This window comes from Rhodococcus jostii RHA1, assembly GCF_000014565.1.
In the GTDB taxonomy this organism is placed as follows: Bacteria; Actinomycetota; Actinomycetes; order Mycobacteriales; family Mycobacteriaceae; genus Rhodococcus_F; species Rhodococcus_F jostii_A.
Window position 1 is genome coordinate 629,136 of record NC_008269.1, and the last position, 57,671, is coordinate 686,806.

Sequence of the window (57,671 nt, forward strand, 5' to 3'; positions counted from 1 at the left end):
CCTTCCAGCGGAACGTCCAGGATGAATTGCTCCATGAGACAGTCGTTTCGGAGGGTGATCACCCTCGATGGACACGGAGAATCATCGGTGCCTGGCACACGTAATGTAAATCCACCCTTGGTGTGGAGTGTCGGACCCCTTGTCGTGCAGGCGGGCCGTTCCGCGTCGCTCACCGCGTGCACACCAGTCGCGTTCGGGATTGCGCACGGTACCCCGGTGCACGCGGCGATCGGCCGCGGTGGGGCATGAAGGTTTCGCGCCCGAACGGGAGGCCTGTGGATGGGTCACTTTGCACCCAAGGGTGTCTATCGGTGACTGGGCGAGCCACCCATGATTCATCCCAGGCCGCCGAGGAGTCGGTCTCGAGATGAGGACGAACGACCTGCCACAATCGAACTCGTCGACGGTGTCTCCGTCGAAACCGGGTCCGATCTGTTGGTCGGGCGATCTTGCTCGGAAATGTGTCCAGCAGGCGCGTCGAATGGATCGGGGCAAGCTACATGAAGAACCGAATGCGAACCTTCCGCGGCGTGCAGCTGGCCGACCTTCCGCAGCTTGACCAGTTCACGGAGCAGGAACGGCACGAAATGCGCGTCGTCGCAAACCTATTGCCGTTCAGAGTCAACAACTATGTTCTGGATGAGTTGATCGATTGGTCGTCGGCTCCCGACGACCCAATCTTTCGGATGACTTTTCCGGCCCGAGAAATGGTGCCTCCACGCATATACGATCTGGTGTCGGACGCGCTCTCGAACGGCGTCGACCGGAAGCAGCTGCAAGCAATCGCCCAGAAGTGCCGCCAAGACCTCAACCCGCATCCCTCCGGTCAGCGTGAGCACAATGTGCCACTGCTCGACGGCGAGCCGGTTGCTGGGCTCCAGCACAAGTACCGACAAACGCTTCTGGTATTTCCATCCCAGGGTCAGACGTGTCACTCGTACTGCTCGTACTGCTTTCGTTGGGCACAATTCGTCGGTGATGCGGACCTGAAGTTCGCCGCACCTGGTCCAGGTCGGATGATCGATTACCTCCGTGGCCACCGGGAGGTCACCGACGTGCTGCTCACCGGCGGCGATCCACTGATCATGTCGACTCCGGTCCTGGCCCGGTGGGTCACGCCGCTTCTAGCGCCCGATCTGGAGCACGTGACGAACATCCGCATCGGCACCAAGGCTTTGGTGCAGTGGCCGTACCGCGTCACGTCCGGGCCTGACGCCGACGAGTTGCTGCGGCTGATCGAGGCGTGCACTGCCGCGGGAAAGAGCGTCGCGATCATGCTGCACGTCTCGCACCCACGCGAGCTCGAGAACGAGGCGGCAACGGCCGCAGTAGCGAGGTTGCGTTCCGCGGGGGCCGTAGTCCGAGCGCAGGCGCCGATCATTCGCCACGTGAACGACTCACCTCAGGCGTGGGCAACCATGTGGCGGCACATGGTGCGGCTCGGTATCCAGCCGTACTACACCTTCGTCGAGCGCGATACCGGTGCGAGCTCGTTCTTCGAGGTTCCGCTGGCCCGTGCGCTGACCATTTACCAGGAGGCGCAGCGTGTGGTATCCGGGCTGGCGCGCACTGCTCGCGGCCCCGTCATGTCGGCGACCCCCGGCAAAATCGCTATCGATGGGGAAACGGTCGTGAACGGCGAACGTTTGTTCGTGCTGCGCCTGCTGCAGGCCCGTGACGACGCTCTTGCCGGCACGCTGTTCTTCGCCAGGCACAGCGACAGCGCAGTCTGGATCGACCATTTGACCCCTGCTCTGTCCACGTCATGGCCGTGGGAATCATCTCGCGATCGCATCCAATTCGAACCCATTGAAGGAGTTAGCCGATGACCACAGACTCGGTCACCCAGGGCGTCGCTCACAGTGTCAACGGAAGACTGCCGGAACTGGACTTCGAGAACAGGCCCTCGGGCGCGAAACTCGGAATCTTCGATCTGCCGAAGCTCGAGGTTTCGGTGGCGCCATTCACGCTGGCACACATCCGTGTGCCCGGGGGCGTCACCACCGCCGAGGATCACCATGAGGTGCGCGAGATCTGGCTCGTCCAGTCCGGATCGGGGATTCTGACCCTGGACGGAGTCCGGTCGAGGGTGCGGGCCGGCGACACGCTGTACTACGAGAGCTATCGACGCCACCAACTGCACAACGACGGCGACTCTCCGGTCGAGATCGTGTCGATCTGGTGGCGTCCGTGAACGCCAGGCCGAGCTTGAGCGTGATGTTCTTCTCCGGTTCGGTGCCGGCGGACCGCACTGACCGCTACCGCCTGGTTCACGACGCCGCGGCGGTCGCCGACCGTCTCGGCTACGAGGCGATCTGGTTGCCCGAACGTCATTTCGACGTGTTCGGTGGGCTGTTCCCGAATCCGTCCGTTCTGGCCGCCGCACTTGCGGGCACGACGAAGCGGTGTCACTTGCGCGCCGGGAGCGTCGTTGCGCCGTTACATGATCCGATAAGGATCGCCGAGGAATGGTCGGTGGTGGACAATCTGTCCGGTGGTGGCCGCATCGGGCTGTCGATCGGTTCAGGATGGAATACGAACGACTTCGTATTGGCGCCTGATCGGTACGAGACCCGGGTGGCCCATTCGCGGGACTCCATAGATGAGCTTCGCGCGCTGTGGGCAGGAAGGCGGGTCGCACGGCGCAACGGTTCGGGCCGAACGGTCGAGGTGGCTATCCAACCGGAACCGCTTTCCGGTGAGTTGCCCCTGTGGATGACCGCGTCCGGAAATCCCGACACCTTCACTGCGGCAGGGCGATTGGGAACCAACCTACTTACGCACCTCTTGGGCCAGGACCTGGGCGAGCTGGCGTGCAAGATCAAACTCTACCGTGACGCACGAGCGACCGCGGGCCACGACCCCGACTCTGGCCGGGTCACCCTGATGCTGCATACGCTGGCAACGGCCGACAACGCGCATGCGTGGACGGCAGCTCGCGCGCCGTTGCGGTCGTATCTGCGATCGGCGCTGGAGCTGGAGCTGCGGGCGTCAGCTGGTGGTGGCCGGGTGAGCGGCGGCAGACGAATTGCGGTGCCCGCGTTGTCCGAGGCGGTTGTGGAGGAATTGCTCGACGAACGCACGCGCCGCTTCTTCGATGACGCCAGCTTGCTGGGCGCCGTGCCCAAGTGTCTGGCGATGCTCGAGGCGGTCGCCGCCGCCGGAGTGGACGAGGTTGCGTGCCTCATCGACTTCGGTCCTTCGAGGCAGCTCGTTCTGGACAGCCTGAATCGTCTCGCACCGCTTCTCCACCCCGAAGTCGAGGGAGCTGTCAATGTTGGAACACCTTGATCTGGTTGGTATTGGTGCAGGTCCGTCCAATCTCAGCGTCGCAGCGCTTTCCGCGCCGGTCGGTCGGCTGCGGTGCAAGTTCTTGGACCGGCAACCGACACAACGTTGGTACCCCGGGCTGATGCTGTCCGCCGCGGTGCTGCAGGTTTCGCACCTGAAAGACCTCGTGACCTTGGTCGATCCGACGAGCCGGTACACCTTCCTGAACTTCCTCGCGCGCACGGGGCGGCTCCACCGCTTCGCCAGTTTGCATACCCCGCTGATCGCTCGCCGAGAATACGAGAGCTACCTGCGCTGGGTCAGCGACCAGTTGGATGAGGTGCAGTTCGGGTGTGCGGTCGAGGAAGTGACATTCGACGGGCAGGCGTTCAGGGTGGAATCCACCCGAGGTACGTATGCGGCACAACACCTGTCGATCGGAGTCGGGCCGCGACCGTACGTGCCGGAGCTCGCCACAGGCACGCTCGGTGAGGATGTGTTCCACTCATCTGACTTCGGCTACCACACCGATTCACTCGCCGGCCGCGACGTCGTGGTAGTCGGGGGTGGGCAGAGCGGCGCCGAGGTAGTGGAACACCTTCTGCAGCGTTCGGGCCGGGATGCAGTCGGCTCGCTCACCTGGGCGAGCAGGCGGATCGGGTTCCAGCCGCTCGACGAGTCGCCGTTCACCAACGAGTGGTTCCATCCGGACTATGTTCGGTATTTCCACGGTCTGTCGCAGAGTCGTCGTAGCCAGTTGCTTGACGCCCAGCAGCTCGCCAGCGACGGCATTTCGAAGGGGCTGCTGGAATCGATCTACCGCAGGCTGTACTACAACGATTTCGTCGATTCGGACCGCATCCGGACAACCCTGCTGCCTGGTCGTGAACTGACCGGGCTCTGTCGCGGGCCGGGCGGCAAGGGCTGGCGGACAACCCTGACCCACATCGATACCGGAGAAATCGATTCGGTCGGTGCCGACATCGTGGTCCTCGCCACCGGATACCATTTCCCCCTTCCCGAGTTCCTCCATACCCTCGGGGGTCGCATCGCGCGTACCAATTGCGGCCTGCCCCAGCTTGCAGCCGACTACTCGGTTTCATGGGCGGGCCCAGCCGGAAACAAGATGTTCTTCCTCAACGCCGGAAAGCTCAGTCACGGCATCGCGGATCCCAATCTCAGTCTCGCCTCGTGGCGTGCGGCCACCGTCTTGAACACGATCACCGAGACCCCGTTATATCCCGACCTGCGTAGCTCGACGTGTTCGTGGGACGTCGCGGATCGTGCTGCCACCCATCCGCCGGTGGATTCCGGCGTCGACCTGCTCACGGAAAGTAGCCGACAATGACCCAGCACCTCATCGTGCCGAGCAATCCCACGCCGAACGGGGACCTGCACATCGGGCACATCGCTGGACCGTACATCGGTGCGGACGCACTACGGCGTGCGGCCATCGCCCGGGGTGAAGACGCCGCTGTCCTGCTCGGCACCGCCTGGCAGCAAACGCATGTGCTGTTGGCCGCCCGCCGGCAGGGTCGTGACGTCCTTGCCGTCGCGAGCGAGTTCGCCGCCCAGATCGAGGAGTCCTTCGCCGCAGCAGATATCGGGTACGACGTGATGCTTCGACACGAGGACATGCCGTCGATCGAACAGATGACCCGGCGCGCATGGTCGACGCTACGTGAGCTCGGCATGATCGCGGTGCGGGATTCCGTCGCACACTACTGCTCGCCATGCCGAGCGTGGCGCTTCCAGGGACTCGTTGCCGGTCGCTGCCCGCGTTGCGGGTCGTCTGACGCGTACGGCATCGACTGTGAACAGTGCGGTCTGTACCACGACGACGCCGAACTGCTCGACGCCGTGTGCACCGTGTGCCACGAGCCGACAGAACTTCGGTCCCTGCGCCGTGCGTTCCTCGAGCTGGAACCACAGCGTGCCTGGTTCGAGCAATACCTGGGCAGCATCACACTCGGCGACCCGGTCCGCGAATACGCCGAGTCCGTGATGTCGGAGGCGCTGCCGTCCGTTGCCGTCACGGTCCTCGGCGGACCGGGGATCCCGGCCTTGGACGAGGAGTTGCCAGGTCAGACCATCTACCCGGCATTCGAGTTGGCACCCCGCTATGTCGTCATGACCGCGCGACACAGCGCTGGCAGTGTCTACGAACCCGCACGCACCAGGACCAGCATGGTGTTCGGTGTCGACAACGCGTTCGAGCGAGTATTCCTTTTCCCCGCAGTACTGCGCGGGCTGACCGAAACACACGCTCCCTTTCCGGACGTCATGCACTTGACCTACTTCTACATGCTCGACGGGGCCAAATTCTCCACGTCCCGCCGCCACACCGTCGGCGTCGCAGAACTTGTCGGAGTGGCGGGCGCGGATGCGGCCCGCCTGTACCTCGCTGCGAACCGGCCCGAGCGTTCGCCGACCAACTTCACCCGATCGGCATTCGAGGGGTCGGCAGAGGTCTCCGCGGTACGTCGGCTGCGAGCGTGGGCGGATACCGGCGAGATTCCACGCGCGGAGGAGGACTCTTCCAGAGATCCCTGCATCGAGCTCGAGCACGCCACCTCCGAACTTGCCGATGCGCTGCAGCCCGAGCGCTTGTCCTGCCAGAACGCGGCGCGGGCGGTGCTCACCCTGACCGGGTTGGCCGGAGCATCCCACGGTGACAGGTTCCGGGACGCGGTCCTGAACGTCCTCGTCAATGGGGCAGTGCTTGTCCCGGACACCGCGGCCCGCTTGGCCAGCGCCTTCGCGGTGCCGCGAACACGTTTCGATGGTGCCGCACAGCGCACGAGTGGAGGCCGAGGATGAGCGATCCCGTCAGGTGCGCGCTGATCGGCTGTGGTCCGATGGGCGCCGCCACCGCCCGCGAGTTGGTGCTTTCCTGGCCCCACCATGGGGCGCCGCTGCAGCTGACTCTGGTCGACCGCGACGCGAGACGGCTCCATGCGCTCGCAGCGGCCCTACCGGCATCGGCCGGCGTTGCGGTCGAAGCGCACCACGGCGACGCGGCACACCATCGCACCCGGCAACTACTCGCCGAGCAAACGGTGTTGGCCACCGCCCTGTCGTGGGTCGACGCCGCACCGGCGCTCGATCTCACGCTGGAGCACGGACTTCGGCTGGTGGGTATCGGTCGCCCACCAGCAGATCCACGAACAGAACTGGCTAGTCGCGCATCGGTATCCGGTGCTTCGATCGTTGTCGGCGCCGGTCTCGAGCCCGGTTTGACCGAAATCCTGGCGCGGCGATTGGCACGTGACCTCGATGTGGGCGGAACCGTGCACTCATACTGTGGCGGGGTCCCACGGTCACCGCGACCGCCGATGCATCACGTGTCCTGGTACGGCACGCGCATGACGATCGACGCGCGACCGACCTACCGGCTTCGCGGCGGCGTGCTCCGCCAGGTCGAACGATTCAGTGGAGTCGAAATGGTCGACGTCCCCGGCCTCGGCTCGCTGGAAGCTTTCCACGACGGTCTGGCGCCCTACGTCGGCGCCGATGCCGTGCTCGGCTCGCTGGCCGACTACACGGCCAAAACGCTGCGGTGGCGGGGATATGCCGATCGTGTCCGGCTACTCGCAGAGATTGGCCTGCTGGGGGAGCTGCCGGTCCAGACCGTCGACGGCCCGGTCCGTCCCCGTGCGCTGCTCGACGCCGTACTCGCTCCGCACATTTCCGCTCAGCACGGGGACACCGACGTCACCGTGCTGGCCGTCCAGTCGAGCGGTACTTCGGGTGGAACGCCCTCGAACAGGTCGACCGTGACTATCGCCGAGACCGACCCCGTCACCGGCGTCACCGGTATGGGACGACTGACCGGGGCGGTGCACGCCGCTGCCATTCGGGCAGCATGCGGCCTGGGAGCCGGTGTTCACTACGCCCACGAAGTTCTGGCCGACGGGAAGGCGGATGCACTTCTCGAGCGATTCCTCGCGACGGGGATATCGGTGACAGAACACTCAGACGCGTGGCTGACGCGATCGCAGCCGGGACACGGCGTCACGGAGGACCGCGATGAGTGAATCCGTCGGATCGCTTGCCGCGAAGTGGCCGCCCGGCAGGATGAGATGGGTATGAGAGGCCGAGGTGGCCGCCGACCACCGACGAACTGCGGCGGCATCGACCACCACATCGTCGATGTAGCTCAGCGCTGTGACCGGTGCGGACACCCGGACACCATCCCACGAGTAGCGTGCGCTGAGCTCGAAATCGGCGCGCAGCAACGGAATCAGCATGTCCTGAACCGAACGGTCGAGTGCGTGCGCGCCCCACGACTGGACCGTGGCCAGCAATTCTGCATCGGTCTGGTGGGTGAGTTCTCCTGCAATTCCAGCGCACTGCGGAGCCTGCCGGGCGGACACCACCAACTCGACGTCGACCGCGTCGTCGGCGAGCAGTCGGGCGGCCTCGAACGCCACCGTCGCCCCGATGCTGTGACCGAAAAGGACGACCTGGGGTTGCTCGAGGGCGAGAATCCTGCCTGCCACGTCCGCCGCGGCCGCGGTGAGCGACGTCGCAAGCGGTTCGTTCATGCGCTCCTCATGACCCGGCCGCGACAACGGCACCACGCGCGCCCCGTCCACAGCGCGCGGCCACCGGCGAAAGAACGACCGGCCGGCACCGGACGGCGGCACGCACACCACCACTGCCATGCACACTCCGAACAACGACAAGGGGACTAGCAATATGGTACGTCGAACGATCGTCTTCATGGGCACTCGGCGAGTCCCTCTGGAAGTGCAGGCGGCATTGCTCTCCGCACACGCTGCCGGGTATCGAGTTGCCCTGGTCACGGGGTCGGTTCCGCCGATGTGCAAGAACCTGGTCGACGATGTCGAAATCGTCGACATCTTCGACCGCCCAGCCGCCCTGCGGGCAGCCATGGCACTCGCGAGCCGCAGCGGGGCAGAGGGCGTCGTGTCCTGGACGGACATCGGTGTCGAGCTGGCCGCCGCGTTGGCAGAGCGAAGCGGATGGCCGGGTCCTGGCACCGAGGCAGCGCACCGGGCTCGCAACAAGCACTCGATGAGGTCCGCGATGGCCGATCAGCCGCAATTCATTCCACGGTTTCGACATGTTCGTTCCCTGTCGGACCTGCAGTCGGCTTACGAGGAGATCGGCACACCTGCGGTGCTCAAGCCGGCGGGTGGCAGTGGCAGCAGGTCCATTCTTCACGTCGAGGACGGCGCCGACCTCGCCGCGTTGTACGCGCACGCCTCCCGGCTGACCAGCACGGACATTTCTCCGTTGTTTGCCGACTACGACGGCGAATTCGTCTACGAGGAGCGGTTGGGCGGCACCGAGCACAGTGTCGAGGGCCTGGTCAGTGACGGGAAAGTGCACATCGCTGGGATCACGGACAAATGGGTGACCGAGCCGTACTACGTCGAGTACGAACAGGTGCACCCCACCGCTCTGCCGGCAGCCGTGCAGCGCAGCGTGCACGAACTCACCGAGGCCGTGGTCAAGGCGATCGGCCTGAACTGGTGCGCGTTCCATCTCGAATGTCGCGTCCTTCCCGACGGGAGTGCCAAGCTGCTCGAGGTCGCCGCCCGGCCGGCCGGTGGTTACATCACCTCCCACCTGATTCCGTTCGCCACCGGAATTCCCTTCCACGAAAACCTCGTTCGAGTGGCAACCGGGCAACAGCCCGACATGATTCCGACGCGGAATCGGTACGCGGGCAGCCGCGGCGTACTCAGCCCGGCACGGGGCCGATTCGCGGGCTTCGACGGTCTGGCCGATGTTCTCGACCTGTTTGGAATCGAGCACTTCGTCTTCGAGCGTGAAATCGGTGGGAACATCATGCTCCCGCCCGGCGACACATTGAGCGCCGTACTCGGTTACGCGATCGCCCGATCCGTCAGCTACGACGATGTCCGCGACGTTCTACGGCGCGCAGTGGCGCTGTCCCGGCCGCGAGTGGAGACCTAGATGCGCGCCAACGGATTACCGCCGGTCGAGCGGATCGAGCTCGGTGCCGGCTTGACCGGGCGGGTAGTCGCCACGGTCGACCTACTCGTGCAGGAGGGTTTGGCAGCGCTGAACGGGGAGGCGGCGTGGACCTCGCCTGAATGGTGGCGCTTTGTGGAGGCCGATCCCGACCACGAATCGCTGTACCTGGTCATCGACGGCGCGGACAACCGACCGGTCGCCGTAGCACCGGCGTTGATCATTCGGGACACCCGAGGTCTGCTGTTCTACAACGGTCCGCGGATCATCGGTGACCTGTCCGCGATCGGCTCGGTCTCCCATCTCGCGCTCGACGAACAGGAAGCGCTGCCCTGGTTGACCGCTGGGGTCGAGGCGGCGCGGCCGGCCCTCTACCCGTCGCTGACGGTCGGCACATTCGGATCGAACCTCGGATTGCGGCCCTTCGCACCCGATCGCACGACGCTCCCCGTTTCAACTGTCGTCCCGGCGCTGGCCAGACTGGCAGAGGTCGTCGCCGAACTCCTCGGCTGCCGAAGCCATGCACTGCTGTATCTCGATCCGGAGGAGGACGCGGCTTTGGCGTCGGACGCCAGCGCCGCCGGCCTCTGCCGTTCGGTGTTCGGCGGTGAAGGCGTCCTCGACGTGCCAGACGGGCACTTCGACGACTACCTCTCGATGCTGCCCAGTTCGCGGCGGAGGACCATCCGTCGCGAAATCCGAGCATACGCCGAGTTCGGTGCCCGAACCGAAGTCGACTACGGCTCAGGGGCGCTCACCGACGACCATGTCCGATTGCGGTCGGCCTTGCGGGAAAAATATGGTCACACGGCCGGACGAACGTGGGCGCGTAAGGAATTCGACACCCTCCGCGACACCCTAGGCGAGAGGCTTGTCGTGTTCAGCGCCCGCGGGACCGAACAGATCCTCGGATACCTGATGGCCTTCCGATACGGCGATGTGCTGTATACGCGTGCCGCCGGCTTCGACTACGAGGCATCTTCAGGTGCCTACTGCTACTTCAACGTCGTCTACTACGACGTCATCAAATGGGCCCAGCGCAATGGCGTGCGTCGAATACATTACGGACTCGGAACCACGGCTGCGAAGGCCTGGCGAGGATGCACGCTGCGGCCGCGCTGGGCCTACTTCGGCCTCGGGCCCGACGCTGCGCCAGACGCGACCGAAATGATCGCAATCCAGAACGCAACAGCTTCACGGTTGCTTGCCAGCCTAGGGGCAGAGTTGGAGTACGGGAGCACTGCAGGCGTGAAGGCGGAATGAGACCCTACTTTTCACGAATTCGGGTTGGGAAATGGCGGCGCCGATGATGTGAGGGGTTACCTCGACTCCGGGGGACAGCCGGGGCGCAGGTATCGGACGTTGCGGGTGCACGCGGTCAGTTCGGAGAGGGCCTGGTGTAGTTGGCCGGTGACGTCCCACACATCGGGGACGAGGTTTCGGCAGGTGATGATGCCGACGTCGAGGTGCCGGCCGTAGGACATGGCGGCGATGGTGATGCCGCCGGTCATGTCGCTGACGGCGGAGACGGGGAAGTTCCCGGTTACCTCGATGCCCGCGGTGTACAGCGGCCGAGCAGGGCCGGCGGCGTGGGAGATGATCAGGTTGACCGGTGGCGTGGGCAGGGTCAGTGCCCGCAGCGGTGTGCGTGAGATCGGGCCGCGCAGTGCTCGCGGCAGCGCGGCGCCGACGTCGCGGACGAGGGTGGCGGGTGCGGCGCGGAAACGTTGGGGTGCCGCCGTGAGCGAGGTGTGCACCTTGTGCAGGCGGCGGGCCGGGTCGGCTTCGTTGATCGGAAGGGCGATGGGCAGGAGGGAGAGTCGATGGTCGGCGGCCGCGAACTGTGCGTCGGTGCGCCGCGCGATCGGCATGGCCGCGGCCAGCGCCGTGTTTGGCGGGGCATCGTGGTCGATGAGCCAGCGACGCAGCACGGTGGTGCACAGCGCCGTCACCACGTCGTCGACGGTGAACCCCAGCGCGGTCCTGACCGCATCGACCTCGCCGAGTGGCAGCGAGGTGAACGCGAACCGTCGGCGCGCGGTGTCGGGGCCGGGGAATGGGGTGTCGGGCGGTGCCGGTGCCCCGGCCGTCGCCTCGTCGGCCGGCCGCCGCCATGTGCGCGGGGTCAGCCTCCGGGCGAGTGTGCCCAGCAGGTCCGCGCCCGGGTGGGTGAGGGCGTCGGCGAGCTCGGGCAGGTGCGGTGCCAGCCGGAGTGTGGACCACATCAGCCGCGCGGGCAACAGTGCCAGATGCCAGGCACTGTTGCCGAGCATCCCCAGGGCGCCGGCCGCCTGGTACTGCTCGTCGCTGAGCCGGTGCGGCACCGTGCGGGGTTGCGGGGTGGTGTCCATCAGCACCGCGAGAGCCTGCGCCGCGGTCAGGCCGTCGATCACCGCGGGGTGCACCTTGGTGTAGATCGCCTGCCGGCCACCGGTGAGCCCGTTCACCAGGTAGCACTCCCACAGGGGCCGGTCGCGGCTCAGTGGACGTGCCGCGAGACCGGAAATCTGCTCGGCGAGCTGTTCGTCGGTGCCGGGACCGGTCAGGGTGACCTCCCGGATGTGATAGCCGAGGTCGAGGAACTCGGAGTCCACCCAGTAGGGCCGGTCGAGCCCGAGAGGTACCTGCTGTAGCCGCCACCGCAGTGGCCCCACCAGGTGTAATCGGCCATCGGCGAGCGCCCGGAGGGCCTGCACCGTGAGCCCGCCACCCGGTGTGGTGGGGCCGAGGACACTCAGGATCCCGACATGGGTGCAGGTGGTGGATGTCTCGGCGTCGAGGAACTGCGCATCGAGTGAACTGAGCTGGTGCATAAGGTTTTTACCTGGATTGGGTGAGCCAACGTGCTGGGCGAGCCCACAAGGCGTCACCCCAACGCTACGCCGCGGCGCGCCCCCCGTGGTGCCCGAGCAATTCGTTGACCGAATCCGCGCTGAGCTTCGCTCGACAATTTCGAATTGGCGCACACCGAGATTCGAATTGCGCCGCCGGTGCGGCCGCACGCGGGCAACAGCGAGGGTTCGTGCGGACCTCCCGGCGTGTCCGGACACCAGAGAACTCGGCGATCGCACCGTGGATGCGCGATTCCGGCGACCCGGGGGTCCTGCGCGGCGGGCAGGACGGAGCGGTCCGACGTGGAGAAGTCGCTGGGGCCCGCGCCTCGATTTGCCGGCTACGCTTCAGCGTCCCCGTGGCGGTCGAGGTCTGGCGCGCCACCGCGGCGTGGGGACAGTGGCGGCGCGCTGCTGGGGCCGCAGTTGATCAAGGTCGCGGGGTGTTTGTGCGCTGAAGTGCTCGGCGGCGCGTTCATCCGGTCGCGGCGCTTCCCGGGTCCCAGGGGTGGGTCGTGCGGATGTCGGCATTGAAGTCCTCGATCCGGCGTCGCAGGTTCAATTCGGTGTAGCCGATGGCTTGGGCGGCGAAGGGTTCGAAGAGTCGACCGAGGGCCTTTCCGGTCAGCCCGGTGGGGAGTTGGTAGCTGAAGTCCACGGTCAGTCGGGTCTCGGTGATCCCGACGGCGGTGAAGCGCCAAGTCGAGGTGTTCTTGAAGCCCTCGATCGAGTCGAGGGCGATCAGTCGGTTTCTTTCCCAGGCAGTGATCGTGAGGATCGAGTGGAGGGTTTTGAAGCCGACCTGCATGGCGGCGTCGAACGTGGCGCCGAGGCCGTGGTCCAGGGTGCCCGTGGGATCGAATCGCGAGATGCCGAACACCCAGGTGGGGACGTTGCGGTAGTTGCCGATGAAGTCGAACGCGACGTCGATGGGCACGGTGGCGATCGCGCTGTGGTGGGTATGCATCATTTGTTCGCCTTTCGGTGTTGTTGCACCGAAACCGGGGCTCGTAGTGACCCGCGTATCGACTGTTCGATCGTTCGGCTGTCTCCTGAACGCCTCTTCCGGGCACAGCTCCACAAGGACCGTGGTCTACCCGATCGGCACCTCCAACGTCAGTGACTGTTCGCCGCATCGGTGGGCCCGCTGGAAACCGTTGCTCAGTCGTCGATGGGGGCGCTCGGGGCGGCACCGTTCGGTGTTCGCACATCCTTGGCCGACTCATGGCCTGGGCCGGCCCAACACCGCTCCGCGCCGTCGGGCTAACTTGTCAACCTCAAACATACTCAAGGTATGTTATAAGCGCAATAAAGGACTGTGGGTTTCTTGGCCCACCTGAGTCGCGGCCTGACCGCCAGGCAATATGCAGATGGATCCAGGGGCTGAGATCGGACTCCCGGTACAACCGGACCGCGCGCTCCCGCGGCTCCGGCGGATACTTTCCTCGTTCCCACAGTGACGTCCTTCCTCCATCTACCCAGGATCAAACCTGGTTCGGAAGTCTCCGGAGAAACGGGGGAGGCTCAGGGTTGCAACGAACGGCTGACCCGGCCGGGTGGCTACCACGATGCGTGGTGTGCGCACTGCCGGGTTGGTGGAAATCGTGATCATGTGGCGGAGGTGAACCTCGCCAAACGTGCATTGTTGGGGCGCGGCGCCGCCGTCCGCACCCGTGGCACGAAACCGGAGATCCGGAGGGTCGAGCATGCCCCGGTGCGCAAGTGCCGGGACAAGACCGGTCCCACCCGGCTCGGCCGCGGCATCGCCGTGTCCGCCGCAGTGTTCCTACCGCGACACCCCGGGGTGGGGGTGACACGATCAAGTACCCGTCCTGCATCACAAGCGTCGGTGTGGGACACGGTCGAACCAGCAGCACCGCACGGTGTTACGGGTAGCCGTGAAGCACGTACATCTTCACCGCCTGCCACCCCGGTGGCAGAAAGTATGAGATTTACGTAGACGCTAGAGGGCGGTAAACAGTGGTAGAGAGCAGACGGTTCCTGTGGCAGGGGCGAAGGGAAACTGCGATCACCCGCGCATGTGGAAGCGCCAGAACCCACAAGGTCACCGAACGCGCCCCGCGCCGAGACCGTCAAGTGCGTCGTACCGAGATTTGCGCAACGCCGGCCATTTCGGCGCACCTGCCGTGCCCGGTGATTCGGTGGCCGCCCGGCGTTCCCGCAACGACACCGGTTCTGGCCGCAAGCCGGGCGTTTTCGGAGCCGGCGTCCTACGATGCGGGCATGCTCACCCGCCGTATCTTCCTCTGGACCCTCGCGTTCAGCGTGGCGGTAGTTGCCGGCTGCAGCACCGACACCAATCCGGGAGGGAGCGCGAACCTGCCGGACGCGGCCGGGCTGCTCGCCGAGTCGGCGTCCGCCCTCCGCGATATCAAGAGCGCACACTTCACGATGACCGTCAACGGCTCGATTCCGGGCATCAGCGTGCAGACCGCCGAGGGCGATCTGACCAGGGAGGGCGGTCCGGCCGGTGGCGCGAAGGGCACGGTGAAGCTGACCCTGGCCGGCCAGCTGATCGAAGGTGAATTCGTGCTGGTCGACGACTCGCTGTACCTGAGGGGCCCGACCGGCACCTTTCAGCGGTATCCGTCCTCGCTCACCTCCGAGTACTACGACCCGACCGCCATTCTCGACCCGGACCGGGGCTTCGCGAAGGTGCTGACCAGCATCACGGATGCGAAGACCGAGGCGAGGGAAAAGGTTGACGGGACACCGGCGTACAAGATCACCGGACGGGCGGACAAGGATGCGGTGGGCAACATCGTTCCCGGGGTCGAGTCCGAGGTGGACATCACGGTGTGGCTTGACGAGGACGGCACGCACCTCCCGATCAGAGCGCTGGTCACGTTCCCGAAGCCGGCCGGCGCAGACGCCCCGACCGTCGACGTGGTGGTGTCCGAGCTGGACAAGCCCGTGACGGTGACACCCCCGCCGTGAGTGTCGAGCTGATCCCGGGGCGGAGCAGGACCGTCGCCATCGGCGCCGCGGCGCTCGCCGTGCTGCTCGGCGCGCTGGACACCTACGTCCTGGTGAGCATGATCCGGCAGATCATGGACGACCTGCTGATCCCGGTGAACCGACTGGAGCGGGTGACCCCGATCGTCACCGGGTACCTGCTCGGCTACATTGCCGCGATGCCGCTGCTCGGCCAGGCATCGGACCGGTTCGGCCGCAAGCTAGTGCTGCAGAGCTGCCTCGCCGGGTTCCTGGTCGGCTCGGTGGTCACCGCGCTCGCCGACGACCTGCCCATGCTCGTTGCCGGGCGGGTCGTTCAGGGTGTCGCAAGTGGAGCGTTGCTGCCAGTGACCATGGCGCTTGCCGCCGACCTGTGGGCAACCCACAAGCGGTCGAACGTGCTCGGCGCGGTGGGTGCCGTGCAGGAGCTGGGCAGCGTGCTGGGCCCGCTATACGGAGTGGCGATCGCAGGTCTTGCCGTGTGGTCAAGCGCGTTCGGCATCGCCGGCTGGCGCGGCGTGTTCTGGATGAACGTACCGCTCGGCGTGCTTGCCATGATCGCGGTGCAGGTTTCGGTGTCGCGCCGCGATCCGGCGCACGAACCCGTCCGGGTGGATGTGGTCGGGGGGCTGCTGCTCGCGGTCGCCCTTGGGCTGGCCGTCGTCGGCCTGTACAACCCGGACCCGCGCACCGCCGTGCTGCCACCGTGGGGCGGGCCGATGCTGGTCGGGGTCGGTGTCGCGACCGTCGCCTTCGTCGGCTGGGAGCTGCGTGCCAAGACCCGGCTGATCGACCCGGTCGACGTGCAGATGGGCGCGTTCCTCGCCGCGCTCGGGGTATCCGGTGCGGCAGGCGTCGCGCTGATGGTGACCCTGGTGGACGTCGACCTGTTCGCCCAGTCGCTGCTCGATCGGGACGACCGGGGAGCGGTCATACTGCTGCTGCGGTTCCTGGCCGCGCTCCCGGTCGGCGCGTTGCTCGGTGGGCTGCTGGCGGCACGGTTGGGCGACAGGGTGGTCGCGGCGGTCGGCATGCTGCTGGCCGCGGCGGGTTACTTCCGGATGGCCCGGTGGCCGATGGACGTGCTATCCGTGCCGTACCAGGTCGGGCCGATTGCGGTGCCCCGGCTGGACACCGACCTGGCCGTCGCTGGGCTAGGGCTCGGCCTGGTGATCGCGCCGCTCTCCGTTGCGGTGCTCCGCGCCGTGTCGCCCATCCAGCACGGGATCGCCTCTGCCGGTGTGGTGGTCGCGCGGATGACCGGGATGCTCGTCGGGGTTGCCGCGTTATCCGCGTGGGGGCTGCACCGCTTCCACAGCCTGACTGCGAACCTGCAGGTGCCGTTCCCCGTCGGCAAACCTCCCGAGCAGGCGGCGAGGGAGCTGGCCGAGTACACCGGGGCAGTCGACCGTGCTCTGGTTACCGAGTACACCGGGATATTTCTGATCACGTCGGTGGTGTGCGCGGCGGGAGCGCTGCTGGCATTGTTCCTCGGCCGCCACCCAGCCAAGGCTTCGGACTCCGCCGAGAACAGCATCACCAAGCGGACATGACCCCGTCGAATGGCGACCTGACCGAGTACAAACACACTCCGTCCTCGGTCCTCACTACAGCCTGGCGCTCACGGTCGCCGCGTCCGCGTCCGGGATGGAGTCCGGGACCGGAAGACCGACGATGCGGGCGAGTTCCGCATTCGTCGGATTGCGCAGCACCTTCTCGCCGTGCCAGATCACGACGGGAGTGTCCTCGGGGGCGACGTCCAGGCTGCGCAGCAGCTGCTCCGCCCATTTGTCCCGCTGCGGGTCCTCACTCTCGGATTTTTCGATCCGGATGGGCGTCGGCCAGGGATCGCTGCGCAGCCCCGCACCGGTTGGTGGACGCGGTCGGTCCCGGGTCCGGATGAGTCGCTCGCCGGAGCGGCGGGGGATCGGCGGGCGGTGAGGGGATGCGGACCGCGGGGTGAATTTTCGTTCTCGAGCTCGCACCACGGTGGGGCGTCCCCTTGGATTGCGGAAGCATGTCGGGTTGCGTACAATTTCTTGTACGTAATGACTGGAGGTGTGCTCATGCGAACCATGACCTACTCGGAGTCTCGCGCGCGGTACGCCGAGGTCCTCAACGCCGTCGTCGATGACCGGGAAGAAATCGTCATCACGCGGGCGGGTCACGAGCCGGTGGTGATGGTTTCGCTCGACGACTATGAGTCGTTGAAGGAAACGGCATACTTGCTCAGGAGTCCGGAGAACGCCCGCCGGCTGTTGGCGTCGATCGATCGGTTGGAGTCCGGCGGGGGAACTGTCCGGGATCTGGCTGAGTGAAACTTGTCTGGGACGAGTCTGCGTGGGAGGACTACGTCTGGTGGCAGGCGCAGGATCGGAAGATCGTCAAGCGGATCAACACATTACTCAAGGATGTCGAACGCAACGGGAACGACGGAATCGGCAAGCCAGAGCCCCTCAAGGACGGTTTTCAGGGCTACTGGTCCCGGCGTATCACCGATGAGCACCGGCTGGTTTATAAGATTGTCGATGATCAGATCCGCATTGCTGCCTGCCGTTACCACTTCGGACACTGATCGCGCTCACCACGGCGCGGCGGCTGGGCTTGTCGACAACGACTGCGGAATGGTTCTAGTCCAGTGGGCATGACGCTCCGACTGTCCGCGTTTCGGGAGGGCGCGTAGTAGGCAGGATTGGTGGTTGAGGTGTGGCCGACCCGCCGAGTTGGGGGACGTCTTGGTGGCTGGGCTGGACGCCCTGACCGACCGCGGCCTGCTGGCCCGTCGGACCGATCGGCAGCGTCTGCTGACGATCGGCTTCGACGACCTTTGGGGAATCCTGCACCACGCGAATCGCTGCACGGGCCATCACCTCAGCCGGCGAACGGCCTCCCCGCACCGACGCCCTCGCTGCAGCCAGCCGATGCGCATGGACGGCGTGTTTCGGCCGGCGAGTGGCAGGGTGCCCTTGACGGCCGTTTCCACGGTTCTGCCGATCACGGTCACCGCGATGACTCGCAGGAGCAATGTGTCACCGGCCGAGGAGGAACCGGCGACGAGCCGCGCCCTCGAACCCGGCGGCGCTCCACTCGCGGGTCCACTTCGCCCAATCCGGTGCCGAGTGCGCGCCGGCCAGGATGAGCCCGGCGCCGCCTAGAATTGGGTGATACGAACGCCTTCGCTGGATCGGGCGAGGTGGTCCGCGGCGGGGCTGCTCGTGAGCCGACCCGTGGGAGGTGGCCATGCAACCGTCCGACCGGATGCGGGCGCTGCCGCGGCGGGCCCGGGTCATGATCATGGTGACGGTGGCGCTCATTGCGTTGCTGGTGATCGGGCCGCGTCTGGTCGTGGGGTATACCGATTGGCTGTGGTTCGGTGAGGTTGGTTACCGTCGCGTGTGGGGGACGGTCCTGGTCACCCGCCTGATCCTGTTCACGGCGGTGACGCTGCTGGTGGGTGCGGTGATCTTCGCGGCCGTGGTGTGGGCGTACCGGTCCCGCCCACTGTTCGCGGCCTCGGGCGCGAACACGGCGAAGGACCCGGTCGAGCGGTACCGGGAGGTGGTGTCGCGCCGTCCGCGGTCGTTCACGGTGGGGATCGCATTGCTGCTGGCGCTGCCGTTCGGGCTGCACGCGCAGGCGAGTTGGGAGACGGTGCAACTGTTCTTGCATGGCGGCGCGTTTGGCACCGTGGACGCGGAGTTCGGGTACGACATCGGCTTCTACGTCTTCGATCTGCCGTTCTACCGGCTGATCCTGGCGTGGCTGTTCATCGCGGTGTTCCTGGCGTTGTTGATTGGGCTGGGAACCCACTACCTGTTCGGCGGCATCCGGCTGGCACCGAGCAAGGACCACGTCATCGAGGTGTCCCGGCCGGCGCGCGTCCAGCTTGCGGTGTTCGCGGGCACGTTCATCGCGCTGAAGGCGGCGTCCTACTGGCTTGACCGGTACTCCTTGTTGTGGAGCGGCCGGAAGGAGCCGACTTTCACCGGCGCCGGGTACACCGACATCAACGCGGTGCTGCCGGCCCGGTTGATCATGGTCGCGATCGCGGTGCTGTGCGCGGTGGCGTTCTTCGCCGCGATCGCGGTGCGGGACCTGCGGATCCCGGCGATGGCGACGGCACTGCTGGTGCTCTCGGCGATCCTGGTCGGTGGAATCTATCCGGCGCTGATCGAGCAGTTTTCGGTCCGTCCGAATGCCGCCGACCGGGAGAGTCCCTACATCGAACGCAACATCGCCGCGACCCGGCAGGCGTACGGAATCGGCCCGGACCGGGTCGACTACCTCGACTACCCAGGGGTGGGCACCCGGTCGCCCCGGGACATTCCCGCCGACGTCACCACGATCGCCAACGCCCGCCTGCTGGACCCGACCGTGCTCTCGCGCACCTTCACCCAGCAGCAACAGCTGAAGAACTTCTACGGCTTTCCCGAGCACCTCAACATCGATCGCTACACCATCGACGGACAACTCACCGACTACATCGTCGCGGCCCGCGAGCTCTCCCCGAACAGCCTCAGCGGCAACCAGACCCAGTGGATCAACCGGCACACCGTTTACACCCACGGCAACGGGTTCATCGCCGCTCCCGCCAATAGGGTCAACGCCGCCGTCCGCGATGTCGCCGGGCAGAGCGCGAGCAGTGACAGTGGGTATCCGATCTATGCGGTCAGCGATATCGCCTCCCAGGTGGGCGGCGACCAGGTGATCCCGGTCGAGCAACCGCGCATCTACTTCGGTGAGGTGATCGCGCAGGCGGACCCGGACTACGCCATCGTCGGCGGCCCGGAGGGTGTGCCGCCGCGCGAGTACGACACCGACACCGCCCAGTACACCTATACGGGCACCGGTGGGGTGCCGGTGGGCAGTTGGGTCAACCGGTTGGCGTTCGCCGCCCGGTACGGCGAGCGAAACATCTTGTTCTCCGGCGCCATCGGGTCCGAGTCGAAGATCATCTTCAACCGGGACCCGGCCGCCCGGGTTGAACACGTCGCCCCGTGGCTGACCACCGACTCCAACCCGTATCCGGCGGTGGTCGGCGGCCGGATCGTGTGGATTGTCGACGGCTACACCACCGCCGCGCACTACCCGTACTCGCAGGTCGGTTCACTCGCTGAGCCGGTCGTGAACGACACCGGCCGAACCCTGGCCCGCGAGGAGGTGTCCTATGTGCGGAATTCGGTGAAGGCTACCGTCGACGCCTACGACGGCACCGTCACCCTCTACCAGGTCGACGAGAACGACCCGGTCCTGGGGGCGTGGATGAAGGTGTTCCCCGGCACCGTGCAGCCGCCGACGGCGATCCCGACCGAGCTGCGCGCGCACTTCCGCTACCCCGAGGATTTGTTCCGCCTGCAGCGGGACCTGCTGGCGAAGTACCACGTCGATGATCCGCGGGAGTTCTTCACCACCAACGCGTTCTGGTCGGTGCCCAGCGATCCGACCGCCGACACCGGTGGGGAGCAGCCGCCGTACTACGTCCTTGTCGGCGACGCCGGCACCGCGGCCCCGTCCTTCCGGCTCACCAGCGCCATGGTCGGCTTCAACCGCGAATTCCTCTCCGCCTACCTCTCGGCGCACTCCGACCCCGAAAACTACGGCAGGATCGACATTCTGCGGTTGCCGACGGACACCCAGACCCAGGGCCCGCGGCAGACCCAGAACTCGATGATCTCCGACACCCGCGTCGCCTCCGAGCGCACCCTGCTCGAGCGGTCCAACCGGATCTACTACGCCAACCTGCTGACCCTGCCGATCGCCGACGGCGGCATCCTCTATGTCGAACCGGTGTTCACCGAACGTTTGACCAGCACGCCCAACAGTTCCACGTTCCCGCAGCTGGCCCGGGTCCTGGTCAGCTACCGCGAACCCGGCACCGGCGGGGTGCGGATCGGGTACGCCCCCACCCTCGCCGAGGCCCTCGACCAGGTCTTCGGCACCGGCACCGGCGCCGTTGCCACCGCACCCGGCGGCGACGCCACCACACCACCACCTACCGGCGGGCAACCGCCGGCGCCGCCCCCACCGGGCGCCCCGCCCGCCCCGCCGCCGGCGACATCGGACCAGCTGACCGCCGCGGTCCTCGAACTCAACAACGCCCTGGCCAATCTGCGCGAGGCGCAACACACCGGCGACTTCACCACCTACGGCGCGGCCCTGGACCGCCTGCAACAGGCCATCGACACCTACCTGGCCGCGGGCGGCACCCCGCACTGACCCATCCCCTCCACGCGATCCGCGCAATGACGTTGTCCCGTATGGAAAATTGCGGATTCGGGCTGTAGACCGGCCAGGACCACCCGCCAGCCGCGCACGCGTTCACCATCGCCGTCTCTCCCCTCGAACTGATCAAGATCGACGGCGGCGAACTCTCTGCCGATCCTCGGTCTGGTTTCGCTCCCGCTCGTCGGGTAGCGACCCATCCTTGTGTCGTTACTCGGCGGCCCGCCGCCTACGCCCGCGTGTCCCGTATCCGCCAGAAGGACGTCCCGGTGTGACCAGCACCGTCCAAGACCACGAGTAGTGGGCGCATGCGCGGAGCCCCGATTTCACTTCCGGTACGAGGGTCAGTCCCGAACCGCGGGCCACGCTCGATGCGAACTGCCTCGTCAGGAGCGATTCTCCTGGTCAGTCGGATAAGGTATGGAGCGGGCTGAGCGGATCGGTACAGGCTGGGTGCTCGCGAATGGCGGCACAGCGTGATGCACGGTGCATCAGCGAGAGCGTTCATGCGGACGATCGTGTTGTACCTCCGCTGTCTGGGTGTCGTCGTCCTGGCAGCGTTCTAGGGGTGACGTGCGCTCGAGATGCGTGACTTGATTTCCGGGGTGGTGGTGCAGACCATGCTGAAGGCGGTCGACTGCCGCTACACCCTCGACCTCGTCCGCGCGCTGCGGCGTCCACAACGCCCATGTTGCTGATCTGGCCCGGAGCGGTTGGCCTCGGAGGTCCCCGGATACCACGCTGATCCGTATCCCGGATGCGGGGCACGTCCCCATGGAGAACGCGCCCGGCCTGATCGCCCGAACGCTCATTGACTTCTTCACGGCGTGGAGGTCGTCCCGTCCCGTCTCGGTCATCCGCATCGGTGCAAGAAGCGCGGCTGGCGCCAAGGTCCCGACGACAGTGAGGTGCCGTTGGACTTCAAGGCCGATCCCAGACCTGACGACTACCAGGAGATCTTGACACTCGCGAGTTCTGTTTCGCCCGCGCGATACCTCGTCCTGTTCGCGTCCCGTCATCGGCGCATTAGCCCTACGCGGGTTCTGCGTACGTGGCAGCCTATCTGCGTAGCGGGTGAACGCTGCATTATTCGCGGTGAGGCATCGTCGTGCGAACAGGGAGCGAGTAGCCATGAACTCACCTTCATTGCCGGTGCTCGCTGGGGTGGAGCACCGGTTCGTCGACGTAGGCGGCGGTGTGACGATTCACGTCGCCGATGCCGGGCCGGCCGACGGGTCGCCGGTCATGCTTGTTCACGGTTTCCCGCAGAATTGGTGGGCGTGGCACGAGTTGATCGGACCGCTCGCGGCCGATGGCTACCGCGTGCTGTGCCCGGATCTGCGCGGGGCTGGGTGGAGCTCAGCGCCCGATGGACGCTACTACAAGACCGATATGGCCGATGATCTCGCGGTTGTGCTCGACCGGCTCGGCGTCGCCCCGGTGCGGGTCGTGGCGCACGATTGGGGTGGTCCGATCGCGGCGCATCTGATGCTGCGACATCCGAAGAAGGTGTCCGGCTTCTTCGGCCTGAACACGGTAGGACCGTGGCTGACGTTCGATCTGACGGCAGTTCGACATTTGTGGCGGTTCTGGTATCAGATCCCGATTTCTCTTCCGGTGATCGGGCCGCGTCTTCTCAGCGACCCGAAGGGTCGCTTTATCAGGATGACGGGCCGTTGGGTCGGCGCCGGGTTCTACCTCGACGACGATGACTTCAGGCTCTATGTGCGTTGCATGCGCTTGCCCGGTCATTCGGTGGCCGGCTCGCGCTGGTATCGCACATTCCTGACGCGAGAATTGATCCGTGCCGGTGAATTCGCGAATACCTCCGTTGATGTTCCGATGCGGTTCCTGCACGGAGTGGGGGACCCGGTGATCACTCCGACGCTGCTGCGCGGGTATGCCGAGCACGCAGGTGGTTTTCGGCTCGAGACGGTCGACGGCGTCGGTCACTGGGTTGTCGATCAACGACCCGAGTTGGTGCTCGAGCGACTTCGAGCGTTCCTGCATGACACCTGAGGTGTATCGCTGGTTCGCTCGTGTTGGGCATTGACCGTGCGAGACACTGCAGAGGGCTCGCCATCCGGACTGGACGCACCCGCTATCCGGGTGCTGGTGATGCACGGTGCATCACGCTGGGCGTGTTGCAGACAATCGTTGTGAGGGCTCGGGTGCCCGCGTGGTGGACTCCCGCCTGTGGGTGGGGTGGACGTCCTGTTGCGATAGATCGAAGATCGTGTCGCTTCGGCCGGGGTTGGCACAGGCCTGGCGGATCTGTGCGAGTGCGGATTCCTGCTGTTCGTGGACGGCGTGCCGGGAGCGGGACGCCGGTGATGGGACCGAGGATGTGTGAGCAGCTTGCCGCTACTGTCGTGAACGTCTGACTCGGTTCGGGTGTCATCGCGCCTCGGTCTCGCAGGTTCACTGGGGGTGACGGGTGGTCAGGATGCGTGACTTGATTTCCGGGGTGGTGGTGCAGACCATGCTGAAGGTGGCTTCCCGGGCCATTCTCTCGGTGGGTTCGCCGTGTTGGACGGATCGGCTTCCTGCGGCGGTGGCGACGTAGTTGGCGGCGGTGACGGCGAATTGGCTGGCGCGGGCGCGGGCGTCGTAGATGTCTCCGTCGCCGGTGGCCGTGTTGTTGAGGGCCTCGCGGATTGTGGCGTGGGTTTCCCACAGTTGTGGGCAGGGGTGTCCGATGCGGTCGGCTTCGGTCAGGCAGGCTCGTGCCACGCCGAGGGCGAGGGAGCCGTTGATCCGGAGAATCGCCCGGTCCGCGATGCTGAGTCCGCCGCGAGGAGTCTTTCGGACGTGGATGACTGCGGTGTGGGGGATGTGGTGTCCGTTGAAGGTCAGTTCGACGGTGTGGGATGCGTTGGCCGCGGACAGCGGGATTCGGTTCGCGTGGACGTTTGGGCCGTCGGTCGCGTCCATGAGGAAGGTGACTGTTTTCTGTGCTCGGGTGTCGTATGCGGTGACACCGATGACGTCGACAAGACCCCATCCGGTGACGAACGGTGCCTGCCCGGTAATGGTGTATCCATCGTCTGTTTCGGTCGCGACGATAAAGGGGTTCTCCGGGTTCGCGTAGCCGCTGCCGGACACCCCGGATGTGACGGCGCCGCTCTGCAGGCCGGCGAGAAATTGTGCCTTGAGGGTGTCGTTTCTCGACATCACCATCCGGAGCAGGGTGCCGTGGTGCTGGGCCCAGACGAATGCGGTCGCCAGGCATCCGCTGACGAGGATTTCGCCGACGTCGGCGAGGGTGTTGACGGGGTCTGTGGTGGCGAAGGTGAGGCCGTAGAAGCCCCGGCCGCGTAGTGCGGCGAAGTGCGATCGCGGGATCTTCCCCGACCTGTCGACCTCCGCCGCAGCGGGCCGCAGCACCTCGTCGGTGAGGTCCTGCGCTTGCTGCACCCAGTCAGTCATGGCTGACACCGTATCCACATTGAGCCGGACCCCGCCGACGCACTCCAACGGTGGGCGGACGCCGTGAGACTCGCCCAGCTTCCGAGAACTCGCACCACTGCGGCAGCGATCCACTGCCGCAACGCTGATCGAGATAGTCCAAAGATCGCCTCCGGTGTTGTTCCACAGCAGTAGCACTCGGCCGGTCACCCGAGGTGCGGCGGCTCGATGGCAGTGGAGGACTACCCGCGAAACTGGCGAACGTCCTTCTGGACGGCTCATCGGAGATCAAGTCGGCGATGTGTGGTGTGACGCAGGGTCCGGCGGATCTGTGCGAGGGCGGCTTCCCGCTGCTCCGGGGTTGCTTGCATGGCGTTGCGATGGTGGATGGCGGTGCGGCGGGCGTGCTGTTCGCGGCGGCGCCGGGCGTCGGCTGCGGTGCGGTGCTGGCTGGGGGAGGGGCCGGTCCAGTCGATGTGGGTCAGTCGCCAGCGGAGGAGGGCGGCCGGTGAGCTGATCCGGTCTGCGGTGGGCCAGGTCCACCCGCGTTGGGTGGTGTCGCGGTCGAGGGTCTGTGCGATGTCGTGGCCGGTCCAGCGGGTGGTGTCGATGCCGGCGGCCGTGATGGTGTCGCAGATGGTGCCGATATGGCCGTGGGTGATATCGGGGGAGCGGGCGATGAGGGTGGCGGCGGCTCGTTGGAGGTGGAGTGGTCGGGGTTGTGGGGTGGGTGTGGTGGGCCGCGCGTGTGCGCGTTGGTGAGTGCTTCGTAACGAAAGATTATGTGAAGGAACGTAAGTACCGGGGGATAGGGTGTCAGCGCCGGTGGCCTGGGGATGAGTGGTGCTGGCCGCGGTGGTCGGTTGTTGGGGCCGGGTGCGGTGGCGTGCGAGACGTCTGGCGGCGCGGGCGCGGCGCGGACGCGATGGTCGTTGTGGGGGTGGGGGTGTGGCGTCGACGATGTGTTTCGGTGAGCTGAGTGCCCACACGGAGGCGGCGTGGTGTTGTTGGCCGCCGTGGTGGAGTTCGGCGGCCAGGTATTCATGGGTGCGAAGGGTGCGGCCGCGTTCGAGTTCGACACCCATCTGGAGGGTTTTGAGGACGCGGCGGGCCCGGTTGATCACGGAGAGTGAGACACCGGCGTGGTGTGCGATGAGTTGCCGGGACGCGGTGACACCGCGGCCGGTGGTGGAATCCGCGAATCGGGCGTGGGCTGTGGCGACGGCCATTAGGCGTTCGATACTGATGCGGTGGGCGGTGAGTGCGGCTTGGCCAGTGGCGGTGTGGGTGATGTGGTGGCGGAGTTGGCGTAGCCATTCGGTGCGGCCGGACCAGACGGGGATGGTGGCTTCGCGTCCGGGTGTGATCGGGAGGGTGAAGGATCGGCCGCGTTGCCCGGTGTCGCGGTTGTATTCGTGCAGTTTGTTGATGGCTTGGGTGGCTGCGTGGACGGAGGCTTCCCAGGTCTCGACTTCTGCCGACTGCGGAATGTGCGTACCGCCGTGCGTCGATGACGTGGTGTTGGTGGACGAAACGATTGGTGTTGAAGCTGATTCAGCGCATGCGTTAGCATCAGACGTACCTGGCACAGGTATGTCCCTTCGGGGAATGCAGAACGAGTGTCGGAAGCGGGTAACTTCCGGCACTCACCCTCAGAGAATGTGACGGCGCGGCAAGGCCTTCACCCTCTTGGTTGAGGAGGACCGGCAAGTCCTCCTCAACAACATGCCGGCGGAGCGGTTCGTGAATCTGAAACCACCCCCACCAAGGGGGTTTTCGTGTTTTCTGAGGGTCTGCGCTTTGAAATTTGGGTTATCGGGGTAGCGCGATGGTTACGGTTCAGGGGCATCGCCTCGCTTTGGGCGTGGGTGGATGCCGATCCACAAGCGCGGTCACCGCGAACTGTGGAGGTTCGCGCGTGTCCGCTGAAAGGGATCGGAGAAGGGTTGGTTTGGTCGCAGCCGTGCCAGTTACGCCGACCGCGGTGCCGGCTTCACACCGAGCAACAGGTGCGCCGCGGCGGCAACCTCACGGATCTGCTCAACCGTGGCTGTCTCGGGCTCCGATGCGACGAGGTCGACGACATCTACGAGCGCGTCGCGTGATCCCGGGCTGAGACGACACCTGTCCGGTGAGAGCCGGATTGGGCCATGCGTGTCGATGAGATCCGGAGCGGACATCACGGTCGGCGTCCTGGTGTCGGTGACGAGGAATGCGCAGATGACGCTCTCTATCGCGATGAGTTCCCACGTTCGCCCGTGACGGTCGGTTGCGGTAAGACCCCTCATGCGACCGCCCCTCTCGCCGAGGGGCAGTGCAGCCGTGAATCCCAGGCCTCGATGGCCGCGGCGACGCACGCCTCGGCGACAGAGCCCGGTTTGGCGGCGAGGTGCGCCCAGAACGCGGCGGCGACAGCTTCCGCACCACTGAACTGATGGCCACCCAGGTAGTCGTGGGCGTCAACTGAGGAGTCGGCGACCGCGGACCAGGCATAGAGGGCAGCTGACTGAGCGCGGCTGGCGCCGATCGCAGCGAGCCGGTCAATCGCATCCCATCGAGCAGCGAGGGGGTCGACCGTGCCGGTCGGCATATCGCGGCACAACGTGGCGACGGTGTACCCCACGGGTACGGAGAAGCCCGGAATGGTGACCAGACCCCACATCGGGTGGGAGTGCAGGTCAGCGAGCCAGTTCCACCGCAGGGAAGGAAGCCCCTCGGTGCCGGGGCACTCGATCTCGCCGGTCGCCATGAGGAGGACACGGTCGGAAAGACTGCTCATGCCGCCGACCCCCGCTCGATTGCCCGTTGCCCTACGACGCGGTTGTAGTACACCCGCAGCTCACGATCACTGGCGACGGCCGTTCCGTCGTGGCGATACGCGACACCGGCCCAGATCATCGACCGCGGCGGATCTCCCGCCGCGATCATCTTTGCGACTTCGGCGCGGCATGCGGCGAGCCGCGGACACCGGAAGCACTCCCGCTGCGCGTCGCGGCCGGCCTGGTACGAACCCTCATCGATGTCCCACGACTGCGGGTCAATCGAGCACGGCAGGACCGTCGGGGTTGATCGGCGAGCGGTCATGCGGCATCACCACCGGCAGCGACGTGGGTGGCAGGACCTCGGGGAGTCCTGGCACGCAGGACTGCATACGCCCGGAGCCGATCGGCGGGTACATGATTGCCGTAGTAATCGAACGCGGCGCCCGCGACGACCTGATCCTGCGGCGGTTCACCCCCAACGATTCGATCGCGAAGCGTGGCGCGGCACTGGGTGAGGATCGGGCATTCGTGGCACGAATTGATCGCACGCTGCCACGATGCCAACTTCTGCCCCGTCAGTTCCCAGGAAGCGGACTTGCCCGCGCACGTGCCAACACCCGGCTCAGGTGCGGTCAACGGGATCATTCCGCGTGCCTCCAACTCGCGGCGGATACGCCGCAGCTGCGGGCAGTCCTGGCACTCGGGGGTGTAGACGAAGCCGCACCGGAAGCAACGCCCCTCAGGGGTTGGTCGGTGTGCGCTCGCCGAACGCAGCAACGCCGCGACCGAAAAGCGAATCGTTCTCGACGACGTGTCCGCGGTTCCATCGCGCCGCGCTAGCTCGCGGAGCGCGGCCGCAGCTCGGGGGCACAGAGGCTTAGCTGCCGTGACTATGGCGCCGCATTCCTCGCAACGCCCCTCGGCAGACACGTGTTGGGCAGTGATGCGCACCAGGTCGGCAGTGGCTAACGATCGCGCCACGGCTGGATGCCGCTCACCGCGCTCTCTTTGGGCGCCAGCTATCGTGTTCATTGCAGAGACTCCAATCTGCTGATGGTGCCTGAACGGACCGCTAATCCGTTGAGGCTTGAGCCCCCTGGCCGCCGCTAACGGTCAGGGGGCTTCTCGTTGCAATAGGGTTCGACTCTTAGCTCCACCCCCATGCGGCTCTCGTGCAATCATATAAAAGCGATCGTTTAAAACCGATCGTATGTGCGCATCGTAACGAGAGGGCGGCACAGTGTCTACCAGTGACCACATGTGCGGCAGGATTATTTCGGTGAGTCGGCGAGTTATGCGCGGGTTTACTCCGTCCGCCCTGGTTGGCGCGCGCCGCAACGCCGGCTGGTCGCAAGCCGATTTGGCACGGCTTTCCGACGTCGGCGTCGCCACGATTAGAAGGTGGGAGAAGGGCACTGCATCGCCCCAAGTTGACGTCCTGGCGAGGGTTGCCGCTGTTCTTGAAGTTCCCATCTCCGACTTTGTGAATATCCCAGTCTCGGAGCGCTTCCCGGGCGACTGGCGGGTTCTGCTGGGGCTGACCCAACCGCAACTCGGTGCGCGTGCCGGGGTCCGCACTGCCGTGGTTGGCAGCATCGAGCGTGGGGAGACGGCATTGTCCGACAACGTTGCTGAGCGCCTGTCGTCTGCGCTCGACATCTCCATTGCGGAGCTGCGGGATGCGCATCAACGGGCGCGGAGCCGGCCGCCGGGCATGCCCGCCTGACGTCCTCGTGCGCGGTGGCGTGCCCGAACTCCGTGACACCGGTGCCTCGCCTTCTGTCGGTCATGTGAATGATCTTGAGCCTACTTTACTACTGCAAACTTGCAACAGTAAACACTTCCGTAACTACTGCAATAAGGCGACGTCAACGACATCTATACTCATGTCCAACTACCGGCGAAGCTTGAAGTTTGGAGGATGTGCGGTGAGCGAGAGTTTCGCCGAAAGGCTGCGACATCTATTCGACACGGTCCATCCGAAGGGGCGAGGCCCCTACAGTCAAGCGGAGGTTGTCGAGGCCATCCGAGCCGCCGGCGGCAATATGACGCCGGGATACATGTCGCAGTTGCTGTCCGGCAAGCGATCTTCGCCGAGCTGGACCACGCTGCGAGACATATGTCGAGTCTTCGCAGTACCAATGGACTACTTCAATGACGACGATGTCTACGAGGAGATCAAGGGCTATATCGCCTACATCCAAGATCTCCGAGACGCCGAAGACCAGAATATTGCAGCACGAACATACTTCCCGTTCCGGCGTCCCGAATAGGACTAGGTGAACAGTGCGTACGTGCCTCCAGCGATGACGGCGCCCACGAATGCACCCACGATGACCTGACCAGTCGTGTGATCACCGAGCCGCACCCGCGACCAACCGATCGCGGGCGTGCACGCTAGTGCCAGAACCCAAATCGGTGAGACAGCGAGCATGAGAATCACGGTGATGCCCGCTGAGACAGCAGTGTGCACACTGACCTTCCACCGAACGACGCTGGTAATTATCCCGATGGCCAGCAACGTCGCAAACCCTGCGGCCGTGAAGGCGATTAGTTCTGCGGGTGCATTGGCGCAGATCTGAATGACGAGACCCGCAAGCACGATTGCCAAGATAACGACAATCAGAAGGTGACGTTCGCGGTGCTCGGTCACATGGTGATCGCCGATCCGTGATCGCCAGATTTCGAACAGAATGAAGGCCATGGGGAGGCCGCCGGAAATCATGGCGACGAAGATCCCCCATGCCGTCGACTCAAGGTACACGCCCAGGAAGAGTGACGAGACAATGTTGAGAACCCAAGGAGCTCCCACCTCAGTCAATGCTCTGGCAAGGCGATCAACACGGTCGCCGCGGGTTTGATTCTCAGTCATCGCCATCTGCGGCCACCAACTTTTCCTGTCGTGCGGTGTTGAAAGCGACGCCGAGAGTGCGCACCCACTCGACGTCTGAGACGCCCTCCGGAGCGCCGAGAGCTTCCTGGGGCAACTCTTCCCGTGCGAAGCCGGTAAGGATCCACTCAACTATTGCAACTGGCGCTTCGTCCTCGGGAATCGGGGCGCCATGGGGGAGGCCTGCGGCTTGGGCGGCGATGCTAAGGGCGTCCATCACTTCCGTGGCGCGGTCGGCAACGCGATCCGTGGCGCTGCTACCTTTCCAGGAGGGTCGAACGACACCAGGCCAGCGCGCAGTGAGCACCTCATGGAGTTCGAAGAAATCTCGCAACGCCCGGCGTGCGGCCGTCCAGAGAGCCATCGTCGGCCACAGCACACCGATGGTGACCATGAGGACCCCGACGAGCGCAAGAACCTGAGTGATGTCGAAGACTCGGGGAGTCGGATCGATTGCACCGGTAGACGCGGCCAGTACGTATGTGATTCGCATGCCGGCGTAGGCGGTGAGCATGAAAACCCCAGGGCACAGCACCATCAAGCCACGACCCGTCGCGGTCCGCGTGTCGGCATGGCCGGCCGTCACGATGGTCACCACGATGCAGAGAAGGAACGGGTAGAGCATCGCGGTAATGCCGGCCTCCGCATATCCGGGAGTGTGGGCATACAGGTCGTCGAAGGTATATCCGTCGCGCTGTTCCGGCACTTCCGGGGCAGTCAAGAAGAAGGCCACCGACCCGCCTGCGGTGACCATTGACAGCAACGCATGAAGCCGGATGAGCTGTGCGCGACGTCGATCGGACGGAGCCATAAGGTCTGTCACGAGTATGGCTGCACCGAAGCAGATTCCGCTAAACAGGACCATTTTGACCGCGCCAGCACCATTTGAGTGACCAAGTGCGCCTCTCAGTAAGCTCTCGAAGAGCGGCAGGTTGACTGTCATGTGGGCGGCCATGCAGGTGAAGACAGTCAGAACACCGACCAGGTTCCATGTGCGAGCCCACCACCACCTACGGAACCGACTGGCTGCGGCTATCCATAGAAGGACTGCGACCGCCGCTGTTGCCGTCACCTGATCGCCTCGTCGAGGCGAGCGCGCACACCGGGATTGCGGGATGCTTGGTTACTATTCACCCGCCCAAGGAGTCTGCTCGCGAACGCCTCAGCCTCAATTTCCTCAGCGTCGTGTCCGTCACTGCACTCGCGCCGAAGCATTATCTTCGCCAATCCATGAGCCGCTGCTGGAAGAAACTCTTCCGCGAACTCGCGGGCAGGTCGGCCCCGATGCCCGAGCAGGATGTGGCCGAGTTCGTGGGCAAGCGTGCGCTCGCGGGCGTGAACCCAGTCAGCGCAGGAAACCTCGTCCCGGTCGGGATGTTGAACCCATTGGCCGAAAACGCCTATCGGCAGGTTCTTGTTGGATTGAACGACGGTGATCGGGCGCTTCCGGTCCCGGGCTGCTGCCTCCATCAATCCTGCAAGCGTAGATGCTTCCCCTGAGGTCGCTACGCGAAACAGTCGATCGACAGCCTCTGAAACACGATTCGTCATTACCAACCTCCACCCGGGACCATTGGGGCGCATATGAATACACGTGTGCCACATCTTGACGCTGCATCTGAAGCCGCCCCGACGGGCTCCAGGGAACTCCCGGGCGGGAGCGCGGTGGCTAGATTATCAGCACCGCGGATAGCTGCAACCAGAAGGTCTCTGGGACCTCGGTACCAAGCTCTGCGCGCGTAATCGTAGTCGGCGGGAAGGTGGAGAAACCATCCTGAAGTCGTGTTTCGCTGCTGGAGAACAGAACTGCGGTACTCAAACATCGAACCTATCGGTAGCCGGGCGACTGTCAGGCAGAGTGACATAGCTACTCAGAGCTGGTGCCGGTTCGCCCGGCACGCGTGGTGCCCCCCAACTGCAATACGTGCCGACTCGCAATACGGGGTGTGGCAAATGTGAGAAATTGATGCTTCGGCGAGTCGAAATCTCCGTTACCCATTGCAGTTGAGATGCATGTAGATGTCGAGTTCGTCATACGGCGAGTTCACGATCCAGTGGGGCGGAGTGTCGTCGTCGACCTGAATTTCGACTTCTCCGACCGATGGCTTGTCCCAGGTAATGCCGAGAGGAAATTGCTTGGTGCTGCCCTTCGGTCGTGTTTTGCTGACGGCCTCGATCGCTCCCGGGGATTCGGCGAAGTCGTGTGCTGGGTAGTTGAGGCTCTCGTTCTCGATCGTGACGGTTTGGGATCCGTGGGTGAGGGTAGCGTGCCACCCGTTCGGTGCGGCGATGTCGATGGTGAGGTTGTCGCCCTCGCCGTGGCACTCGACGTCGACCTGGTCCGGGGTAGGAAGGGTCACGAGGTCGATGCCTTTGCGGTTGCCGACGCCGATGGCGATGTTGCCGTCCCACCCGTCGGATCCGCCGGACGATTCGGCGGGCGTGACGCTGCCGGGCCGAGTGTCATCGCTCGACGAGCCTGAGCATGCGGCAAGGGTCGCGGCGATCATGGCGATGAGCGCGAGCCCGGCGAGTGCACGGCTGCTGGACATTTTGGTTCCCCTCCTGTTGCCGCATTACGGCTTTGTCGAACTCGATGCGGTGGTTACTGCGTTCAGTACCGGATGGTGTCGATGAGCCAGTTGCCCCCTGTCTTGGTAAGCGTGACCCAGACGATGGTGTTGGGGTTAACAGGGACGGCGTTGTCCCCGGTGATCGCGGTCTGGTGGATGGTGGCGACGCGGTGGATGAGGGTGTCGGTATCGGGAGGGCAGCCGGAGCAGCCGATCAGCACGTCGGCGACGACCTTTGCGTTCGTGGTGGCCCACTGTCCCCATTGCACGCCGGGACCGCGTTCGGGCGTGACTGGAATGGCCACTTGCGCTGCGAGCCTGTCGGTCAGCCACTGTCGGGCCCGCACGAAGCCGTCGTTGGGGGACTGGTCGGTGGCCGGGTACCAAGTGAACGCGACCGATAGGGCCTGGCGGGCGACGTCTTCCGCCACGTCGGCGTCCGGAGCTGGCGCCGCCGTGGTTGGTGGAGGTACGGGCGCAAAGGTCGTAAGTGGTGCTGTGGCTGCCGGTGGTGCCGCGGCCGCCGACAACGACGTTTCTAGAGGCGACGTCTGCGGGTCCTGTTGGGTCGGCCGGCACGCATATACGAGGATGGCGACCAGGGCACCCAGGATCACGACCACGGCCAGGAATCGGCGCACGCTCATCTCGGTCCTCCTTCAGTTGCGGGCAGTTCACTCATCACATCACCCTCCGTGCTTTCATCCCGCCCATCAGCGGCGCTTCCTTCACGACGTCGCCGGTGGTCGGGGCGTGGATCATGCGTCCGCCACCAAGGGCGATGCCGACGTGACCCGGCCCAGACCCGGCCCAGGATCCGAACACGAGATCACCCGGTTGGGCCTGATCGATGGGAATCTCGGTGCCAACGGTCCACTGCTGCTCCGAAGTGCGTGGCAGTGTGACCTTGCCGCCGCTGCCGGTGAAGATGGCGTAGCTGGTCAGGCCGGAACAATCGAAGCCCCCGCCGGACGGTCCGCCGGTGCTACCTCCACCCCAGACATACGGGGTGCCGAGGTACTGCCGGGCGGCCGCGACGACCTGGCCGCCGTCTTTCGATCCGTTCGGGACCAGGCGGCCGGTGGAACTCAGGGAGGTGTACTTGGCCTGGCCGAGGATGATCTTTGCGACGTAGTTCTGGGTCTCAGCGTATGGGGGGATGCCGCGGTGAGCCTGCACCGCACCGAAGCCTGCGTTGTACGCGGCCAGTGACAGCTCGACCGGGTCTCCCATGACGGTGCCGACCGCGAGCGCGGCGTTGACCTGGTTGTTGAGCGCGCACATGAAATGCCCCTGAGCCATGACGGCGTCGCCGATCGAATTGGGGTCGACCTTGCCATCGCCGTCGTAGTCCTTGCCCCAGGTCGCCCAGGTTCCGGGCATGAACTGTGCAGGTCCGAGAGCACCGGAGGGGGAGGTGGGGGCGTTGGCGCCGTGCCTGAACTGATTCTCGGCGTGGAGCTGCGAGGACAGGACCGGGGGCCGAATGCCGGGGCAGATGCTGCCGGCCTTGCGGATCCACGGATCGAATTCGGCCGGCACCGAGCCGGCGGCCAGCTCACCGCCGCCGACGGTCCCGAAGCCCGCGCAGTTGATCGGCGACGACAAGGAGGCCAGCCGCACGTCCGCGCCGTCCGGCGCGCCAGGAGGTGAGGCCGTGCTGCCCAGTTTGATCATCGGGTCCACGGCGGTGCCGCCTTGGAAACGGCCGCCTTCCCAGTACTCGAAATGCAGGTGGGCGCCGGTGCTTTGGCCGTCGTCGCCGATGGTGGCGATGTGGTCACCGGCCCTGACCTGTTGGCCTTCGCGGGCGATTAGCCCGTCGGTGAACATGTGTCCGTAGACGGTGGAGACCGGTGTGTCGCCGACGAGGGAGTCGATGACGATCCAGTGTCCGAATCCGGTGGCGGTGCCGGAACGGACGACGAGGCCGTCGAGGGCTGCATAGATCGGGGTGCCGATGGGACCGGCGAAGTCGACGCCCTGGTGTTCGGTACCCCACCGTGGCCCGAAGCCGGAGGTGAACGTGGTGGTCCCGGCCCTCGTCGGTGCAGTGATCGGTCCGGAGGCGCGCAGCTGACCACCGGCGGGCGTGCCCGGATCGCTATCGGTGGAGGTTGCCTCGCATCCATCGTGGGGGATGACCGGCTGGGGGGCGCAGGCCGTCGTGCTGACGACTGTGGTGGCTGCGGCCGCGAGTAGCAGCGCTGTCCCGCGCTGGCGAAGTGTCACAGGGCTCCCGGGATCGGGGTGTCGAGTTCGGGGATCGGGATAGGCCCGGGCTCTGGAACGGGCACCGGCACGGGTGTCGGTTCGGGCTCGGACATCGCTGGCGGTGCGGTGACAGATTCGGGGGCCGAGGTCGTCGTCGACGGTTTCGGCTGGCTGGTGATCGGCTGCGTTGCAGTCTGGGGCGTGGTCGAGTGCGAGGAGGTTGAGGGGACACTCACTAGGGTCGGCGCGGCGCCGAGTTTGCTGACCTCGTCGCGGTCGAGAGTGGGAAACGGGTTCTGGACCTGCCATTTCGCCCCGCTCGGGGACTCGGCCACCTGCACGGACACGCGCAGGTCGCCGGCCTGAGTGGGGATGGTGACCTCTGCCCGCCGCGCGCCACCGGCGCCAGTGACCGTCTCACTAGTCGTGGGCCCGGTGATCGCGACGGGCACCTGTGGACGTGCGACGACGATCGTGTCACCGGGGGTGTCGATGGTGTACCGGCCGAGTTTGGTTCTCCACTCGGTATTCGACTGTGTGATGTCCACGTAGCTGTGCGCATAAGCCATCGCTGTGGCGGGCGCGCTCTTCCCGGCCGCGGCCGTCGTTAGGCCTGCGATGGCCGACTCGGTCACCTCGATGAGGTCGTAGGTGACCTCGTTTCCTTGTGCAGGAGTCGTCGTCGGTGCACCGGTCACCGCCGCGGTACTCGGCGTATGGCTTGTAGGAGGGGATTCCCCGAATACGGTGCCCGCAACGAATAGAACGGCGAGAATGGCGGCCATGCTGATCATTAGGTTGGTGCGCGAGTACAGCACCCACCGGCGGATCGGGGCGAGGACCGGGTTGCCTGCGGGGCGGGCCATCAGGTGAAACTCTCGCTCGGGTGCGTGCGCACTTCGGGAGTCAGCGACGGCGCGTACAAGCGGGTATTCGACCGCGGCGGAGCTGAAATACTGGCGGGCGCGGACGCGGCGGGGACGTTCCCTGGTGAGGTGTCCTTGCGGGTCGGAGTGAAGACCCTCGTCGGTGCGATGGCAGAACCCGCTCCGCCGTCCCATGTCTCACTGACCCTCGGGGTGTCACCGCGGCGCGCTCCGCCACCCGAGCGGCTGGCTTCGAGCGCTTGCAGCGCCGTGCGTCGCCCGCGGCCGACGCGCGTGTTCGCGGTGTCCTGTTCGCGATGCTTGCCGCCCATGGCGAGGTTCATGTGGCGGGCGTCCTGAGATTCCTTGCGTGAGTCAGCCAGCCGTTGCAGGAGGTCCATCTTTCTGTGGGCGGCGATCCGAGTTTGGTCGGCCTCGTGCCGGCGACGCTGGTTAAGTTCGCGCCCCTCCGGGCGGGCTGGGGCTGCGAAGTTGATGTCGGAGTCTTCGTCGGTGAAGCCGTCCTTGGTTTTTTTGCGTAGCGCACCGACTCCTTCCTCGACCATCGCGCCGGCCGGGCCACCGATGACCGCGCTGGCGCCCTTGAAGACCTTCTGCTTCATCGAGGTCTGCGCGTGACGGGCCTTTCGGTTGAGGGCGCCGGCGCGGTTCTGGGTGAAGGTTTGAGAGACCCGTTTGAACGGGCGCATGATGAACCAGCACACCAGGGTCAAGATGACCATGAACCACAACCGCCATGACCCGTCGATTTGCCCGTTGTCGGTGACGTACAACTTCACCAGGGCCAGCAGGTAGAGGGCGACGATGACGGAACCCGCCACGCCCCACATGTAGGCGCTGGCGATCATCCGGCACACTCGCATCAGCGTTCCCGCGTGAGCGGCTGCGAGCGGTATCCATATCGGGGCGAACAGGATGGCCAGGCGGATGGCGAGCAGCGCGATGAGCTTCAGCACCGATGCACCGATCCACAGGAGCGACGGCATGCCGACCTTGACCATTGCCATGAATCCGATTCCGGTGCGGCCGGAGTCCTTGCCTTGGAACGTGTAATAGGACAGTCCGTAGTCATCGTTGAGTGGCTTGACGATGTCGTCGCGAAAGATGCCCTCCTTCTTCGCCTTCAGGTCGCTCTCGACACCCGAATCTGGTGCGTTCTCGATCTGCTGCTGTTCCTCGTAGGAGAATGCGAGCGCATCGCGCAGCTTGGGGCCGAGCTGGTTCTCGTTGTCGCGGTAGTTCGGACCGAACCAGCCCTTACGCCAGTCGTCGAGAAAGATGTCGTCGAGCAGTACGTCGCGAGGCCCTTTGCCGCTGCCGGAGACCGAGAGCATCTCGTTCTGGGTGTCGGTGATTACTGCCCCGAATGTGTCGTCGGCGAGCCGGATTGCCTGCTGGGGTGCGCCGATCAGCAGAGCGCCGAGGGCGAGAGCGGCTCCACCGACGGCCATGGATTTCGTGACGCCGGCAGCGTTTGACTTGAGTGCGTGCCAGAGCATGATCGAGGCAGCCGCGGTCAGTCCGATACCGAGCCAGAGGCCGTAGATGCCGAGCATGCCGTTCGAGATCGAGGAGACGACCTGGTCGAACTGTTCCATTGCGGGTGCGACCCCGGCGTCTTCGGCGGCCTGACCGGTCTTGGTTTGGTCGTCGAGCCAGAATGCGGCCGCGGCCAGGGACTTCCCGATCGTCAGGAATCTATTGCCCCAGTCGGTGTCGGTGACGGCGCCGGGGGCGCGCACCAGGTCCATGCCGCAACCGAGATCGTAGGTGTACCACTGCAGGCCGGCCCACCCGTAGGTGGTGTATCCGGTGACCCCGTTGTCGGGGCGGTTCTGGCTGGTCGCGTCGAAGACCCCGGGGAACGCCCCCTTGGGGTACTCCGGGGCGGGGACTTCGTCGCACGCGAAACCGCTGGCCGCCGCGACGGGGGAGAGCGGGTCGACGAGCAACGGGGCCAGCACCAGGGCGAGGACTGCCAGAAGACACCCCAGCCGACCCGTCAGGCGTCGATTCGGGCTCGCCTCGGGGTTGCCGGACCGATAAGTGCCTGCGGGCCGAAAATGCAGGTCGAGTCGCCGCAGGGTGGTGGTCATGCGGCACCTCCGAGGGCGTTCTTTGCGGTACTCGAGTTCAAAGCGGCGAACACGTGGGACAGGTGCACGTAGTGGACCCAGCTCGACCGGACCAGTTCGACGTCGTCGGCCATCCGGACCATCCACCGGCGGGCCTGATCCTGGTAGGAGGTGTCGGTGTCCTCGTCGAGGGTGTCCTCGCCGCCGCTGCCGAGTTCGGCGAGGAACTGCTCGAAACCCTGCCCGGCAGGGAGTTTGAGGAGCTTGAGGGCGCCGTCGATGGCGTGCGGGTCGCCGCCGACGTCGCCCACGAAAACCTCGTAGGTCAGGGCGGTCTTGTCGTCGGTGCCGTCGAGGCCGAGGAAGTCGTCGGGCAGCTGCGAGCACACCAGGGCGCGGACCTTGAACTTGCGTGAGTCGCGAGCGATCCGCAGGTTCAGGGTGCGGCCCGCACCGGTGGATTCGAGGTACTTGTTCTCGTCGAGGAACAACACCTTGCGGACGTGCCTCGGCTTTTCGTAGACGAGCCGGTTCGCCAGCCACGCGGCCATGTGCATCAACGGGGCGGTCATCCGCTGCTGCGGGGTCCACTGCGAGGAGGGAACACCCTCGGGTGGAAGCTGCAGGCCAGGCATCGTGAGAATGGTGAGCCGGATGTCTGCGTCGAAGTCGTCCATGCCACTGCCGACCGTGCCGGCTTCTGGGAAGAGCACCCGGGCTTCGGCCAGTCGGGACATCAACTCCAGCTGCTGATACACACCACCGGCGCAGGTGCGCACGGCCTGATCGGGATCGGTCTCACCGATCGCCTTGATGGCGGCGAGCACTTCACCCAGATTGTGGTCGCGATCCCCACCGACCCGATTGGCGGCCAGGTGCAGCACCGATTCGGTGTGCTCGAGATGCAGATGCCGTTCGGTGAGCATCATCTTCAGCACCGACACCGCGACCTCGACCCGCTCGGCGGCCGCGGCGCGCATGTCCGCGTCGTACTTCGCCTGCGCCGCAGCGAACGGGTCCGCGGCCCGCGCGAAGTCCGCGTGGCCGGTGTCGTACTCGGGGTCATCGCGCCGCGGGTCGATGATCACCCGGTACGGGTTGAGCGCCCCGGGGCGTGAGTCGCGACCGGTGAGCGCGTAGACCCGGGCGATGTCCCGGAACTCGGGCAGATTCGCCAGCTCCTTCAGCGGCCCCGAGGGATCGAGGACGACACCGTAGGCACCCGCGCGCACCGCCTGGTAGACGACCATCCCGGCCAGGAACGTCTTACCGGAGCCGGGCACAGCGACGATCGGGGTCAGCCCGGACTTGTGCTTGATCTCATGCGCGGCGAAGCAATCCCAAATCACAGGGCGCGGTGCGATCGACGACGTCTCCCCGAGCACCACCCCGCGGCGGTCACCGATCCGGTCACCGGCGGTGGCCATGCCCGCGGCAACTGCTTCGACGTCCATGTGCCGTTTGTTGGCGATGTTCGCGAGCGGCTCGCCGGGGATGAATTCGCGCAGCAGCTGGAACTGACCGTGCTCCTGCTCGAGGGCGATGTGCGGCTTGTACATCTCCCGCAGGCCGGCCGCCTTCTTGCGTGCTTCGTCGGGTGTCGCTCCGACGACGGCGACCCTGTACCAGCCTGAGGTGCGGGTGGATAGCCCGGAGTGGTCTTCCTCGACGTCGGAGATGACATCCTGAACGCGGGCGTGCTGCTCGGCCAGCTCTTTCGGCGGGTCCTCGTCGTGTTCGACGGTGTAGTGGTCGAACTGGGACTTGATCTTTCCGGTGAGCGCACGCATTGTGCGGACGGTCTTTGCCTTGTCGTGCAGCTCGATCCGATCCGACCATTCGAGCGGCTCACCTGACGGGTCGCCGATGACCTGCCAGGGCAGCATCCGCTCCGGGATCGGTAGCGGTGCCATCCGTCCGACGGTCAGGACGATGACCGCGCCGGTGTAGCGACGGCCCTCGACGACCCCGGAGACGGTGGTGTAGCCATCCCCTGGGGTGAGGGACAGGTCAGTGAGGTCTTCGAGGGCGGCGACATCGTCCTTTTCCCAGTCGCCGGCACCGGCCGCTGCGCCGCCCGCAGCCAATGGCAGGCCGATGGTCGCCGACCGCCGCAGCAGGTAGTCGATCGCAGCCGGTGACGCTGGTGCGGCGTTAACGCCTCGGCCGGCCATGATCCGCTCCAGTTCGGCGAGATGATCGAGAAGCGCTGCCTCCTCGCGCGCGAAGGCGTCATCGGCCCAGCCGGTGATCATGGACGAGAGGGTGCCCACGAGTGGCCAGTTCGCGACGTAGCCGAGGGTGTGGGCAAGATAGTCGAGACCGATCCCGAGCACCGATCGCTGAGGCAGCTCGATGCCCCAGTAGCGGCCCTTGATCGTCGCGTTCGACCACAGCATCGCGTGCTGCTGGCCACGCAGGTACTCCGCCCACGACAATGCGTCTGGCACATCGTCGATCGGAGCAGCCCACTGGTCGTGGTCCTTTGCCCACTGCTCGACAGGAAACGGCGTGCGCACCAGACGTCGGTGCAGTCGCTCGACACCGGCCTGCTGCAGGTTGGTCAGTACCATCGCCTCGTCCCGGATGAAGCGCCGCTGCTTGCCGGTAGTGCGGAAATTCCACGGCCCCTGCTTCTGCACAAACCATGCCATTGACGTGCGTGAGGTGCGGGTGATGTGTCCGGAGGTCCCGGTCAGTTGCAGTCGCACCGCCTTCCGGGCACTATCGGCGCGCTTCTTTGCCGCCGCCTTCTCGCGATCGGCGGGCGTCTTCCCGCGTCGTTTAAGGCGCTTGCGTCCCCGCTCCCGCTTGCGGGTGTCCTCGGCCAGGACGGCGGGGTCCTCTGCCTGTGGGTCGACCTCCTCGGACGCCTCGGCGACCGGGTATGGGGGGAATTGCACTTCAGACCACGCCCGCGGGCCCTGTTGTGAAACCGGCGTCTGTTGTCCCGCAGCCCATGACGGCGGCAACGCTCCCGGCGGGATCACCGGCACCGGATCTTCGAGCTGAGGATCGAACAGCGATGCGATGTCGTTGTCGTACGTGGTCATCGGTGTGGGTCCTCACTGTCGATACGGGCAGTCGCGTCGTCAGGTCGCGTACCGGTGGTTAGTCGGTCGGGGAGGGTGACACTGATCGTCTCCCCGGGCTTCGGGGGACGCGGGGCGCCCAAGTCGTTGACAGCAGCCTTGAACACCGACCGCAGCGGCCGATCCGGAGTGACGTACTTCGCGATCCCCGTAGTGGCCCACACGGTCACGAGAACCATCACCAACAATGGCTTGAACCCGAGCGGCACGTGGAGGATGGCGCGGGCAATCAGAAACACCAGCACGAACACCGCGGCGCCCACCAAGCCTGCGGTGTACCGAATCCGCACCGGCAGGGTGTAGCCAGTCGGACCGAGATAGTGGCGGTCCACCCGATACAGCAGGTCATCGTTGTTGATCACCTAACGCTCCCTTCTCCGCGTAGGAACCGTCGCGGGTGTCAGGCGTTGATGCCGAAGAGGCCGAGAACCCAGTTCCCAAGGCCCTTGGCTGCGGATTCCGAGGTGGCGATACCGACGAACGCCAGACCCACTAACGTCAACCCGCCGACGGTGAACACCTTCGACAGATTCCCGCGAAGGCCACCGGTCAGGACGACACACGCGATGACGACCAAGATGGTGAAGACGATGTTGTCCTCGATCCACTTCCTGAGCCCGCCGGTACTGACCTCCGTTTGCTGGGCAACGATCGAGATGTCGGGGGCGGGGTGCTCAGCGCTCGCGAGGTCGACGACGGTGGAAGCGATTGCGGACATGGTGCCTCTCCAACAGGGTGCGTAACCGATATGGGCGAACGTGGTTGTGCGGGAACGTAGGAGACATACGCTGCGAGAATCAACGTGACCTGTGGATAACTTTCCGATCCGAGTCGAAGTGGGCCGGGGCGGTGTCGGGCGATCGTGGGGGGCGAGATGAGAGTAGGGCGGGAACCGGAAAGGGTCTGGGCACCCAGGTGTGTGCTGCTCGCGGCTCGGCTTCGGGCGTAAGCGCATCACGCGATCGGAAAACCGGCACACCAATTGATCGCGCGCCAATCCAGCAGTGGATCAACCGAGCCGGACGAATGCCGGGAAGCCTCCACGTTCGGGCGCATCGCCACGACCGATCGAACATGACACCCTCGACGTCTCGCATTGGAGACGCAGTTGAGCATCGCGAACCGGCTGCGAGAGACGGGTCAGGACATCGCCCGAACCGTAGAGCATTCCCACCGTGCCGCCAACCGTCCGGTCGGGGCGATGTCGGAATGGGTGGATTTCGGCGATCCGGCCGAGCGTGTCGAGAGGCGGGTGAAAACACCGTCCCCTTCGGGGGGTCACTCCCCGGCCCTTCGGGCCTAGGGGAGTGTACCTGGGAAAAATGCTTCGCGCCAATCGATTTCAAAGCGTGCTGTTCACACGCTATGGAGCGCGTTCGTCGGAACGCTTCGCGCAGCGCGGCAATGACCGCTCGGGTGTGGTCCCCGATCGCACTCGAGGAGCGAATGAAATCGCGTGTGGGGGCGGTCGGATCATCCGGTGTCGGGACCGCTCTGTCGCGCAATTATGGGGCGGCTCGACACGCTGCCTTTTGCGCTCAAGAAGCCACTCTGAGGGTTGTCGCATACCGATTCGCGAAGCCCCTCTTGACCTCCACCCTCGCTATCGCATGCGTGCTGGGGTCGTCGAGCATGGCGAAGCCGCTGTGTGCCCGACTCGCGTACGTCGTTGTGTGTTGCGGAAGTCGCCCGGGCGCAGGCCTTGCCGGACCGGTGACACGAGGTCCGGTTGATCTGAGCAAGCGCGCCTGCACCATCCGGCCGGGACACGAGTGCGCCGCATCGGCGGAGTGTCACGCACCGGCCGTGAGCAGCCCCCAAGCGAAGTTATCCACAGATCACGTTGAGCGCGATCACCCGACTCTGCCAGTGTGCGCATCCAACACGCCCGACCACTGTCGGAGACGGGCGCAAGTCAACCGGAAAGGGGAGGGGCGATGGCACAGCGAGATCCGCTCAAGGACATCCTGATCGAACTGCTCGGCCCCGACCCCGGCACCCGCAACAAACGCAACGCTCAGTCGGCACCCGAGTCTGCCGTCCGCGCGTACCGGACCTTCGCCCCGATCACGGTCGCCTCCGCGGCCCTCGCGTTCTACGCACCCCAACTCGCCGACACAGCGCTCACAGACACTGTCGATCAAGCCGGTCAGTTCATCACGACGGTTCACGGCTACCGCTGGCCGCTCGCCGTCCTCGCCTCCGCGTGGAGCGTGCTCGACATTCTCCGCTGGCACGGCCACCGACAGCGCCGTGCGCTCGAATCGCAGCTACGGCAGACAACCCGGCACCTGCCAGTGAAGGTTACCGTCGCGTTCCCACCCGGAATCTGTTCGCTGCGCAGCGCCAAGATCCGACTCCCCAGGGGTGCGATCATCCGCCCCAAGGAGATGGACGAATTCACCACCGCCGTCCGCGGAGCGGCCGGCCGCACCGGCACATACACCCACACCGTTCGCCATCATGCGCACCGCGACCTGATCCTGATCGCCCGCACACCCGTCGAACCAGACACCCGCTCACCACGCCATAAGGCCCTACAAACCGCGTTGTCCGCCGGCACCATCTTCAAAGAACCCGCCGTCACGGTCGCCTCCCGCGACGAGGACGGAGTCGAGACCGGCTACAAGATCACGTTCACCCCCTCGCTGAACAGCGGCGCCCGCGGCTTCCAGACCAAGGTCGACGAAGCCCTCGCCGCGCTCGCCGGCCACCACGAATCCGGCCGCACCTGGGCCACCGAATGGACCCCCTCCGAGGGATACCTGGTGATGTACCTGCGGGCACCGCTGCCCACCCGCGTCGACCACCCCCTCGCCTTGGTCGACGAGAACCTCCGCCACCTGCCCTACGCCACCGGCGCAGCGAACCTGAGCCTGTACTGGGACGTCTCGACCAAATCGAACAAACCGCACTGCCTGATCGTCGGTCCCACCGGCGGCGGCAAGACCTCGGTAATCCGCACCCTGCTCACCGAGGCCTCGCGCCGCGGAATCCCCTTCCTCGGAGTCGACCCGAAGATGATCGAACTCGACGGACTCGAGGGCTACCCCGGATGCGCGGCCATCGTCTACGACGCCGTCCGCTCCGCGATGCTCGTACGCGCCCTGCACGCGGAAATGATGGCCCGCAACCACTACGTGCACGTGAAGAAGATCGAACCCTCGCAACTGCCGCTGCTGATCGCCGTGCTCGACGAGTTCTTCATCCTCTCCGGAAAATGGCAGCGCCTGGCCAAAGACGAGGACGAGGAGATCCGCGCGCAGATCAAACAACTCGACCCGCTGGGGGCGTGGGCCGACCTCGCGGTCCTGGCCCGCTCGGCCGGCATCCGCCTGCTGCTCGGGGTGCAACGCCCGGACGCCTCCTTGTTCGGGTCGAGCTCGGGCAATGCCCGAGACAACTTCGGCACCCGGATCTCGCTCGGCAACCTGTCGCAGGACGGCGCGCTGATGATGTGGGGCGATGCCCACGTCGGCCGCGAAGTGGACACCTCCATCCCCGGCCGCGGGGTGGTCACCGCCCTCGACGGTTCCCCGGTGGATGCGCAGATGTGGTGGACCCCGAATGTCGATCCGCACCCCAACAAATGGAACCAACTCTCGAAGGAGGAGAAGGCGATCGTGCACGGCCTGACACCGACCGAGTCGCCCACGTTCGAGTTCTTCTCCACGGAGCTGCGGGAATTCGTCGAATCCGAGCGCGCGCTGGCCAGGCGGGCACGCGAGTACGGCGACGCCCCTGAACCGTCCGTCCTCACCGACTTCGCCACCGACCACGACACGGTCGGCGCCGACGATTTCGCCGACGCCATCCCGGCCTCGGCGGTCACCGAGGGAATGGTCATCCTGCTCGACGACGACGACGGCGACCAGGTGCCCGTCACCGTCGACACGGTCACGGTCATGCGGGACAAGGACACCGGCGACGTCCTCGAAACCGTCCTGTCCATCAACACCGGCGGACGGGTGAAAACCACCGTCCACTTCGACGCCACCGAGGTCGTGATGCTCCCCGAACCCGACACCGTCCTCACCACCGCGTGAGAACCACGCCCCTGGCAGCACAAGGAACCCGCACGCCGCCGCACGCCCTCTGACCACCCACGTCGCCGCACCCACCCATCGAGAGGACCCCGACCCATGAGCCGCCGCATCTCCCAGTCGATCACCCCCACCACGGACGACGTCACGGTGCTGCGTGAACCGTTCGCGGCCAAGGGCGCCAACGATCCCGTCATCGCCGAACTGCGCCGCGTCCTCAAGGCGGTCGTCCCGACATGGCTGGCGAAGCTGACCGAGGAGCAGGAACTCACGTCGGGACGCCTCGAGGAAATCAAGGCCGCCGTGGCGATGCGACGTCAGATCATCGAGGCCCTCCCCGAAGGCAAGGCACGCTCCGACGCCCTCGACGCCCTCGCCAAGGCCGAGAAGACCGTGGCCGACATGGATACGGAACTCTCGTCCGTCGGCGCCTTCGGCGGGTGAGCCGCATGCACGAGTTCACCATCGAGATCGTCTCCGACAGAGTTGCGCGTGTCGCCGGCACCGGCGACGAGCTGGTCGCCCCGGTTGGGAAGTCGATCCAGGACAGCATCTACGAATACAGCCAGAAGCGTGCCGTCGACGCCGGGGCGCCCGTCGAGGTCGCCGTCCACCGGTCCGGCCGCTGCACCCAGGTCACCGTGGCACCCGACGGAACCGCGTCCCGGTCCGCCCCAACAGGCCCCATCCCGACGAGCGCCGACCAGGGTGAGGAACCAGCAAACGCCGACATGATCGCGGAGGAACCGGTCAGCATCACGTTGGACGCACTCGGCGACACCGCTCACTCGGCACCCGATGACGCCGGGCAGGGGAGTGCGCCCCACCCCGAATACGATGCTCGCCGCCAACCGGTCTCTGTCCTGGCGGCGCCCGGAATCATCCCGGGAGCAACGGAACCGGCACGCACGGGGATACGGGGGCGACTCAACGCCGTCTTGGGGCTGAGCCTGTCCCCGAAACCATCCTCGACCGAGATGCGACTGCGCGTCGCTGCCGCGACGATTGCCGGCCCGATCCCCGAGTTCTCCACGATCACGGTGGCCAACACCAAAGGCGGGGTCGGCAAAACCCCGATCGCAGTCGGTCTTGCGCAGACATTGGCCACGCACCGCGGCGGCGCGACCGTGGTCTGCGCCGACCTGGCCGAGAGCGGCGGCAGCCTCGCCGACCGGGTCAGCGTCCCACCCCCCGGCGAGCAGAACATCTTTGGGCTCCTCGCGGCCGACCAGGCCGCCACCGGGCACCTGCGGCCCTCGGCCCTCGGCCGGCATCTGACCCGGCAACCCTCCGGCGAGGACATCGTCGCCGGCCACCACGACCTCACTGCAACACGACACGTGGGTCTAAGTGGGGACGACGCCGCGGCACTGGCCTCGATCCTCGCCCACCACCGCGAGATCCTGGTCGCCGACACTGGGAACAACCCACTCGCTGGCAGCTGGCAGTGGGCCGTCTCGGAGGCTGGCGCCCTCGTCGTGCCCGTGCCTCTGCGCCGCGATGCCGCCACCACAGCGCACCGCATGCTCCTCGACCTCGCCACCACACATCCCGGCCGACTGGACCGGACCGTGGTCATCATCACCGATGGCCCCGGGGACACCCCGATGGTCGAATCCGACACCGTTGACGCATTCATTGCCCTAGGAGTGCAGGTACTCCGCATGCCCTACGAGCCGCTGTTCGCCGGAGGGGAACGCATCGTCCCAAGCCGCCTGCGGTGTACCACCACCGACTCTTTGACCGTGATCGCCGCGACCGTCGTCGACCTGATCACCAGCACCGGCTGACCTAAACCGTGCCTCCGCCAACCCATAACCGTTCACTTACGGAAGCCGCACACACCCAGTCACGAAAGGGAAGAACTATGACCGCCCCGAAGACTCACACCAGGAACCGAGCACACCACACCGGGCGCCACCGCCAGGCCGTGCGCCAGAGCACCACCGCCGCCCTCGTGGCCGCGTGCATCGCGGCAGGGATCTCTCTCGCCCCCAACGCGGCAGCGGCACCGGGACAGGCCGGCATCAACGACAACACCGGCCAAGCCGGCATCACCGGCGACCGTGGCCAGGCCGGCGTCACCACCCCCACCCCGGAGCCGTCCCAGACCCCACAGCAAAGCTCCGAAGACGCTGGCACAACCGCGGACTGGGACACCTACATCCCGATCCCCACCGAGTACCAGAACGTGCCCACCCGCCAAGCACCCACGCACACCGAGCCCACCTACTACAACGACACCCCGTCACCGACAGGGGAGCAGCAGCAAGTCCCCGAGCCCGAGCAGCCGCCCGAGATTGCCCCGGGACACGGCGCTCCGGTCGCACCGATCCAAGCCCCTGAAGACACCTACCGCTTCGGCTACCTCACCGGACCCCGCCCGGACTGGCTGCCCAAGACCGAGGCCGACAAACTCAACAACACCAGCGCCATCCTCGAAGCTCAGGGCGCGACATTCTTCAACTCCCTCGGCGTCCCCACCACCCGCTCGGACCGCATGGCCGCCGCCGCCACAGCAGGTGCCGTCACCGCCGGTGTGGTCGGTGCGACCGCAGCTGGGGTCACCGCCGGTGCTGTGGGAGCCGCCGGCGGCGCACTGATCGGCCTCGCCGCCGGCGCCGCCATCGGCGGGCCAGTCCTCGCGGGTCCGGGCGCTGGTACCGGCGCGATCATCGGAGGCTTCGCGCTCGGCGCGCCGGCGGCCGTCACCGTCGGGGCGCTTTCCGCGGCAGGAGGTGCACTCGCGGGCGCCGCCTACGGGGCGGGTGAGAACCTTGGCGAGGCGTCCGAACCCGCACCCGTGCCGGCTCCCGAATCTGCGCCGGTCGTCGATCTGCAGCCCGCCGCCCAGTTCGTCGAACAGGCCACCCCCGCGGCGGCACAGGCCGTCGACACCGCCGCCACGACAACCACCGGTTCCGCCGCGATCGAGTGGGCTGACAACACCGCATCCGCCGTCCCCGAGGCCATCGGCCAACCGGTGATCGATCAGGCCGTCGACGCCGGAACGCAGACAGCAGCATGGGTGGCCGAACAGCCTGGCGGGAACCAACTGCTCCAGGCCGGCGCAGACCTACGCACCGCGATGCCCGCAGAGGTCGGCGCGCTCCTGTCGGCCGTCGAAACCGCGGCACGCTGAAACCGGAAGGGACCGCAGGTGAGGAAATGCAGGCGGAACAGCGGAGCGCGGAAACCGACCCGGCATCCGGCAGTGATCGACACCCTCGGACCAGCGCCCACTGCCACCACCCCGTCGGGCCGACGCGACACCACCGCGTCGTCCGGCGGGCGCGTCGCCACGAGCACACCGGCCCGACCACTCCCGCCGCCGAAATCAGAGAAGCCCGGGCAGCGGCGAGTCGGCACCAGGACCGCCATCGGCGCCGTGATGGTTCTTGCTGCGGCAGGCACCGTCGGCTGGACCGCACTGCGGGTCGGCGAGCCCGAAAACACCACCCCAGGCGCCCCGGAGACAACCCAACAACCCGAAACGGTCACAACTACCCTCGCGGCGAACTCCGATCCCGCAGAAAGCCTCTCAGCCGTACCCCGCGGTGACGAGAACCAGTGCCAGAGCGACCGCGGCGACCAGAAGACCGGAACTGGGGTCATCGCCGCATTCGAACACGCCTACTACGTGCTCCGATCCGGCCAAGCCGCACGCGCCCTCGCCGCACCAAGCTCACCGCTCCCGACGGCCGACAAGATCCAAGCAGGCATCGACACCGTCCCACTCGGCACCAACTACTGCCTCCGCACCATCGAAACCAACGACAACCACTACACGCTCGTGCTCACCGAGATGCGACCCGGCGAACCCGCCACGCAATTCACCCAGACGATCACCACCACCCATGTCGCCGGGCGCTGGCTGATCGACGTGATCGCGTGAACACGGACACCCGGCATTGCATACCCGCCGGAGGCGCCAACTTCGCCGCAGCCGCTCCGGCCCATTGCGCACTTCGCCGACCGTCGTTGCAACGAGTCCATCCCCGTGCGCCTCGAGTTGCACCGACGTGCAACTCGAGGCGCGCAATACGGCGCAACGCGGGCAACCGCCACCGTGTCCTAGGCACAGAATTGCGACCGACGGCACACCACGCAAGCAGCAACGCTTATCCGTTTTTGCACGCCGAGCTCGATCCCGCCAACGTGCACTCGTCCCGCGCAATCGGGAGAACGCCTTGCGCAACCACCACCTCACGACCCGAAACCCACGAAAGGCCGAACCGATCAATTGCGCCCTTCGACTCGGCCGGGGAAGAAAGCAGGATGCAACCGCAACCGGATGGCGCACACCCCAAGACACACATTTCGCCCGCACCGCCGGCCGCAACAGGTACGCAAGGGCGTTCGACCCGACCGCGCCCGCACACGTACACCAGGCGCAACGCCGCGACTACCAACGCTCCGTTGCGGCAACCCGTGAACGCCACCTTGCCGCAACCCGCAACATCCTCAACCCACATATGCGCAATGCACCCCCGACCAATGGGCTTGAGTGCAAGCTTTCGCATTGGGTCCGCAACGCCACTGCAACGCAACGGCATGCACCACGGTGTCCGTGCACGCTCGCGAGATCCGCAATCTGACAGCGACCGGCGCGGCGCGGCCGCGCGCAACGACCATCCCGGAACCGGAAGGACTAACCGAACATGACCGACCTCAACCTCCGCGCCGCACGAATTCAGCTCCACGCCCTCATCGCCGCATTGCTCATTGCGATCATCATTGCGGTGGGCATCACCATCGGTGCGTTCGTGCTGTCCTTCGCGGTGCAACGAGACCTCGCGCAACAGGCGGGCATTCCACACTGGCTCGCGTGGATATTCCCGGCCATAGTGGATGGCGCAATTCTCGGTGCCACGATTGCGGTCGTTGCATTGAGCAAGATCAGCGGCGGTGCGGCCGGGAAGAAATTCTTCCTGTCCCTTGCCGTCGTCGTTGTGCTCATCAGTGTGTTCGGCAACGCCTATCACGCACATCAGGCCGGTCTCCGAGCTGCTCGCGCTGTCGCAGCCGGTATTGACCTCGGCTACACACCACTCTCGCCGACGGGTGCCTCACTCATTGCGATCATCCCGCCCTTGCTCGTCCTCGCCTTCACGCACGGCGTCGGAGTCCTCATCAAGGCGATTGGGTCCGCGTACGCCGAGTTCAATACGCTCACACAGTCGCTTGCCTTCGGCAGCGGCGATGCAACGCTGGTCAACAACGCCGACCGGGGCGTTGCCGGGGACGATCGCGCGGAGGCGAGCGTTGCAGTTGGCAACGTTGACGCAAGCACGGGTGCCGCAGACGGCGAGGTCGCGCAACATGTTGCTGCCACCGCAATGACCGAGGTACTCGATGAAAGTGGGATGCGGGCGGCAGTGCCGACTACCGCGCAACTGCTGGCGTTCATCGAGGAGAGCAGTCTCGATCCGCTGGTGAAGAAGACGGCTCGAATCAAGATCACCGAACCGGCCACGACCTGGGGTCAGCTCGCCGATGCCACCGAGGCAAAAGCCCCGAGCACCGCGCTTCGCCGGTACAACAAGGCCGTCGCAGCCGCGGTCAATGCAGGATTCGCGATCCCACCGCTCCCTGCCTTCGACCGACATGATGACCTCACTAACTCCCCGGGTTCCCGGGAACGCAACGGGTCCCTGATCAGCTTGCGCAACCGGATGGCCAGTGCGCACTGCTGATCCCACCACGGCGTGAGATGCGGCGCTCCACGGGCAGGCAGGCACAGGACGAGGTCGGCCGCAGCCCACAGATTGCATGCGGCTGACGCAACGCCAGCGGTGCCTCCGAAAGCCGTTGCGCAACGCCCACCGAGAATGCCGTGGACATTAGCGCCCGACACAATCGAGGCATTGCAACAGCCGCGACGAAGCCGGATAACCCGATAGCGGCACAACATCGTTTTCGCAGGGGTTCAGGGCCGCACTCATGGACTTTCATAAACCGGACGCCACATCGACGGGGCGCCCAGTGCAGCGGTGACCACCTCGGCGAAATCCGATACAACGTGGAGTTATCCACAGGTCACGTTGATCTCACCGTACTAACCGGCCACTGTGGGCACTCAACGCGACGCGAGCGCAACCGGCTGGGGCACTGTTGTGCTCACCGAGCGGTGATCCACCCAGTCCGCCAGGTAGATGAGGTGCCAATGCCCGACACACGTCCGACCGCCCAACGCGCACTCGCCGCACTGGTCACCGCGACGGTCGCCACCGGAACCGCAGCGGTGACCGTCCCGGCGATGGCGCACGCGGACCCGGCCAGATGCGCATCGACATTCAACCTCTTCATCCCCGGAACCTGGGAAACCAACGAGCACGCCGACCCCTCCGTTGCGGTCGGCATCCTCAAACCGATCGCAGACACCATCACAGCCACCCACGGTGACCGCGCGGAGGTCTACACCCTGCCGTATATGGCCCGCGCGTTCGACAACGGAAAGACCTACGCCGACAGCAAGTCCGACGCACGCACCAAAGCAGCCAATGTGCTGACCGACGTGGCAAGCAAGTGCACGCGAACGAAGTTTACGATCACCGGATACTCCCAGGGCGCTGACGCGGCCGGCGACCTCGCCTCCGACATCGGTAACGGCAAAGGCCCCATTCGACCCGACCGGGTCCTGGCGGTCGGCCTGCTGGCGGACCCCGGCTCGGGCACCCAGGGTGAAGCCGTCGTCGGCCCCCGCGCCGCAGGAACCGGCATCGCCGACCCCCGCCCGCAGGGAATGGGCCAGCTCTCCGGCCGGGTCGCCTCCATCTGCTACACCGGCAAGGACCTGTACTGCTCCATCCAGAAGGGGACAAGCCCGCTCCTCGGGTCGCTCGGCTCCATCCTCAGCAAGACGCCCAGTGCCGAACCCGGGGCGTCCACTGGCGACGGAAGTGATGGTATTGCAACGGCATTGACCTCGGACTTCTCCAAAGCTGATCTACCAGCACTCGGCGCAAACGCCACCACGCTGGCGCAGCAAAGCAACGCAGACACGATCGACATCGCCCAGCTCGCGAACTCCGCGACGTCGCTGATGCACACCCTCACGCCGATCGCGGATCTGATCGCGACCGGCGCAGCGAACTCCGCCGCGACCACCCACCTGACCACCGCGACACCGGGAACCGCCGAGCACGCCGCCGGACAGTTCCTGACCGCCGCGTCCCAGGCCGACCTGTCGAATGCGGTGACCACAGCATCCAAGCTTGCCGACACCGCTTCGGCATTGGTCCAGTCCGGCACTGCCACCGTGCCGGCCGCGTCTCCGGAGGCGACCGCACTGTCCACCGCAGCAGGAACACTGAGCGCCCAGGTCGCGCCGCTGGCCGCCACACCCGCCGACGCACTCACGACCGCATCGAGCGTGCTGTCGGTCCTCAAGCCGAGCGTCGTCGTTGGTCAAGTGCTCAACGTGGTGACCGGCGTTGCTGCACTCGATTTTCCAGGGATCCTCCACAACCTGACCGTCCTCCCGCAGAAGGTCGCCGCTCTTGACGCACACGGGGCGCACCAGATCTCGGGGGAGTTGAACAACCAGTTTGCGCCGTTGGTCAAACTCGCCGCGGGCGTCGACCTTCGGTGGGTCTCACAAATTCTCTCGGTCATCCCGGACCCCTCCGGGTTCACCCAGATCGCCGCCCTGGTGACCTCGATCCTCGCCAATGTCGATGTCATCCGGCTCGCCAACCTGATCGGCCAGATCCAGGAAATCGCCTGGGCAGCCGTGGAGAAACTCCTCCCACCACCCGGGCAGGCGCCCGACCCACTCGGCGCCGGAGCCGCCATGACCGGACTGCTGCCCGTCGGCCTCGACATCGCCTCGGTCGCGGTGAACATGCTCACCGGCAAGGCCACCAAAACCGACCCGGCCCTCCTCGGCAAACAAGCCCACACTGCTCCAACCCCGATCAACGCCCAAGCGCAGAATCTCGACCTGAACGGGCAGAATCTCGACCTGAACGGACTGACCGGATCGCTGACCACGATGGCCAACTCCCAAGGTGCCGACGATCTCACCGCCCTGGTCGCCGAGGGGTTGAAAGCCGCATCATTCTTCGCCTCCGGCGCCCACACCGACTACAACCACCTCGTCGTCGACAACGCCGGCCGCACCGCCATCCAATGGCTCACCGACTGGCTCAACCTCCAGATCGACCGGGCCGCGTAACCGCCTTCTACCAATGATCCTGCACGTGAAGAGAGGCGAAACGCCATGGCCCCATCACGATCACACAATCCCGCTGCCCGGTGGATCTGGTGCAGGCGCTGCAAACTCCGAAGCTACCTCGCCCGATCAGACGCCAAGAGCGTCCGCAGACGCCATCACGGATCGAAAGGACTCTCGGTGTTCCCCTGCCCCCACAATCCCGGCCAGTACCACGTCGGACACCGCCCCACCGCCCTCACCCACGGAGCCATCGACCGCCGCAGACTACGTAACCAAGCACTCAAAGACCCCGAGTCGGTCACCGACCGGGACCCACCACCAACGCGTTAGCACAGCAACAGCCTGCACCCACCGAAGACTTCGACACATGCGCCTCGAAGAAGGAGATCCTATGCAAGGCACCGAGGAGGAAGACTCACCGATCAGTCGACCCTGCAGCAAATCAGAAGACACGGGCGACCTCGCGCAACGCTTGGTGAAACTGAACTCAACAAGGAAACTAATATGACCTCCTGCCACATTCAGGCCGGCCACGCGGATTCGCCGGTCATCTTGCACGTCCCGCATGCCTCCCGCTCCATCCCCGACACGGTCCGTGCCGGAATACTCCTGAGCAATGACGAGTTGCAGCTAGAGCTGGACGAATCAACCGACACTGCAACAGATCACATCGCCATACGTGCTGCGGAACTCCTCGCATCCGGGCGCCCGCGACCCTGGCTGGCCATCAACCAAATTTCCCGCCTCGTCATCGACCCAGAAAGATTCCCCGGCGACGACGAGCCCATGAACGCCGTCGGCAGGGGAGCCGTATACACCCGGACCTGCAACCGCGCGCTGCTCCGGCTCGAACCCGCCGCGGACGCGCAACGACTGATGGACTCCTATTACCAGCCCTACACCGCCGCACTCACCGGCCTGGTCGACGACAGGATCGCCACTACCGGCGCAGCCGTCATCATCGACGTCCACTCCTACCCGCGACACCCTTCCCGATTCGAGAACCCCAACAAGCCCCGCCCCGCGCTCTGCCTCGGCACCGACGACTTCCACACCCCCGGCTGGCTCCGCGAACAGGCCCTTGACGCCTTCGCGCCGCTCGGCGACATCGCCACCAACACCCCATACACCGGGTGCTATGTCCCCCTCAACCGCTACCAGCACGACCCGCGGGTGACCGCCGTGATGATCGAACTTCGCCGCGACCAGTACCTCGCAACGCCGAGCGCCGCGAACCCGGCCAAGGTGGACGCACTCGCCAGCATGCTCGCAACCCTCGTCGCCCACTGCACTCCGAAAGTGGCCGCCGACTGATGTGCCAACCCAAACCCGGGCCACGCTGCTCCCCGCACATGCGCATCCGACTCATCCGCGCCCGCACCAAACTGAACGATGCACTCCACGCACTTGCTGAAGATCCCGACAACAACACCCTCAAGCACCGCGTTCGTCGAGCCGAAGCCGCCGTCGCAGAACATGCCGCACTGTACGACTCCACCCCAGTCGGCCAGAACGAACTTCGCGAAGCAATCGCACACGAGAACAACGACACTGCTCGCAACCTGCTCAACCAACGAATGGCCGCCGCTGAAGCGTTGCGCGCACAACAGATACACGCGATGCACAATGGTCAGCAGGACCCAACTGCAAAGGACAATCACTATGAGCAACGAACCAATGCTGACCCAGGAACAACGGGAATCGTTCTGGCGTCTACACGGGTGGCGCCCGAACCTGCCGGACAGCAAGCGCCGGGAGATCGAGCAGTACTGGACCGACCCGGAGATCGTGGAGGCCGAAGCCCTCGGATTCTGATCTCCGGCCGCGAGATCACTCCCGTCGCCGAACACACTCTCTCATCGCCCATATGCGAGCGGCTGGCCGCAAAAGGTGTCAGCACACCAACGCTGTACGAACTCGACCAACGCGACGCAGACCTGTATCGAGAGCAGATGCTCGCACTCCGAAACAACAATCCCTACGCGGCCTCTGTCTACGTCTACGACACTCACGAGTACCGCGGAATGCGGATGCTCGTCACCGACGACGGGAAGGCCGGCGTCGCAGTCAACGGCGATGAGGTTGTCTCCGTCTTCGCGCACAACGATTGTGCTCATCCAAGGGCGGCATACGCGCTGCTCTCTCAGGCAACCGAAATCGGCGGGCACCGACTGGATTGCTTCGACACAGTGCTTCCCAAGATCTACGCGCAATCGGGATTCGTCCCGGTCGCCCGCCTCGCCTGGAACGACGACTACGCACCCGATGGCTGGAACTACAGCACATACCGGAACTTCAACAACGGACGGCCCGACGTCGTCTTCATGGCCTACGACCCAGCAGCAATCGGTTCGAAGTACACCAATACGGCCGCCAACTATGTCGACAACTACGACACGGGGATCGAGTCTGCCCGGAACTACTCGTCTCGCAGGACCTCTGCACCTAGTCCGGCAGAGCGGTAACCACCGAAGCGGACGCGGGCGTACCGGCTAGAACTCTGCTCGCACGACCATGCACGGCCGTGCATGGTCGTTTGCCACCAAGCTGTCCCCTCGCCTCCCCATCCTGGCGGTGATGACGGCGGGACGGGTCGCACATGCCTATGGCGCAGATTTCGATCAGGGCGGTGTCCTGCACAATTGCAACCACCGGGGACTCGACCCGCAGCATCTGGCCCACCGGGGCGGTGGGGCATCATGCGTGTCTACTCGCATGCGGAAGAGGTCCACGACGACGAGATCCGGGCCGGAATACTGCGAGTTGTGAGTGCGGGCGGAATCCGAGAGCGATCCCGCTGCCCTCGCTGCCGAGCTGAACCGGGCCCACCTGCTCTGACCTGCACGAACCATCGACAGTCCACACAGAAGGAGGGGTTCTGACCCCGTCTGAACTGCTCCTGCTTGACGCATACCCATATCGGCATATGATGCTCTCATGGCACGAGCAGCGACGACATCGGACGTCTTCAACGCGATCGCTGAGCCGCAGCGCCGGGAGATCCTGGCACTGCTGCGGGCGGGTGAGCGGCCGGTGACCGAGTTGGCCCAGGAGCTGGGGTTGACCCAGCCGGGGGCGTCCAAACACCTGCGGGTGCTCCGGGAGGTCGGGCTGGTGCGGGACCGCAAGGCAGGCAAGCAGCGCCTGTACGGCCTTGACGCCCGCGGGCTGCGACCGGTCCACGAGTGGACCGGCGGGTTCGAGCAGTTCTGGAACGAGAGGTTCGACCGGCTGGACGCGTACGTGCACGACCTCAAACAGGCAAGGCAGGAGGAGTGACCGATGGCAACAGGATGGGGCTCCGGCGCAGTCAGCGACCACCGCACGACGGCTCCGCCGGAGCAACGCAACACAGCACACCCCAGATCAAGCACCACACGAAAAGTCACACGAAGGGAAACCCGGATGCGTTCGGTACGAGGAGCAACCGTTGGCGACGGCACGGCCGACCGCGAGATAGTGATCACCCGGGTCATCAGTGCCCCACAGGAGCTGGTGTTCAAGGCGTTCACCGAAGTCCGGCACCTGTCGCGGTGGTGGGGCCCGGATGGATTCACCACCACCACGCGAGCGTTCGAGTTCCGCGTCGGCGGAGAGTGGAACTTCGTGATGCACGGACCGGACGGTACGGACTACCAGGAGTGGATCTCCTGGACAGAGATCGCCCCACCGGAGCGGATCGCGTTGCTACATGGTGAGTCCCGCGGCGACCCGAACGCTTTCGAGTCGGTCTTGACATTCGAGTCCGACGGCGCCGCGGCGACCCGGATCGAGATGCACACCCTGTTCCCCACCAAGGAGCTGCGCGACGAGGCGATCGAGAAGTACCACGCGATCGAGGGCGGCCAGCAGACCCTGAGCAACCTGGCTGCCTACGTCGCCGAGATCGTTCGGAAGGAAGTGGAGGGCTGATGGCCGGGAAACTGTTCTTCAGCGTGTCGATGTCGCTCGATGGATTCATCGCGCCCGAGTCCCTCGGGGACTTGATGGGATAGCAGTGGATGGAGCTGCAGCAGTGGATATTCCCGCAGCGGTTCTTCAGGGAGAACCCGAAGCTCGGCGAGGGCGGCGAGGAAGGGGGCGACAACGACATCGTGCAGGAGACGTTCGAGCGCACCGGCGCGAGCGTGATGGGCAAGCGCATGTTCGACGCGGGCGAGCAGGCGTGGCCGGAGGAGGCGCCGTTTCACACGCAGGTCTTCGTCGTGACGCACGAGAAGCGTGACCCGTGGGAGCGCCCGGGTGGGACCACCTTCCACTTCGTCAACGACGGCATCGAGCC

Annotated in this window: 48 protein-coding genes and 1 pseudogene (1 of these 49 only partly in view); 30 read left to right on the plus strand and 19 right to left on the minus strand. The window is 65.7% G+C overall.

Annotated features, from left to right (window positions below; all coding sequences use genetic code 11):
* Positions 1 to 500 precede the first annotated feature (500 nt).
* Genes RHA1_RS38650 through RHA1_RS38675 form a run of 6 tightly spaced genes read left to right on the plus strand, consistent with a single transcriptional unit; the run spans position 501 to position 7,307 of the window.
* On the plus strand, positions 501 to 1,829 hold the full coding sequence (locus RHA1_RS38650; RefSeq protein WP_011599383.1) for a KamA family radical SAM protein: 1,329 nt from the start codon (positions 501 to 503) through the stop codon (positions 1,827 to 1,829).
* The gene (locus RHA1_RS38655; protein ID WP_007299751.1) at positions 1,826 to 2,194 is read left to right on the plus strand and encodes a cupin domain-containing protein; all 369 of its coding nucleotides are present in this window, start codon (positions 1,826 to 1,828) and stop codon (positions 2,192 to 2,194) included. The genes RHA1_RS38650 and RHA1_RS38655 overlap by 4 nt, the downstream gene beginning before the upstream one ends.
* Complete coding sequence (locus RHA1_RS38660) at positions 2,191 to 3,291, plus strand: MupA/Atu3671 family FMN-dependent luciferase-like monooxygenase (protein WP_011599384.1); 1,101 nt, start codon at positions 2,191 to 2,193, stop codon at positions 3,289 to 3,291. Before RHA1_RS38655 ends, RHA1_RS38660 begins: the two co-directional genes overlap by 4 nt.
* Positions 3,275 to 4,618 (plus strand): lysine N(6)-hydroxylase/L-ornithine N(5)-oxygenase family protein, encoded by a 1,344-nt coding sequence (locus RHA1_RS38665; RefSeq protein WP_011599385.1) that lies wholly within the window; start codon positions 3,275 to 3,277, stop codon positions 4,616 to 4,618. Before RHA1_RS38660 ends, RHA1_RS38665 begins: the two co-directional genes overlap by 17 nt.
* Positions 4,615 to 6,090 carry a class I tRNA ligase family protein gene (locus RHA1_RS38670; RefSeq protein ID WP_011599386.1) on the plus strand — a complete coding sequence of 492 codons (1,476 nt, stop codon included), beginning with the start codon at positions 4,615 to 4,617 and terminating at the stop codon, positions 6,088 to 6,090. The genes RHA1_RS38665 and RHA1_RS38670 overlap by 4 nt, the downstream gene beginning before the upstream one ends.
* Positions 6,087 to 7,307, plus strand: a complete 1,221-nt coding sequence (locus RHA1_RS38675) for a saccharopine dehydrogenase family protein (RefSeq protein WP_007299755.1) — start codon at positions 6,087 to 6,089, stop codon at positions 7,305 to 7,307. The genes RHA1_RS38670 and RHA1_RS38675 overlap by 4 nt, the downstream gene beginning before the upstream one ends.
* On the opposite strand, the gene RHA1_RS38680 is transcribed toward RHA1_RS38675, so the two are convergent.
* Entirely contained in the window at positions 7,245 to 7,997 is a 753-nt protein-coding gene (locus RHA1_RS38680; protein WP_337460060.1) for a thioesterase II family protein, read from the minus strand. The genes RHA1_RS38675 and RHA1_RS38680 overlap by 63 nt on opposite strands.
* Between RHA1_RS38680 and RHA1_RS38685 the strand changes: the two genes are divergently transcribed.
* Entirely contained in the window at positions 7,996 to 9,219 is a 1,224-nt protein-coding gene (locus RHA1_RS38685) for an ATP-grasp domain-containing protein (protein WP_007299757.1), read from the plus strand. The genes RHA1_RS38680 and RHA1_RS38685 overlap by 2 nt on opposite strands.
* Positions 9,220 to 10,500, plus strand: a complete 1,281-nt coding sequence (locus RHA1_RS38690) for a GNAT family N-acetyltransferase (protein ID WP_007299758.1) — start codon at positions 9,220 to 9,222, stop codon at positions 10,498 to 10,500.
* 56 nt (positions 10,501 to 10,556) lie between these two features.
* Here RHA1_RS38690 and RHA1_RS38695 read toward each other — a convergent pair whose 3' ends face one another.
* Entirely contained in the window at positions 10,557 to 12,050 is a 1,494-nt protein-coding gene (locus RHA1_RS38695) for a wax ester/triacylglycerol synthase family O-acyltransferase (protein WP_011599389.1), read from the minus strand.
* A gap of 493 nt (positions 12,051 to 12,543) precedes the next feature.
* Entirely contained in the window at positions 12,544 to 13,038 is a 495-nt protein-coding gene (locus RHA1_RS38700) for an SRPBCC family protein (RefSeq protein WP_007299760.1), read from the minus strand.
* 1,274 nt (positions 13,039 to 14,312) lie between these two features.
* On the opposite strand from RHA1_RS38700, the gene RHA1_RS38705 reads away from it, so the two are divergent.
* A complete protein-coding gene (locus tag RHA1_RS38705) occupies positions 14,313 to 15,026 on the plus strand; it encodes an LppX_LprAFG lipoprotein (RefSeq protein ID WP_007299761.1) in 714 nt (237 codons plus the stop codon).
* Positions 15,023 to 16,597: an MFS transporter gene (locus tag RHA1_RS38710; protein ID WP_007299762.1), complete on the plus strand. Its 1,575-nt coding sequence runs from the start codon at positions 15,023 to 15,025 to the stop codon at positions 16,595 to 16,597. The genes RHA1_RS38705 and RHA1_RS38710 overlap by 4 nt, the downstream gene beginning before the upstream one ends.
* Positions 16,598 to 16,651: 54 nt before the next feature.
* Here RHA1_RS38710 and RHA1_RS38715 read toward each other — a convergent pair whose 3' ends face one another.
* Positions 16,652 to 17,032 (minus strand): hypothetical protein, encoded by a 381-nt coding sequence (locus RHA1_RS38715; protein ID WP_007299763.1) that lies wholly within the window; start codon positions 17,030 to 17,032, stop codon positions 16,652 to 16,654.
* Between the two features lie 78 nt (positions 17,033 to 17,110).
* Between RHA1_RS38715 and RHA1_RS38720 the strand changes: the two genes are divergently transcribed.
* The 4 genes from RHA1_RS38720 (at position 17,111) to RHA1_RS38740 (ending at position 23,285) form a co-directional block, all read left to right on the plus strand.
* Positions 17,111 to 17,362, plus strand: coding sequence for a type II toxin-antitoxin system Phd/YefM family antitoxin (locus RHA1_RS38720; protein WP_005569061.1), 252 nt, complete (start codon positions 17,111 to 17,113; stop codon positions 17,360 to 17,362).
* Positions 17,359 to 17,619 carry a Txe/YoeB family addiction module toxin gene (locus RHA1_RS38725; protein ID WP_007299764.1) on the plus strand — a complete coding sequence of 87 codons (261 nt, stop codon included), beginning with the start codon at positions 17,359 to 17,361 and terminating at the stop codon, positions 17,617 to 17,619. Before RHA1_RS38720 ends, RHA1_RS38725 begins: the two co-directional genes overlap by 4 nt.
* A 665-nt stretch (positions 17,620 to 18,284) precedes the next feature.
* Complete coding sequence (locus RHA1_RS38735; protein WP_011599396.1) at positions 18,285 to 21,260, plus strand: UPF0182 family protein; 2,976 nt, start codon at positions 18,285 to 18,287, stop codon at positions 21,258 to 21,260.
* A gap of 1,137 nt (positions 21,261 to 22,397) precedes the next feature.
* A complete protein-coding gene (locus tag RHA1_RS38740) occupies positions 22,398 to 23,285 on the plus strand; it encodes an alpha/beta fold hydrolase (RefSeq protein WP_011599398.1) in 888 nt (295 codons plus the stop codon).
* Between the two features lie 402 nt (positions 23,286 to 23,687).
* On the opposite strand, the gene RHA1_RS38745 is transcribed toward RHA1_RS38740, so the two are convergent.
* The 5 genes from RHA1_RS38745 to RHA1_RS38760 all read right to left on the minus strand — a co-directional run bounded on the left by RHA1_RS38745 (position 23,688) and on the right by RHA1_RS38760 (position 27,758).
* Complete coding sequence (locus RHA1_RS38745) at positions 23,688 to 24,695, minus strand: acyl-CoA dehydrogenase family protein (protein ID WP_041813189.1); 1,008 nt, start codon at positions 24,693 to 24,695, stop codon at positions 23,688 to 23,690.
* Positions 24,696 to 24,952: 257 nt separating this feature from the next.
* A complete protein-coding gene (locus RHA1_RS38750) occupies positions 24,953 to 25,903 on the minus strand; it encodes a Rep protein (RefSeq protein WP_237727064.1) in 951 nt (316 codons plus the stop codon).
* Positions 25,904 to 26,644: 741 nt separating this feature from the next.
* Positions 26,645 to 26,962, minus strand: coding sequence for a hypothetical protein (locus RHA1_RS47415; protein ID WP_081437564.1), 318 nt, complete (start codon positions 26,960 to 26,962; stop codon positions 26,645 to 26,647).
* Positions 26,959 to 27,453, minus strand: coding sequence for a hypothetical protein (locus RHA1_RS38755; protein ID WP_011599403.1), 495 nt, complete (start codon positions 27,451 to 27,453; stop codon positions 26,959 to 26,961). Before RHA1_RS38755 ends, RHA1_RS47415 begins: the two co-directional genes overlap by 4 nt.
* Positions 27,450 to 27,758: a hypothetical protein gene (locus tag RHA1_RS38760; RefSeq protein WP_016880511.1), complete on the minus strand. Its 309-nt coding sequence runs from the start codon at positions 27,756 to 27,758 to the stop codon at positions 27,450 to 27,452. The genes RHA1_RS38755 and RHA1_RS38760 overlap by 4 nt, the downstream gene beginning before the upstream one ends.
* A 936-nt stretch (positions 27,759 to 28,694) precedes the next feature.
* Between RHA1_RS38760 and RHA1_RS38770 the strand changes: the two genes are divergently transcribed.
* A complete protein-coding gene (locus tag RHA1_RS38770) occupies positions 28,695 to 29,162 on the plus strand; it encodes a helix-turn-helix domain-containing protein (protein ID WP_020476731.1) in 468 nt (155 codons plus the stop codon).
* Positions 29,163 to 29,364: 202 nt separating this feature from the next.
* Positions 29,365 to 29,709, plus strand: a complete 345-nt coding sequence (locus tag RHA1_RS38775) for a helix-turn-helix domain-containing protein (RefSeq protein WP_011599406.1) — start codon at positions 29,365 to 29,367, stop codon at positions 29,707 to 29,709.
* Positions 29,710 to 29,711: 2 nt separating this feature from the next.
* On the opposite strand, the gene RHA1_RS38780 is transcribed toward RHA1_RS38775, so the two are convergent.
* Positions 29,712 to 30,314 carry a phosphatase PAP2 family protein gene (locus RHA1_RS38780; RefSeq protein WP_237723830.1) on the minus strand — a complete coding sequence of 201 codons (603 nt, stop codon included), beginning with the start codon at positions 30,312 to 30,314 and terminating at the stop codon, positions 29,712 to 29,714.
* Positions 30,301 to 31,269 carry a hypothetical protein gene (locus RHA1_RS38785; protein WP_237723826.1) on the minus strand — a complete coding sequence of 323 codons (969 nt, stop codon included), beginning with the start codon at positions 31,267 to 31,269 and terminating at the stop codon, positions 30,301 to 30,303. Before RHA1_RS38785 ends, RHA1_RS38780 begins: the two co-directional genes overlap by 14 nt.
* A 47-nt stretch (positions 31,270 to 31,316) precedes the next feature.
* Between RHA1_RS38785 and RHA1_RS50915 the strand changes: the two genes are divergently transcribed.
* Complete coding sequence (locus tag RHA1_RS50915) at positions 31,317 to 31,826, plus strand: hypothetical protein (RefSeq protein WP_157180068.1); 510 nt, start codon at positions 31,317 to 31,319, stop codon at positions 31,824 to 31,826.
* Between the two features lie 491 nt (positions 31,827 to 32,317).
* Here the strand turns inward: RHA1_RS50915 and RHA1_RS38795 are convergent, their stop codons facing one another.
* The 8 genes from RHA1_RS38795 to RHA1_RS38830 all read right to left on the minus strand — a co-directional run bounded on the left by RHA1_RS38795 (position 32,318) and on the right by RHA1_RS38830 (position 41,885).
* On the minus strand, positions 32,318 to 32,878 hold the full coding sequence (locus RHA1_RS38795) for a hypothetical protein (protein ID WP_011599410.1): 561 nt from the start codon (positions 32,876 to 32,878) through the stop codon (positions 32,318 to 32,320).
* A 62-nt stretch (positions 32,879 to 32,940) separates the two neighbouring features.
* Complete coding sequence (locus tag RHA1_RS38800; protein WP_011599411.1) at positions 32,941 to 33,546, minus strand: hypothetical protein; 606 nt, start codon at positions 33,544 to 33,546, stop codon at positions 32,941 to 32,943.
* 34 nt (positions 33,547 to 33,580) lie between these two features.
* Positions 33,581 to 35,131, minus strand: a complete 1,551-nt coding sequence (locus tag RHA1_RS38805; RefSeq protein ID WP_011599412.1) for a peptidoglycan DD-metalloendopeptidase family protein — start codon at positions 35,129 to 35,131, stop codon at positions 33,581 to 33,583.
* Positions 35,128 to 35,979 (minus strand): hypothetical protein, encoded by an 852-nt coding sequence (locus RHA1_RS38810; RefSeq protein ID WP_011599413.1) that lies wholly within the window; start codon positions 35,977 to 35,979, stop codon positions 35,128 to 35,130. Before RHA1_RS38810 ends, RHA1_RS38805 begins: the two co-directional genes overlap by 4 nt.
* Positions 35,979 to 38,096, minus strand: coding sequence for a hypothetical protein (locus tag RHA1_RS38815; protein ID WP_011599414.1), 2,118 nt, complete (start codon positions 38,094 to 38,096; stop codon positions 35,979 to 35,981). Before RHA1_RS38815 ends, RHA1_RS38810 begins: the two co-directional genes overlap by 1 nt.
* Positions 38,093 to 41,128, minus strand: a complete 3,036-nt coding sequence (locus tag RHA1_RS38820) for an ATP-binding protein (RefSeq protein WP_011599415.1) — start codon at positions 41,126 to 41,128, stop codon at positions 38,093 to 38,095. Before RHA1_RS38820 ends, RHA1_RS38815 begins: the two co-directional genes overlap by 4 nt.
* Positions 41,125 to 41,529: a hypothetical protein gene (locus RHA1_RS38825; protein ID WP_011599416.1), complete on the minus strand. Its 405-nt coding sequence runs from the start codon at positions 41,527 to 41,529 to the stop codon at positions 41,125 to 41,127. Before RHA1_RS38825 ends, RHA1_RS38820 begins: the two co-directional genes overlap by 4 nt.
* A 38-nt stretch (positions 41,530 to 41,567) precedes the next feature.
* The gene (locus tag RHA1_RS38830; RefSeq protein ID WP_011599417.1) at positions 41,568 to 41,885 is read right to left on the minus strand and encodes a hypothetical protein; all 318 of its coding nucleotides are present in this window, start codon (positions 41,883 to 41,885) and stop codon (positions 41,568 to 41,570) included.
* Between the two features lie 1,219 nt (positions 41,886 to 43,104).
* Here RHA1_RS38830 and RHA1_RS38840 point away from each other — a divergent pair.
* From RHA1_RS38840 to RHA1_RS38895, 13 genes and pseudogenes are all read left to right on the plus strand, one after another.
* Complete coding sequence (locus RHA1_RS38840; protein ID WP_041813204.1) at positions 43,105 to 45,213, plus strand: FtsK/SpoIIIE domain-containing protein; 2,109 nt, start codon at positions 43,105 to 43,107, stop codon at positions 45,211 to 45,213.
* Positions 45,214 to 45,309: 96 nt separating this feature from the next.
* On the plus strand, positions 45,310 to 45,654 hold the full coding sequence (locus RHA1_RS38845; protein WP_011599420.1) for a hypothetical protein: 345 nt from the start codon (positions 45,310 to 45,312) through the stop codon (positions 45,652 to 45,654).
* 5 nt (positions 45,655 to 45,659) lie between these two features.
* Positions 45,660 to 47,000, plus strand: coding sequence for a nucleotide-binding protein (locus RHA1_RS38850; protein ID WP_011599421.1), 1,341 nt, complete (start codon positions 45,660 to 45,662; stop codon positions 46,998 to 47,000).
* A 77-nt stretch (positions 47,001 to 47,077) separates the two neighbouring features.
* On the plus strand, positions 47,078 to 48,352 hold the full coding sequence (locus tag RHA1_RS38855) for a hypothetical protein (RefSeq protein ID WP_011599422.1): 1,275 nt from the start codon (positions 47,078 to 47,080) through the stop codon (positions 48,350 to 48,352).
* Between the two features lie 72 nt (positions 48,353 to 48,424).
* Positions 48,425 to 49,105, plus strand: coding sequence for a DUF8176 domain-containing protein (locus RHA1_RS38860; protein WP_041813209.1), 681 nt, complete (start codon positions 48,425 to 48,427; stop codon positions 49,103 to 49,105).
* A 766-nt stretch (positions 49,106 to 49,871) separates the two neighbouring features.
* Entirely contained in the window at positions 49,872 to 50,906 is a 1,035-nt protein-coding gene (locus tag RHA1_RS38865; RefSeq protein ID WP_011599425.1) for a DUF2637 domain-containing protein, read from the plus strand.
* Positions 50,907 to 51,376: 470 nt separating this feature from the next.
* Positions 51,377 to 53,389, plus strand: coding sequence for a cutinase family protein (locus RHA1_RS38870; RefSeq protein ID WP_192815039.1), 2,013 nt, complete (start codon positions 51,377 to 51,379; stop codon positions 53,387 to 53,389).
* 504 nt (positions 53,390 to 53,893) lie between these two features.
* A complete protein-coding gene (locus tag RHA1_RS38875) occupies positions 53,894 to 54,703 on the plus strand; it encodes an N-formylglutamate amidohydrolase (protein ID WP_011599428.1) in 810 nt (269 codons plus the stop codon).
* Positions 54,704 to 55,051: 348 nt separating this feature from the next.
* Positions 55,052 to 55,204: a hypothetical protein gene (locus tag RHA1_RS50920; protein WP_020476729.1), complete on the plus strand. Its 153-nt coding sequence runs from the start codon at positions 55,052 to 55,054 to the stop codon at positions 55,202 to 55,204.
* 137 nt (positions 55,205 to 55,341) lie between these two features.
* On the plus strand, positions 55,342 to 55,854 hold the full coding sequence (locus RHA1_RS38880; protein WP_016880497.1) for a hypothetical protein: 513 nt from the start codon (positions 55,342 to 55,344) through the stop codon (positions 55,852 to 55,854).
* A gap of 472 nt (positions 55,855 to 56,326) precedes the next feature.
* On the plus strand, positions 56,327 to 56,668 hold the full coding sequence (locus RHA1_RS38885) for an ArsR/SmtB family transcription factor (RefSeq protein ID WP_011599431.1): 342 nt from the start codon (positions 56,327 to 56,329) through the stop codon (positions 56,666 to 56,668).
* A gap of 126 nt (positions 56,669 to 56,794) precedes the next feature.
* Positions 56,795 to 57,301: an SRPBCC family protein gene (locus RHA1_RS38890; protein WP_011599432.1), complete on the plus strand. Its 507-nt coding sequence runs from the start codon at positions 56,795 to 56,797 to the stop codon at positions 57,299 to 57,301.
* Positions 57,301 to 57,671 (plus strand): annotated as a pseudogene (locus tag RHA1_RS38895) (dihydrofolate reductase family protein); it runs 250 nt beyond the window's last position. The gene RHA1_RS38890 and the pseudogene RHA1_RS38895 overlap by 1 nt, the downstream one beginning before the upstream one ends.

Excerpts from the sequence above, each read along its gene's own strand:
- RHA1_RS38650 (WP_011599383.1), top strand. The coding sequence starts at position 501 with ATGAAGAACCGAATGCGAACCTTCCGCGGCGTGCAGCTGGCCGACCTT.
- RHA1_RS38655 (WP_007299751.1), top strand. The coding sequence starts at position 1,826 with ATGACCACAGACTCGGTCACCCAGGGCGTCGCTCACAGTGTCAACGGA.
- RHA1_RS38665 (WP_011599385.1), top strand. The coding sequence starts at position 3,275 with ATGTTGGAACACCTTGATCTGGTTGGTATTGGTGCAGGTCCGTCCAAT.
- RHA1_RS38670 (WP_011599386.1), top strand. The coding sequence starts at position 4,615 with ATGACCCAGCACCTCATCGTGCCGAGCAATCCCACGCCGAACGGGGAC.
- RHA1_RS38675 (WP_007299755.1), top strand. The coding sequence starts at position 6,087 with ATGAGCGATCCCGTCAGGTGCGCGCTGATCGGCTGTGGTCCGATGGGC.
- RHA1_RS38685 (WP_007299757.1), top strand. The coding sequence starts at position 7,996 with ATGGGCACTCGGCGAGTCCCTCTGGAAGTGCAGGCGGCATTGCTCTCC.
- RHA1_RS38680 (WP_337460060.1), bottom strand. The coding sequence starts at position 7,997 with ATGAAGACGATCGTTCGACGTACCATATTGCTAGTCCCCTTGTCGTTG.
- RHA1_RS38690 (WP_007299758.1), top strand. The coding sequence starts at position 9,220 with ATGCGCGCCAACGGATTACCGCCGGTCGAGCGGATCGAGCTCGGTGCC.
- RHA1_RS38695 (WP_011599389.1), bottom strand. The coding sequence starts at position 12,050 with ATGCACCAGCTCAGTTCACTCGATGCGCAGTTCCTCGACGCCGAGACA.
- RHA1_RS38700 (WP_007299760.1), bottom strand. The coding sequence starts at position 13,038 with ATGATGCATACCCACCACAGCGCGATCGCCACCGTGCCCATCGACGTC.
- RHA1_RS38705 (WP_007299761.1), top strand. The coding sequence starts at position 14,313 with ATGCTCACCCGCCGTATCTTCCTCTGGACCCTCGCGTTCAGCGTGGCG.
- RHA1_RS38720 (WP_005569061.1), top strand. The coding sequence starts at position 17,111 with ATGCGAACCATGACCTACTCGGAGTCTCGCGCGCGGTACGCCGAGGTC.
- RHA1_RS38735 (WP_011599396.1), top strand. The coding sequence starts at position 18,285 with ATGCAACCGTCCGACCGGATGCGGGCGCTGCCGCGGCGGGCCCGGGTC.
- RHA1_RS38740 (WP_011599398.1), top strand. The coding sequence starts at position 22,398 with ATGAACTCACCTTCATTGCCGGTGCTCGCTGGGGTGGAGCACCGGTTC.
- RHA1_RS38745 (WP_041813189.1), bottom strand. The coding sequence starts at position 24,695 with ATGACTGACTGGGTGCAGCAAGCGCAGGACCTCACCGACGAGGTGCTG.
- RHA1_RS38750 (WP_237727064.1), bottom strand. The coding sequence starts at position 25,903 with ATGGCCGTCGCCACAGCCCACGCCCGATTCGCGGATTCCACCACCGGC.
- RHA1_RS47415 (WP_081437564.1), bottom strand. The coding sequence starts at position 26,962 with ATGAGGGGTCTTACCGCAACCGACCGTCACGGGCGAACGTGGGAACTC.
- RHA1_RS38755 (WP_011599403.1), bottom strand. The coding sequence starts at position 27,453 with ATGAGCAGTCTTTCCGACCGTGTCCTCCTCATGGCGACCGGCGAGATC.
- RHA1_RS38760 (WP_016880511.1), bottom strand. The coding sequence starts at position 27,758 with ATGACCGCTCGCCGATCAACCCCGACGGTCCTGCCGTGCTCGATTGAC.
- RHA1_RS38770 (WP_020476731.1), top strand. The coding sequence starts at position 28,695 with ATGTGCGGCAGGATTATTTCGGTGAGTCGGCGAGTTATGCGCGGGTTT.
- RHA1_RS38780 (WP_237723830.1), bottom strand. The coding sequence starts at position 30,314 with ATGGCGATGACTGAGAATCAAACCCGCGGCGACCGTGTTGATCGCCTT.
- RHA1_RS38785 (WP_237723826.1), bottom strand. The coding sequence starts at position 31,269 with ATGACAGTCAACCTGCCGCTCTTCGAGAGCTTACTGAGAGGCGCACTT.
- RHA1_RS50915 (WP_157180068.1), top strand. The coding sequence starts at position 31,317 with ATGTGCGAGCCCACCACCACCTACGGAACCGACTGGCTGCGGCTATCC.
- RHA1_RS38795 (WP_011599410.1), bottom strand. The coding sequence starts at position 32,878 with ATGTCCAGCAGCCGTGCACTCGCCGGGCTCGCGCTCATCGCCATGATC.
- RHA1_RS38800 (WP_011599411.1), bottom strand. The coding sequence starts at position 33,546 with ATGAGCGTGCGCCGATTCCTGGCCGTGGTCGTGATCCTGGGTGCCCTG.
- RHA1_RS38810 (WP_011599413.1), bottom strand. The coding sequence starts at position 35,979 with ATGGCCCGCCCCGCAGGCAACCCGGTCCTCGCCCCGATCCGCCGGTGG.
- RHA1_RS38815 (WP_011599414.1), bottom strand. The coding sequence starts at position 38,096 with ATGACCACCACCCTGCGGCGACTCGACCTGCATTTTCGGCCCGCAGGC.
- RHA1_RS38820 (WP_011599415.1), bottom strand. The coding sequence starts at position 41,128 with ATGACCACGTACGACAACGACATCGCATCGCTGTTCGATCCTCAGCTC.
- RHA1_RS38830 (WP_011599417.1), bottom strand. The coding sequence starts at position 41,885 with ATGTCCGCAATCGCTTCCACCGTCGTCGACCTCGCGAGCGCTGAGCAC.
- RHA1_RS38840 (WP_041813204.1), top strand. The coding sequence starts at position 43,105 with ATGGCACAGCGAGATCCGCTCAAGGACATCCTGATCGAACTGCTCGGC.
- RHA1_RS38845 (WP_011599420.1), top strand. The coding sequence starts at position 45,310 with ATGAGCCGCCGCATCTCCCAGTCGATCACCCCCACCACGGACGACGTC.
- RHA1_RS38850 (WP_011599421.1), top strand. The coding sequence starts at position 45,660 with ATGCACGAGTTCACCATCGAGATCGTCTCCGACAGAGTTGCGCGTGTC.
- RHA1_RS38855 (WP_011599422.1), top strand. The coding sequence starts at position 47,078 with ATGACCGCCCCGAAGACTCACACCAGGAACCGAGCACACCACACCGGG.
- RHA1_RS38865 (WP_011599425.1), top strand. The coding sequence starts at position 49,872 with ATGACCGACCTCAACCTCCGCGCCGCACGAATTCAGCTCCACGCCCTC.
- RHA1_RS38870 (WP_192815039.1), top strand. The coding sequence starts at position 51,377 with ATGCCCGACACACGTCCGACCGCCCAACGCGCACTCGCCGCACTGGTC.
- RHA1_RS38875 (WP_011599428.1), top strand. The coding sequence starts at position 53,894 with ATGACCTCCTGCCACATTCAGGCCGGCCACGCGGATTCGCCGGTCATC.
- RHA1_RS50920 (WP_020476729.1), top strand. The coding sequence starts at position 55,052 with ATGAGCAACGAACCAATGCTGACCCAGGAACAACGGGAATCGTTCTGG.
- RHA1_RS38880 (WP_016880497.1), top strand. The coding sequence starts at position 55,342 with ATGCTCGCACTCCGAAACAACAATCCCTACGCGGCCTCTGTCTACGTC.
- RHA1_RS38885 (WP_011599431.1), top strand. The coding sequence starts at position 56,327 with ATGGCACGAGCAGCGACGACATCGGACGTCTTCAACGCGATCGCTGAG.
- RHA1_RS38890 (WP_011599432.1), top strand. The coding sequence starts at position 56,795 with ATGCGTTCGGTACGAGGAGCAACCGTTGGCGACGGCACGGCCGACCGC.